We start from the raw sequence: 57,553 nt of genomic DNA, 5'->3' as shown, positions 1-57,553 counted from the left end.
CATTCCGGAGAGTCAAGCAAGCTAAAATCATCGCCGCATTACGCAAAGACCTATTAGTTCTAGTGTTCGACATAACAAGGGATTCTGGTTTTCAAGAAGAAAAGTACGAATCTTATCTCTTGGAATTACGCTGGTCACCAGAAGAACTAGCCAAAGTGATTGAACTTAGAATAAATGAAGTCTTTAAGAGCCAATACACAAAACAATTAGTCACATTTGATGACATTTTTCCGCGCGCTCGAAAAGGAGGCGGGCAAACCTCAATAGAATTCATTATAGAAAGAACACTACGTAGACCTAGAGACATATTACAGTTCGTAAATGAAAGCTTCTTGATTGCAGCGGATAGAGATAGGATTTCGTGGCGCTCATTGTTTGCTGCCGAGGCCCAGTATTCCGAGAAGCGCTTAAAATCTTTAAAAGAAGAATGGGGAGAGGTGCACCCTTCTTTCGAAGATACCGTAGAAATCCTTAGAGGACTTAAGGCAACTTTTACAAAGTCAATGATAAAAGACTCTCGACTAGAAGATGTGATGCTTTCTTTATATGAACAAAAAAATAATGACCCATGCACCACTATAGTCAAAAAGTACTACGACTCTCAAGGAGTCAAAGAATCAGAAGTTTTAGCAAACTTACTATCTTGCCTATATCGGGTCGGCGCGATTGGTGTTAAAACGGGGTCAATGGATACCTATATTTGGTGCTATGTGGACCAGGCATCAGTAACACGTGGAGAAATCAAACGTGTGGAACACATGAAAATACATAAGATGTTGTACCGAGCCCTAGACATCATTACTGAGCAGAGAGAAATCTTCGAAACAGAAGATATGGATTAATTCAATGCAAAATACTAAGCGAACGGCTAACCCCGTTGATCCTGACACGTTTCTGATAGAGAGTCACTATGACGCTAAGCGATTGGATATCAATATTTATGGCCCTAATTGCCAGTGCATCTGCGCTGGTAACTTACATAGTTTATCGATCATCGACAGACCCACTGGTCATTGTATATGCCAGTCCAGACTTCACTAGACCTTCACTCGTATGTTTGACAATAAAAAACATAGGAAAGGGCGCTGCATATGATATAAACTTCCGAACAAGCCGCCCACTTCCATCTGAGGCATTTAGCATCCCTATACCGGAAAACATGCCTGACGAAATGATAAAAGGGCCAATTATCAATGGAATTCCATTCTTAGCTCCTGATCAGCAAATCAGTTTTGCATGGGGGCAGTATGGCGGCTTATACAAATTCATTGGAGATACCGCTATTATCGTTAACTGCAACTACTATAGAACAGGCAGCCCCAATTCACTGACAAAAAAACAAAAAAGCATATCTAAGCTAGATATCAAAAGTTTTGAGCGAAGCGAGTCATCAGAATACGGTTTTGGACCAAATATTGTGAAAGAGCTCAAACAACTCAACAAAACACTAAAAAGTTACGACTTATAAATTGCAACAGGGTTCTGTGCCTCTGCTGCCTTTGTTATGTCATACCCTATCCACAACTCTTGAGCGTGCCGCACCAACGCCTCCATTGCCTTCCGACTTTCCTCATCACGCCACTGCTTAAACTCCATTAAATCCGAGAGCCAAATCCACTGATGCAGCCCCGTTTTTGTAAAAGGAGTAGCCCCCTCCTCAAACACCCTCACCAAATACGACCGCGAAACGTTGTGCAGGTCGGCGGATTCCTGTGAGATAAATTCCGCGTGCACTGGGACTACCTTGACGACAGTGCCGCTAGCCAACTCGCCCAGGATATCGACCAGCAGGTACAGCGCCGAGGTTAGGGGTACGAGGCAGTGGGGTTTGTCATCTTTGTCAAAGATGTCGATGGCTGAGTTTGAAATTTGGTCGACTGGAGCGAGGCCAGCTCGCGCAGGCCTTGAACAACCGCTTCGACTTCTTTTCCCAGCGGAATGGTTGTATGGGGGAAGTAACGGGCAATCATGATGCAGCTCCGACGAACGTAATTCGACTCAACGCAAAACGAAGCAAACGATAATCGAAGTATTCCAAACAGAGACCCTGAATCGCCCCGGATTCTCTAGACACCTTGCACCCCACTTAAGCGTCCGTCCCCTTTCCCTACATCAATCACCGATTTGTACCGACATCAGATTCTGATTTCCCCTCGTACGCTCACTCCCTCACACAAGGAAGTGAGCCGCTCATGTCAGAACGCTTTTATCCACCCACCGAAGCAGAGCTGCTCAAACAGCGGATTCTGATCCCGCAGCCGTTGCGTGTGCCGTATTCGCCGTCTGTGGATTTTTTCGAGCCATCTCCTACCCCTGCGCCCAAGCGGGCCAAACCTGCTGGCTGCGTCTTCATCAAGCCTTGCCAACTGCCGGACGGGATCACTCGCTACGCCGACCCCGCCGGCTATGTGCCGCTGGAGCTGATCAATGAGTACGGCCATTTAAGCCTGTTGGGCGGGCGTGAGGTTGACGGGCGGGGCGCGGTTGCCTTGCGCAAGATTGGCGGCAGTGCCTTGCCCGCTGGATTGGGACAGTTGGCGTTGCGTTCGGCAGTTTTGGAGGCGGCGGCCACTGCCGTCGGATCTGTCGCCAGCGGCTTGTTGACGGGTTTGGTGGCATTGGCTTGGCCGTCGGAGTTGGGGGATAGCGCGCTCTACAGCGAGGAGCAGTTGCGTTCGATGCAACGGGCGCGGTCGCAAATGCGGTTGCATATCGAGCAACGCGAGGACGGCACACTCAAGGGGTATGGGTTTTACACCGGCAACAATCCCGACTGGCAGATGATTGATGTGGTGCAGTTTCAAAGCCGTGGCGATCAGTTTGTGGCGGACTTGGGTGAGGGTGAGGGTGAGGGTGTTGAGCTGATCTGGACGCCTGCGGTTGATCCGGGGGACACACTGGGTATTCCGGCATTGGAGGCTGCGCCGCAAGCGCCGGTGATCTGGATTTATCCGCCGACGGAGAAGGCCGCGCAGATTCTGGTGAACCCGATTTATCCGCCGCAGTATCGGGATTTTATTTTGGTGTTCCCGGTGGAGTCGGGGGTGCGGCCGCTGTATGTGGTGGTTAGCGTCAAGGCAGGGGATCACAAGTACCACCCGAGCCCACGGTTTTTAACGGCCTTTCCAGAAGCCGTACGTGCCCCCTCCAAATCCGGAGTCAAAGGAGGGGGCAAGCTTAGGCCGCGCTGGAAAGACGACCACGGATACATCTACGAATGGGACTTCGAACGAGGCAAAGTCGAGAAGTACAACAAGCGAGGTAAACACTTGGGCGAATTTGACCCTATAACGGGTGATCGAACCAAAGACGCAGAAGACACGAGAAGGATAGCTCCATGAAACATCTGATCTACGTAGTCCCAACGGGGAGCGAAAACATCTCGGCGGAAATCCAGCTCAACCTGAAAGCTGCCGATTTGCTGCCAATTATGGGTTGGGAGGATGAAAACGAATGTGTCTATGACTACCTGCTGACCCCTCAGCAAATCGAAGGCATCGAAAAACTTACCTCATTGGTCTTCCCAAAAAATGCGTCGCTGTATTTGGCATGTGATGCGTGATGCAGACATTTTCAACTGAATAACCAATGGCCACAGCTTACAAGGCAGCGCAAGAAAACAATGAAACCCACACTGCAAAAGCCCCTCCTCTACCGCTCAGTCAACACCCGAACCCATGGCGTGCGCCACGGCAGTTGTCGCGCCTACAGGTATGAGCGGCACACCAAAAGCGAAAAACACAAAGTATCAAACCGCGGCTCGATGCACAGCCATCAACGACACGGGTTTGATTACACTCCGCTATTCCGGTTTCTCCTATCCAAAGTCGGTCACCCGTGGGATCAGGTTTTCAGCGAAGCCAACGCCCGTCTGGATCGCCCTGAGCCAATTTTCTGGATGGTTGCGTTACATGAAAGCGACAAGCAAGCGTTTATAGGAACGGGTGAGTCGACTTACTACAGCGGCCTATGGGTCGACGAGGCTGGCTTTCTGCAAAAGGTGAACCCGCAGCTGACGCCCGAGCAGATGAAACCCTTCTGCGACTGCTGTACCCACACCTTTAACGGTGTGGTATTCCGACAGGCTCTACCGCAGAACCGGTGCGCAATGCCCACCGCCCTCACATCGCCTTAGCCTCACCCCCTCCCCCCAATCAACACCCGATTCGCCGGGTCCGTAATATCAAACATCTGCTGCGCACACGCCGAGCGATTGGCTCTGAACTGGAACTCCACCAGGTACACCTTCGCCTTCTGCGGGATGAACGTGCTCTCCGGCGGCAGGCAGCTGTAATAATCCCCATTGCCGATGTTTCCCGCCGCACTGCGTACGGTGAGTTTCTTGCCGGGGTCCGCCTGGATCTCCAACTGCGGAAAGCGCTTGAACCCCGCGCTGGCCACGGTCTGGTTGACTTTGGCGATCCAGTTGAAGACCCGGCCTTCGCCGTTGTCCAGCACGGTGCCGAGGGTTTCCATGCGTTGGTCGGGGTCGCCTTCGCGACGGATCGAAAATTCGACGGGGTTGGTGCCGCCGTAGGCTTTCATGATGACTTTGGCGTGTTCGGCGTCCACGGCCACGGTTTTCTGACGCAGTTGAATGCCGTCCTTGAGCAGGCTGGGCGATGAGTCGCGTTGGTTGGATTGGCAGGCGCACAGGGCCAGGGCGAGGGAGAGCAACGCGATTCGCTTCACGGGGACGTCCTTATCGGGGTGAATGGGTGTGAGGACTGGACCCGAGTTTAAACGGAATGTTCCGCAGTGGAGCGACATGACAGCGATGCAGACGTCGTGGTTTGCGGGCGCACCGAGGTGATCCCTTTGCAGCCTCGCTGGGGCTCGACAGCTCCGATATTTGATCGAATCAGCGCTCGTCGAATACCAAGCGTGCGCACAAGCCGCCTTGCTCGCGGTTGCGCAATGCCAAGCGGCAGCCAATTTTGCCGACGATCATTTCCACGATCGCCAACCCAAGGCCCGCGCCATTGGCATTGCCGCGGCTGTAAAAGCGTTCGAACAGGCGCTCCATTTCCGCCTCTTCAATGCCCGGGCCCTGGTCTTGCACGCTCAGGCAATGGGTGCCAATCACCACTTTCACTTCGCTGCCCGGCGGGGAAAAGTTGAGGGCGTTGGTTACCAGGTTCTGCAGGGCAATGGCCAGCGCCACGGGTTCGGTTTCTACCCAGCAATCCTCATTGCCTTCCAGCACCAATTCCACGCCTTTTTCCATGGCCAGCGGTGTCAGCTCGGCGAGTTCTTCGCGCACCAGTTCGGTCAGTTGCACGGGGCTGCGCTTGGGGTTGTTGAGTTGCGGTTCGATCCGGGCCATGGTCAGCAGTTGGCTGCCGATGCGGGTGGCGCGGTCGACGCCATTGACTAAAAAATCCAGGGCTTCGCGTCGTTGCCCTTCGGTCTCGGCGGTTTGCGCGTTTTGGGCGTGGATGCGCAGGATCGCCAGCGGGGTGCGCAGTTCGTGGGCGGCGTCGGCGATAAAGCGGCGTTCGCGCTCGAGCAGGTCATCGACTTGCACCAACAGCCGGTTGAGCGCGGTTTGCATGGGTTCCAGGTCGGTCGGCAATGGCTTGAGGTGCAGCGGCTGCAAGGTCGTGGAGCTGCGCCCCCGGATGGACAGCGCCATGACGCGCAGCGGTTTAAGGCCCCAACCGATGACCAGCCAGATCAATACCGTGAGCAACGGCACGCCGATCAGGCTGGGCCAGAGGGTGTGGCGCATGATGCGCTGGATCACGTCCTGGCGAATGTCGTCGCGCTCGCCCACCCAGATCAGCAGGCCCTGTTGCGGGTCAGCAAGCAGGAACGCGCACCAGTCGTTGCCGTTGTCGATGATGTCGTGGGAGCCGAAGGTCGTCGGCGGCGCAGCAAGCACGGGCGCTTCAGCGGAACGCACGAGCAGCTCACCACCAGTGCGCCACACCTGAAAGGTCAGCCGGGTTTCGTAAGGATGGGCGACGCCTTCTTCGCCGACGCGGCTCATGGCGTGATCGAAGGCTTGGTAGAGACGGCTCCAGTCGGCTTCGCCGGGGTCACGTTGGCGCAGCACGCCTTGCAGCAGGCGGGCGCTTTGGGCGAGTTGGGCGTCGTAGACTTCTTCGATTTCGTGGTGGCTGTCACGCAGCACCAGCCAGCAGATCAGCGCATCACCCAGCAGGATCAGCACCAGTACCGGGATCAGGATGCGCGCGCGTACCGAGCTCATGGTTTAAGCGCCAGCACATAGCCAACACCGCGCACGGTGCGGATCAGCTCGGTAGACAACTTTTTACGCAGGTTGTGGATAAGTACTTCCAGCGTGTTGCTCTCGACCCGATCCTGCCAGCCATACAGCGCACGGGACAGCCGCTCACGGGTCACGACTTTGCCGGGGCGCACCATCAGTTGGTGCAACAGTTGGTATTCCATCGGGGTAACGATGATTTCTACGTCCTGGTAGCGCACTTGCTGGGTGGCCGGGTCGAGGCTGACGCCGGCGTGCTCCAGCATGGGTTGGGCGCGCCCCTGGCTGCGGCGCAACAGGGCGCGCACGCGGGCCTTGAGCTCTTCGACGTCGAAGGGTTTGACCAGGTAGTCGTCGGCGCCGGCGTCCAGCCCGGCGATGCGCTCGGCGGTGCCGTCGCGGGCGGTGAGGATCAGCACCGGCAGGTCGTGTTGCTCGGCGCGCAGTTGCTGCAACAGGTCCAGGCCATCCAGGCGTGGCAGGCCGAGGTCGAGCAGCAGCAAATCGAAGTTTTCGGTGCGCAGGGCATGCAGGGCTGCGACGCCATCCTGCAGCCAGTCGAGGGTGTAGCCCTCGGCCGCCAGGGCCACGCGTATCCCCTGGCCGAGGGCTCGATCATCTTCGACAAGGAGTAGGCGCATAGCAGAATCTCTGTAGGAAACGGCGGCATCATGCCGGGTTCTGACCCGGTCTATTTCGCCAAAGATGTTACGGCTCATTGCCAACTAAGGTTGCGCTAAGGTTGGTTTTGCACTGTGAAACCTCCCACATTTGCTGAGAGCTTTTCCATGCGCAAAATTCTCCTGCTGTCCCTGATTCTCGCCAGCCCGCTGGCCCTCGCCGGCCCGCAGTGCACCACCGCCGAGCGCTCGCAATGGCAGGACGAAAAAAGCCTTCCAGGACAAGCTCAAGGCCGAAGGCTACGAGATCAGCAAGTTCAAGGTCACCGACGGTAACTGCTACGAGATCTACGGTTTCGACAAGGATAAGCGCAAGGTCGAAATCTACCACGACCCGGTCACCGGCAAAGCCGTGAAGACTGAGATCAAGGGCTGATGCCAGGCGAATCCCTGCGCCTGTGGGACCCGTTGGTGAGGCTGTTTCATGTGTCTATCGCCGGGGTCTTCATCGCCAATTACTTCTTTAATGAAGCGGGCGATGACTGGCATGTCTGGCTGGGCTACTACGCCATGGCCTGGCTGCTGGTACGTGGGGTGTGGGGGTTTGTCGGACCGCGCAGTGCACGTTGGGCGGACTTCTGGCCTACACCGAAACGGCTGATTGCCCACGCCCGCTCACTGCTCAACGGCCGCCCGCAACATCGTCTGGGTCATTCGCCGATTGGCGCACTGGTGATGCTGTTGATGTTGCTGGCGCTGCTGACCCTCGGGATCAGCGGCTTCCTGATGCAGGAAGTCGACGCCCTGTGGGGCGCCGATTGGCCGCTGCAAATCCACGCAACTGCCGCCAATGGGCTGTTGGGCCTGGTCTGTGTGCATGTGCTGGCCGCCGTCGTTGAAAGTATCCAGGTGCGGGACAACCTGCCGTTATCCATGCTCACCGGTCGCAGGAAGCGCCTGCCGGACGAGCGTGCGCCGTAAGGTCTCTTATGCGCTCCGCCTTATTGATTTGCAGCCTGTTGGCGGTGTTTTTCGCCGCCTGGCAAAGCCATCCGCCCCATGTCCTGGCGCCGTTTGCCCAGGTGAGCCCGAACACCGAAAAAGTGCCGGCACCGGCGCAGTACACCAGCCGGTTTGTGTCCACCCGGCTGACTGACTTTGTGCACTCCTCGTCCGTCACCGCGCTGCCCAGCGGCGACTTGATGGCCGTATGGTTCGCCGGTTCACGCGAAGGCGCGGCCGATGTGCAGGTGCGCACCGCACGCTTTGATGCAGGCAGCGGCGAATGGGGCGCCGAGCAGGTGCTGGCCACACGCGAAAGCACCCGCGACGGCACCCAGCGCTACATTCGCAAGCTGGGCAACCCGGTGATCGCCCTGGGCCCGGACCAGCGCCTGTGGATGTTTTATGTGTCGGTATCGGTCGGCGGCTGGGCCACCAGCGCGATCAACGTGATGGTGTCGGAAGACCTCGGCGCCAACTGGTCGGCGCCGAGGCAGCTGGTGACCTCGCCCTTCTTCAATATCAGCACGCTGGTGCGCGCCGCGCCGGTGTTCCATGCCGACGGCTCAATCGGCCTGCCGGTGTACCACGAGTTCATGGGCAAGTTTGCCGAGTACCTGTACTTGAGCGCCGACGGCGCAGTGATCGATAAATTCCGCATCAGCCGTGGCAAGAATTCCCTGCAACCGACCATCGTGCCGCTGGATGGCCAGCGCGCCGTGGCGATGTTGCGCTATGCCGGCAACACCTATCACCGGGTCCTGGCCAGCCGTACCGAAGACGCCGGGCAGACCTGGAGCGAGCCGTACCCGCTGGAGCCGGCCAACCCCAACTCGTCGCTGGCGGCGGTGGGCACCCAGGACGATGGCCTGCTGGTGGCCCTCAACGATCTGCAGGACGGCCGCTTCAAGCTCAGCCTCTACGGCACCGACGCGCAGCTCACTCAATGGCGCACCGTGGTGCAACTGGATGAGTCACCGGACCCGCTCGGCCAGCCGTTCTCCCCCGAAGCCTATAAAGAGATCATCGGCGAAGGCTTTCGCGCCTCCAGCGGCGCCCGGCGCTTGCCCCTGGAACAGCGTTTTCTCAGCAGCCTGGATTACCGGGTGTGCAAACCCCAGGGTTGCGATTTCGAATACGAGTACCCGTATTTCAGCCGCAGCGCCGATGGCATGTACCACTTGGTGTACTCGTGGAATAACACCTTTATCAAACATGTCAGCTTCAACGAAGCCTGGCTGGCGGAGCGTCTGTGATGGATTCTTTATGGCAGGCCCATCTGAGTTTTGTGCTGCTGGGGTTTGTGGCGCTCTGTGCGCTGCGCTTTACCGCGCCTTGGCGGCCATGGTTGCTGCCGATGCTGGTGGCGGTGAGTTTTATCCCGGTTAATGAGCTGCCGTTGGCGGCGTATGTCCGCAGTTTTACCGATGACTTGGCCATCAGCACCTTGGTGTTACTGGCGTGGGTGGGCCTGTGTCGGTTGGGGGTGGTGCCTGTGCTCAGCCGTCGGCACCAGGTGCAGATGTTGCTGCTGTTTGGCGTGCTGAGCCTGGTGTTGTACCCGGCCACGTTGGGCCTGACCTATTTCGACCCCTACCGCTGGGGCTTCAACCCTCGGCCGATGATTGTGCTGGTGGGCGCGGCCGCGCTGCTGATGCTGTGGCTGCGCAATGCGCTTGCGGTGTGGATGTTGGCGGTAGGCACCTTGGCATTCGCGCTGCGGCTGAAGGCTTCGGAAAACTATTGGGACTATCTGGTGGACCCGCTGTTGACCGGCTATTGCCTGATAGCAGGATTCTGGCTGCTGCTAAAGGCCGCCTGGAAATACCCAAGCCAAGCCCTGTCGAGAAAGCAATGAAGAGCAAAACTGTGGGAGCGGGCTTGCCCGCGATAGCGGTGGGTCAGGTACTGGGTACGGTGGCTGACACTCCGTCATCGCGGGCAAGCCCGCTCCCACATTTGCGCTGTTTCGTTTTAGAAATCGGGAAGAACCAATAATGGATGTGTTGCAATCACGCCGCCTGCGCTACGGCGCAGGTGCGATCGGGTTGGTGTTTGCGTTGCTGGCGGCATTGCGGTTGATATTTGTACTGGGCTTTTCCGGCCTTGACTTGAGCACCCCGGCACTCCTGGAAACCCTGGGCATCGGCCTGCGTTTCGACCTGCGCCTGGCAGTGTTGCTGCTGTTACCGCTGGCCGTGCTGGCGTGGCTGCCGCGCTGGAACCTCACCACCCTGCCGGCCCTGCGCTGGCTGGCGCGGGGTTACCTGGTGGTGGCGCTGGCAGTGGTCGGCCTGGTGTATATCATCGACTTCGGCCACTACGCCTACCTCGGCATGCGCATCAATGCGACCGTGCTGCGTTACCTGCAAGACGCGCAGATTTCTCAACAGATGGTGTGGGAAACCTACCCGGTACTGTGGATAACTGCCTGCTGGCTGGCGGCGGTAGCGCTGTGGGTATGGGCGTTGGTGTGCCTGGAGCGCCTGACCCTGGATCGCGCGCCCGTCGCCATCAGCAAGTGGGCGCTGGCATCGGTCTCGGTGCTGGGCCTGGTCGCCGTGCTGCTGGCCCTGCTAGGCCGCGTCGCCAACCTCAATCTGGAAAACCCGGTGCCGCTGCGCTGGAGCGATGCGTTCTTTTCCGGTAACAGCCAGGTGGCGGCCGTGGGCCTGAACCCGGTGCTGTTTTTTTACGACACACTCAAAGTCGGCCAAGCGCAATTCGATGAGGCCCAGGTACGCGAGCATTACCCGCAAATCGCCCACTATCTTGGGGTCGATCAGCCCGCCGCCCAGCCCCTGAACTTCATCCGCGAACAAAGCGTGCAGCCTTATCGGCTGGCCGGCGAGCGCCCGCCCAATGTGATCTTCGTGATGCTCGAATCCCTCGGCACCAGCGCCGTCGGTGCCTACGGCAACCCGCTCAACCCCACACCGAACCTGGACAAACTGGCCACGCAAAGCTGGTTCTTCAAGCACTTCTACGTGCCGGTTACCGGTACCGCCAAAACCGTGTGGGCCAGCATCACCGGCGTGCCGGACGTGACCCGTCAGGAGACAGCCACGCGCAACCCGCTGATCACGCGGCAACACACGCTGATCAACGCGTTCGAGGGTTACCAGAAGTTCTACATGATCGGCGGCAATGCCGGCTGGGCGAATATCAATGCGCTGATCCGCCAGAGCATCGACGGTGTGCAGCTCTATGATGAAAGCCACTGGCGCTCACCCCGGGTGGACGTGTGGGGGATCTCCGACCTGGACCTGTTCAAGGAAGGCGACCAACTGCTGCGCACCGTGCCCAAGGACCAACCGTTCTTCGCCTATGTGCAAACCGCCGGCAACCATCGGCCATTCACCATCCCCCGGCAAAACGACGGCTTCCAGGTCAAGGACGTGACCCTGGAGCAAGTGCAGGCCGCCGGTTCACGCAGTGTTGAGCAATACAACGCCGTGCGCCTGCTGGACTACAACATCGGGCGGCTGATGGAGATCGCCAAGGCCGGCGGCTATTACAACAACAGCATTTTTGTGTTCTTCGGCGACCACAACACGCGCATCAGCCAGATCCCGCACATGGCGCCGGCCTTTGAGCAATTGGGCCTGGAGAGCAACAATGTACCGCTGCTGATCCACGCCCCCGGCCTGGCTCCCCGGGTGATCGAGGAGGCCGTGGGCCTGGCGGATTTACTGCCCACGGTGGCCGGCATGGCGGGCATCCCCTTTCGCAACGGCGCCATGGGCCGTGACATCCAGCAACCGGCGCCGGAAGGCGAGCGTGTGGTGCCGCTGGTGCTACGCGAGGGCGCCTTCCCGATTATCGGCGGCGTAACCCGGCACTTCCTGCTGCAAATGCAACACGACGGCAGCTCACCGACCCTGCATGACCTGGCGTCGCCAACCCCGCGTGACGATGTGGCCGCGCAGCACCCTGAAGAGTTTCAGCGTTTGCAGGGGCTGACGCGGGGGCTGCATGAAAGTGCGCGGTTGATGTTGTTCAGGAATGTGCGCGAGTGACTATTTGTTCTGGAACGTTTCGAGGTACGCCAGGATGTTCTCGATCTTCTGCGGGTCGCTGATACCCCAGAAGATCATGCGCGTGCCACTCACCACCTTTTTCGGCGCTTCGATATAGGCGGCGAGCTTGTCGCGGGTCCAGACCACGCCGGAGTTTTTCATCGCATCGGAATACTGATAGTCGGTGGTGGTGCCGGCCGGTCGGCCGATGATGCCGTTGAGTTCAGGGCCAAAGCCACCGCGCGCGCCTTCGCCGATGCTGTGGCAACCGCCGCAGGTCTTGCTGAAGAGTTTACCACCCGCCTCGACATCGCCGGCCGCGAGGGCCGAGCCGCTGTTGAGGATCAGGGCGAGGGTGAACAAGGCGTACTTCATGGCGGGCTCCACATCGGCTAATACCAGCGATTATGCCTGGTTGTCAGGAGCGCATGCCCATCCAGATCACGGCTTCGGTCCATGCCGTGACCAGCGGCGTGAGCGTGCGGAACCATGGGTCCTGTACATCAATCTGCGCGGCCGACTGGTCGTGGTGGTGCTGTTCTTCATCCACGATCGAGGCAATGGCGGCCACGGCCAGCGGGTCGCTATCGCGCAGGGTGTGAAGTTGATGGGCCAGGTGTTTGAGCACCACGCTCTCGACCGCCACGGTGGTGGTCATGATGGCTTTGCGGCCGCACAGGCCGGTGAGCAGGCCCAGCGCCAGGCCCCCGAGGCCGCACAGCCAATAGCTGCGGCAACGCGGATAACCCCGGCGCTGCAGCTCGGCCTTGAACACGGCGCGGTGGCGGCGTTCGTCAGCGAGAAATTCTGTCAGCTCGCTCACCAGCCCCGGGTTGAACAACCGGGCCATGAACAGTTGGCCGCTGTAGATACAGATCGCGCCGTGCTCGCCCGCGTGGTCGACTTTGATCATGCGGTTGCCCAGGTCAGGGTCCATCAAGGGAGCTGCGGGAGCGTTCACTGTTCACGGCCTTGTGCGAGGGTCCGTGGAAATCGGACCGGTGTGCATTGCTCAGCGCGTTATCGTGCCGCACCGCTAGCCGAATGCGCAACTTAGAGCCTCTAATTGACCACCCATCGACTCATACACATTCAATCGAACCTATTCCACCGCGCCCCACTCCACCTTACTGAACCCTGATGGAGGAGTAAGAATCATGGCTCAGCCATCGATTTTGGTATTGGAAGACGACGAAATCATTCGTGCGTTAATGGTGGACGTCCTGGAAGATCTCGGCGCGAACGTCACCTCTTTCCCGTCGGCCGATGAAGGAATGATTTACCTGGAACGCGGCGACGATCCTGTCGACCTGATTGTCAGCGATATCCAGATGCCAGGGTTACTCAATGGGTACGACTTGAGCAAAGTGGTGGCGCACCGTTGGCCCTCGGTGCCGGTGGTGCTGACGTCGGGCAATGCCAAGCTGGCGGCGCAACTGGGCGGGACTGTGCGTTTTTTGCCCAAGCCGTGGAGCGCTGAGCACTTGGTCGAGTGCGTGCAAACAGCACTGAGACATCAAGGTACCCCCCTGCATTGATAGCTCCGCGATATCACTTTTAGCGAACTTGGTGCAGCGTGCTGTGGTCATTATTCAAGCAAGGAGCGACTTTTCTGATCCGCTGGTCAGCATTATCGCCTTGTGCGTAAGGCTGACAGCCATGAGTTGTGTAGAATTGTCGCCTATTTTTCCAGCGTCATTCATGGTCGAAAGGCCCACAGTTCGAGCTCACTGAATGCATCCACAGGCCCCTGAATCTGGTGCGCCCTCGTTACTCGAAGCGTTGCGCGCGGGCACTGCCCTGCTGCATGTGACGCTCGAAAAGCGTCTGCCGTTTTTCTCCGAGCAGCTCGATGCCGACGGGTACCAGCGCTTGATCCAGGCGTATTACGGGTTTTATCAGCCGATGGAGGCGGCGTTGTACGACAGTGGCTTGATCCCCGATGGATTCGACCCGCAATTGCGTGTGAAAACACCGACGCTGGTGAGCGACCTTCACGCCCTCGGCCTGTCCGCCAACGCCCTGCCCCGCTGCGCCCACCTGCCGCTGCTCGACACACCTGCCGCCTGCCTCGGTGCGCTGTATGTGCTGGAAGGCGCGACGTTGGGCGGCCAGGTACTGCGGCGGGAAATGGCCCAGCGCCTGCACGTGAATGCCGACAACGGCGGGGCGTTTCTCAATGTGTATGGCGCCGAGACAGGTCGGCGCTGGAAGGATTTTCTCGATTACCTGGGCCGCATGCCGCTGGACACCCTCGCCAGACAGCAAGCGGTAGACGCGGCCCGTTCGACGTTCAGCTGCTTTGAGCAATGGCTCGACAGCCAGGAGGTACTGCTATGAAACCCGACGATTTTGAAGAGCTGCTTGCCAACTGTGCCGACGAGCCCATCCGCTTCCCAGGGGCGATTCAGCCTCACGGCGTGCTGCTGACGCTGTCGGAACCCGAGCTGAATATCATCCAGGTCAGTGCCAACGTTGGCGCCTTGTTCGGCCACGCACCCGATACGCTGCTGGGGCAACCGCTGCACCGGTTGATCGGTGCCGAGCACGCCCAGGCTGTGCAGGCCATGGCTGAGCAAAACAGTTTTTTCGACGCGCCGCCGCTGCATGTCAGCCTTAACGGCGCCGAGTTCGAAGGCTTGTTGCATCGCCATCAGAACGTGCTGGTGCTGGAGTTCGAACCGTGGCTCAAAGACTTTCGCCCACGCTCGCTGAAGGGTCGCACCAGTGACCTGGGCAAAATGCTGCAACGCTTGCAGTCGGCGAAAACCCTTCAAGCGCTGTACGAAATCAGCGTGACTGAAATCCAGGCCATGACCGGTTACGACCGGGTGCTGATCTATCGCTTTGAAGACGAAGGCCACGGTCAGGTCATCGCCGAAGCGTCGGCACCGTCCATGGAACTGTTCAACGGGTTGTTCTTCCCCGCGTCCGACATCCCGGAGCAGGCCCGCGAGCTGTATCGCACCAACTGGCTGCGCATTATCCCGAACGCCGCCTACGAGCCGGTGCCGCTACTGCCCAAATTGCGCCCGGACACCGGCGAGCCGCTGGATTTGAGCTTCGCTACCCTGCGCAGTGTGTCGCCGATTCACTGCCAGTACATGCAGAACATGGGCGTGTTGTCGTCCATGAGCATTTCGCTGATGAAGGGCGACAAGCTGTGGGGCCTGATCAGTTGCGGCAACCGCGAGCCCCTGCTGGTGCCCAACGACCTGCGTACCACCTGCCAGACCATCGGCCAGGTGTTGTCGCTGCAGATCAGCGCCATGGAAGCCCTGGACCTGAGCCGCCAGCGTGAGGAGAAAGTCGAGGCCTTGGCGCTGCTGGATCAGGCGATGAAAGCCTCCGATGAAAATGTATTTGACGGCCTGGCCCAGCAAGGCCAGTTGCTGATGGACCTGACCCTGTCCGGCGGCGTGGCGATCATCGAAGACAAACAGCTGCACCGCTACGGCAACTGCCCGGAACCGTCGCAGATCCGGGCCTTGCACAAGTGGTTGCAAGGCAAGGGCGAGCCGGTGTTTTCCAGCCATAACCTGGTGTCGGTGTACCCGCCTGCCGCCGAGTTTCAGCACGTGGCCAGCGGCGTCCTGGCCATGAGCCTGCCCAAGCCGGTGGACAATGGCGTGCTGTGGTTTCGCCCGGAAGTGAAAGAGAACATCAACTGGAGCGGCGACCCGAACAAGCCGCTTAACCTGGAAAACTCCGACGCCGGCCTGCGCCTGCGCCCACGAACTTCGTTTGAAATCTGGAAAGTCGAAATGGCCGGCATCTCAACCAAGTGGAGCCATGGCGACCTTTTTGCCGCCAACGACCTGCGCCGTTCGGCCCTGGAAAACGACCTGGCCCGCCAGGTGCTGCGCGAGCAACAGGCGGTGCGCGCCCGTGATGAACTGGTGGCAGTGGTGTCTCACGACCTGCGCAACCCGATGACAGTCATCTCGATGCTCTGCGGCATGATGCAAAAGGCCTTCAGCTCCGACGGCCCGCATACCTCGCGGCGCATTTCCTCGGCCATCGACACCATGCAACAGGCCGCCGGGCGTATGAACGTGCTGCTGGAAGATTTGCTCGACACCTCAAAAATCGAGGCCGGGCGCTATGTGGTCAAGCCGGTGGCGCTGGACGTGAGCCAGATGTTCGAGGAGGCCTACTCCCTGCTCGCACCGCTGGCGATGGAGAAAGGCATCGACCTGTCGTTCAATGCCGAGCCCGGCCTGCAGATCAATGCCGACCCGGAGCGCCTGTTCCAGGTGCTGTCGAACCTGATCGGCAACGCCATCAAATTCACCCCGCGCCAGGGCAATATCGGCATCAGCGCCATGAGCAACGGCGAGGAAATCGTGTTTTCGGTGCGCGATTCCGGTGAAGGCATTGCCCCTGAACAGTTGCCGCATGTGTTCGAGCGCTATTGGACGCAGACCGAAAACAACCCCACCGGCAGCGGCCTGGGGCTGTATATCACCCAAGGCATTGTTCAGGCCCACGGCGGGCGGATCGAGGCCCAAAGTGAATTGGGCCGCGGCAGCGAGTTCCGCTTCACCGTGCCCAAGCCGAACTGAAACGCCCTCAGCCACACCTCTTGCAAACTATGTGGTCCGCCATGGCCGGGAACGTTCGATCCGGCCATGGCCACTGATCCGGTGCGCATTCAAACGAAATCGGGATGCGAGGAACACTCCTCCAATTGAGCAAGAGGTCTACCCAATGATTGTCAGCCCTTTCCAAGCCTTCAACATCTACCAGGCCATAATGAAAACCCAGCTTCAGGTCACTCCCAAAGAAAAACCTGCCGCCATCCACGACGAGCAGCAGAAGCAAAATACACAGCATCGACAGCCAACCAGCTCGTCGCTGGACTCCATCGGGAATGGCCGGCTGGTTTGATGCGGAGGCTTTGATGTAACAGGGGACAGTGCAGCGCCCGGCGCTGCACGCCGTTAACAAAATGCTGACATCCACTGCGCTACCCTCCTCTGTTCCGACTTGCTTGAGCCGCGCCCTTCATGCCTCAACCCGACACGCTACCCGCCGTTATTGCCGGCCCGATCCTGCGACGCCTGGAGCCCCAGCGCCTGGTCATCTGGCTGGTGGGCAGTCGAGCCCTGCCATTGACCCTGAGGCTGCAAATCCCCCAAGGCGAGACGCTGCAGGTCGACCTAGACGCGCAGCACTGCCAAGTTGTGCCGGTGGGGCGTCACGCCTTTATCCACCTGATCGACGTAGCGCTGGCCGAGGCGTTGCCCCAAGACTTGGCCATCGGCTACGACCTGCTGGTCGAGGGTGTCGGTATTGGCGAATGGGCGCCGCACCTGCTGTATGCCGAGGCCGATTTACCGACCTTCGTGTTGCACAGCCGCCTCCATCAGTTGGTACATGGTTCCTGCCGTAAACCCCATCACCCGGCCGACGATGGCTTGCTGTGCGTGGACCGTCTGCTCGCAGACGCCCATCACACCCCCGCCCAACGCCCGGCCTTATTGATGATGAGCGGTGACCAGGTCTATGCGGACGATGTCGCCGGGCCGATGCTGCGCGCCATTCATGCGCTGATTGCCTGCCTGGGACTGTTCGATGAATACCTGGAAGGCGCAGTGGTGGATAACAGCGAAAGCCTCTACGGGCATCGCGCCAGCTATTACCACCGCGCCGATCTGCTCCCGGCGCTGGACAGTAACGAGACCTTGCGCGAGCGGTTTTTGGTGGGGTGAAAAAACCGATCTTCACCAGCAGCACCGCCGACAATCACTTGGTGACCTTTGCCGAAGTCATCGCAATGTACCTGCTGGTCTGGTCGCCCACGCCCTGGGCGCTGATTGCGCCGCAGCCGCCGCAACTGAGCGCTGAAGAACAGCAGCGGTATACCCGCGAGCAGGTGCAGATCGAGCACTTTTGCCAACACCTGCCGGGCGTCGCACGCGTGTTCGCCCACCTGTCCACCTTGATGATCTTTGACGATCACGACATCACCGACGACTGGAACCTCAGCGCCCAATGGGAAGAAACCGCCTACGGCCACCCTTTCTCCAAACGCATCATCGGCAACGCCCTGTTCGCCTATTTGCTGTGCCAGGGCTGGGGTAACCAGCCGGATGTATTTGGCGAACCGCTCAAGCCTATCCTGGCGCTGTGCACCCAAGCGCAAGACAACCACCTGAACGCCGCCGCGCATGATCAGTTGCTGCAACAGCTGCTGGCCTTCCAGCAATGGCACTACGTACTGCCCACCACCCCCGCCCTGGTGGTGCTCGACACCCGCACCCGCCGCTGGCGCAGCGAGTTCACCCTCAAGCAACCCTCCGGCCTGCTGGACTGGGAGGCCTTGAGCGAGCTGCAACAGGCACTGCTCGATCACCCCTGCGCGATCATCGTCTCGCCCGCGCCGATCTTTGGCGTGAAACTGATCGAGACCGTGCAAAAGGTGTTCAGCTGGTGCGGCTACCCCCTGCTGGTCGACGCCGAGAACTGGATGGCCCATCGCGGCGCCGCCCAGGTGATCCTCAATATCTTCCGCCACTCACGCACGCCGGGTAACTACGTGATCCTGTCGGGCGATGTGCACTACTCGTTCGTCTACGAAGTGCTGATCCGCCATCGCAACGCCGGGCCCAGGATCTGGCAGATCACCAGCAGCGGCATCAAGAACGAATTCCCCCGCGCCTACTGGAATGGTTCGACCGGCTCAACCGCTGGCTCTACTCGCCCCGCTCGCCCCTGAACTGGTTCACCCGCCGACGCACCATGCAGGTGGTGCCGCACATTCCCGAGCATGCCGAAGCGGGCGAGCGATTATGGAACTCGGCCGGGATCGGCCAGGTGTTTTTCAACGAACAGGGCCAGCCTGAGGGTATTTACCAGCACAACGCGGATGGGAAGGCTCGGACGCGGATGGTCGCGCCGCAGCAATAGCCCATTGCCACTAACCCTAAAGCCGCACATCCGCCCTATTCAAAGTGCACAGTCCCCGCTGTACAGTAAGCCCTGCCACGGAGTATCGGCGTCAATAACGGCGGGCCTTGCGGCTAGCCTCGGCCAAGGAATGCGCAGATGGACGATATCTCCGGCAATGCCTCACAGCACAACGATTTCGCCCACTTCAACGCGGATATGCTGCATACCGTGCTGGAACTGGTCAGCGACGGGATCTGGGACTGGAACGCCAATACCGGGTTCGTCTACCGCAACCCGGGCTGGTACGAAATGCTCGGCTACCCCCGTCACTCCCTGGAGAACAGCGTGTTCACCTGGGAAAGCCTGATCCACCCGGATGATTACCCTCAGGTGATGACGCTGTTCGATGACTACATCCACCGTCGCGCACCTTTTTACCAAGCCGAATACCGCTGCCGCAAAAAAACGGCAGCTACCTGTGGGTCGAAGACCGCGGCTATGTGATTGCACGTAACGCCGACGGCTCAGTGGCGCGGATGGTCGGGGCCCATCGCGATATTCATGCGCGCAAATCTACCGTCGAAAAATTGGAGCGGCGCAATCAATCGCTTGAAGTCCTGGTGGCCGAACGCACGCGTGAGCTGTCGCGGGTCAATCAGCAATTGCAATTACAGCTGGATGAAAACCGCTCCCTGGCCGAGCGGGACACTCTGACCCTGGTTGCCAACCGCTACCGCCTGGAAAAGGCGCTGTTGGAAGAATGCGACCGCGCCCAGCGCTTTCGCCTGCCATTGGCCCTGATCGCGATGGACATTGATGACTTCAAGCCGATCAACGACCGCTATGGTCACGGCGTGGGCGACCAGACCCTGGTGCGGGTGGCGGAATGCCTCGAGCGCTGCATTCGCCCCGATGATCTGCTGGGCCGCTGGGGCGGCGATGAGTTTATGTTGGTACTGCCCAGAAGCTCGCTGGAGGATGCCAAGGTCGTGGCCAGGAGCATCTGCCAGGCGGTGCGGGAGAACCCGTTGAGAAACGACTTCACCATAACCCTGAGTGTGGGCGTGGCCGCTCGCCTACCCGGCGAATCCCCTGCCGCCCTGATGGCGCGTGCCGATCAGGCGTTATACCGCGCCAAGGCAGCGGGGAAGGATGGGGTGGCGGAATAACCTCTGGCCCCAAACGACCTTCAGGCAACCGCTCCTTCCGATTTGGAATGACCCAAAGACTTTATTTCGTTTGCGGCAGGGCCCGGTGCACGGCTTAGATAAAAGACGCCCGCCACTGCAGAGTTCGAGATTCATGAGCCGCGAAACCATCAGCCAGTCGATTTCCATCGTTCACCCCATCAGCCTCAGCCACGGTACAAATGCCGAGGTCTGGGACACCACGGGCAAACGCTATATCGACTTTGTCGGCGGCATCGGGGTACTCAACCTGGGCCACTGCCACCCCGGCGTGGTCGAAGCGATTCGTGAACAGGCCACCCGGCTGACCCACTACGCCTTCAACGCCGCGCCCCATGCGCCCTACATTGAGCTGATGGATCGCCTGACGGCCTTTATCCCGGTGGGCTATCCGGTCAGTGGCATGCTCACCAACAGCGGCGCGGAAGCGGCGGAAAACGCCTTGAAAATCGTGCGCGGCGCCACCGGCCGCACGGCCGTGATCGCGTTTGACGGGGCCTTTCACGGCCGCACCCTGGCCACCTTGAACCTCAACGGCAAGGTCGCGCCGTACAAACAAAAGGTCGGCGTACTGCCCGGCCCGGTGTATCACCTGCCCTACCCCAGCGCCGACAACGGCGTGACCTGTGCCGAGGCGCTGAAGGCTATGGACCGCCTGTTCAGCGTGGAAATCGACATTAACGACGTGGCCTGTTTCATCATCGAACCGGTGCAAGGTGAGGGCGGCTTCCTGGCGCTGGATATCGAGTTCGCCCAGGCCCTGCGGCGCTTTTGCGATGAGCACGGCATCTTGCTGATCGCCGATGAAATCCAATCGGGCTTTGGCCGTACCGGCCAGCGCTTCGCCTTCTCGCGTTTGGGCATCGAACCGGACTTGATCCTGCTGGGTAAAAGCATCGCCGGCGGTGTGCCGCTCGGCGCGGTGGTGGGGCGCAAGGCGCTGATGGACAACCTACCCAAAGGCGGCCTGGGCGGCACCTATTCCGGTAACCCGATCGCCTGCGCGGCGGCGCTGGCGACCCTCGATGCAATGACCGATCAGCACCTGCACACCTGGGGCGCGCAACAGGAAGAAACCATCCTCAGCCGCTACGCGGCCTGGCGCGCGCAGCACCTGTCGCCCTACCTTGGCCGCTTGACCGGCGTGGGTGCCATGCGCGGCATCGAACTGGCCAACGCCGATGGCACGCCCGCGCCCAAACAGCTTGCTCAGTTATTGAGCCTGGCGCGGGACGCCGGCCTGCTGCTGATGCCCAGCGGCAAGTCGCGGCATATCATCCGGTTGCTGGCACCGCTGACGATTGAGCCGGCGGTGCTGGAGGAAGGCCTGAACATCCTCGAAACATGCCTGGGGAAGCTTGAATAATTAGGTGCTATAACGAGGGTCCCTCCCTAACCCTCAGGCCATCCTTTGCCGAACATTCCCCTGGTCAGGCTCCATAACCTTACCCACAGGGAGTCGAGCGTGCTGCGGCTGATCGGGCAGGGCCTGGACTGCCAGGCCATCGCCAGGCAGTTGTCCATCAGCCCACTCACGGCACGTAAACATCGCAGCAATATCCTGGCTAAAACCGGCTTGAAAACCGCGGTACAACTGGCGATGTTTGCCCTGGAGCTTGAGTTTCGACACCTTCGCCACTGCGCCAATCACCCCCTCGAAACTGGCACCGCTGACCCGACGTGAGCAGCAAGTCGCACGCCAGATTGCCGCCGGACACACCAGTAAGCAAATCGCCAGGAACCTCGGGATCAGTGACCTGACCGTGCGTAAACATCGCCAGAACCTTTACCGAAAACTGGGCCTGCAAAGCCTGACGCAGCTCCTGCGTTATTGCCTCGATCCTGCATCTGGGGCCTGAAATCTACGCTATCGGTGGTATTGCGCTGCGCGTATGCGCCTTTCATCGTGTGAGCTGCCGCCCGTTGCAAGGAGTATCGGGCGCGATTCCCCAGGTATCGCACGGAGACAAGGAATGTCACGTCAGAAACAGCCAAACGCAGGCCGCGATAGTGCGCGCGTCATTTATGCACTCGAGGCCGAGCGCCAACGTATTGCCCGCGACCTGCACGACCGCCCCGCCCAGACCCTGGCCTGGGTGCTGCTGCGCCTGGCGGATCTGGAGCAGCATGAGGCTTGCCAGCCCATTCGGTCGACACTCCAGGAACTGCGCCTACAGCTTCAAAGCATGAGCCAGGACCTTCGCCAGCTCGTACAAGACCTCAACCCCCAGCCCACCACAGGAGGGCTACTGGACGATGCCATGCGCGCCGCAGTGCATGACATGCATCGACGTTTTCCCGGTTCACCGTCGGTGCTCCTGAACCTGCAGGGGCCCAGGACGGCCTTGGCGCCGCAGGTATTGACCCCGGTGATACGTGCGCTGAAGGAACTGCTGGCCAACCTGCGCAGGCACAGCAGGGCCGACGAGGCACTCCTCAGTTCACACTGCCAAGACGGCACTATCGTCCTGACCCTGACCGACCAGGGCCAGGGTTTTGACCCCCTCCATCGCGGCTTCGGCTTGCAGAGCATCGCCGGTTCACTGGACGCCGTCGGGGCGCGCCTGGAGATCGACGCTCACCGTGGCGTCGGCACCTCGGCGCGTATCCGGCTACCGCGCCGCGTTATCGGGGGCAGGCCATGAGCGTGAAGATCCTGCTGGTGGACGATCATCAGCTGTTTCGCCAGGGCATGGTCGCCTTGCTCGGCAGGGAGCACGACTTGAGTATCGTGGGCCAGGCGCAAGACGGTGTGCAGGCGCTGGCGCAGATTGAACTGCAACAGCCGCACCTGATGATTCTCGACCTTGAAATGCCGCTGCTCAGCGGCCTGGACACCTTGTCACGCGCACGCCTCAAATACCCGGACTTGCGCGTGCTGTGCCTGTCAGCCCACGGCGAGCTGCGCAGGATTTCCCAGGCCCTGGAATCGGGCGCCTGCGGCTATCTGCTCAAAGAGTGTGCCTACGAAGAACTGGTCAAGGCCGTACGCACGGTCGCTGGCGGGCGGGCGTATTTGTCACCGGATGTGGCCACGGCCATGGCGATCGGCCGTCACGCCAGCCAGCGAAACGGCCTGGCCGGCGCACCGCTGAGCCCTCGTGAAAAACAGATCCTGCAACTGCTGGTAGAGGGTTGCACCACCCGCGTCATCGCCGAGCGCATGCACATCAGTGGCAAAACCGTGAGCACCCATCGCGAACACATCATGGCCAAGCTCAACCTCAAGGGCATCGCACAATTAACCCGCTATGCGCTGCGCGAAGGGCTGATCTGAGCGCTGCCATCGGCATTTATACCGATACCAAATCAGCCTTTTTGAGCCTGAAATTCAGCATTGCGCACAGTGTGCTTGCCCTCCAAGACAACGACCATGGAACCCGGCGATCAGTGCAACTGATCGCCTTCGAAGGCTGCGGCGGGTGCTGCGGTGCTCGGTTAACTCAACCGATTTGGAGCTCGATGACATGGCTAATGTTGACACGCTGGACCTGTGGACAAAATGGATGGGCGCCGTACAAGCCACGGCATTGCCGGGCGGGCTGGGAACTGGCCAGCAGTTCAGTGCTGGTTCCACCACCCTCAATATCGACCTGGGGAACACCGACCCCACCATCGTCAATTACTACATTCATGGCCTGGGCGACGTGGTGCCTGCCAATAGCCCGTCCTACTCGGCCGGCGGAGGCCTGCTCTCCAGCTACGCCGTGTTCCTGGACAAGATCAACCTGGGGGCGGTGCCCAACCCCAACCTGGCCAGCCAGTTGAATATTGCGACCACCGCCCTGAACACGGCGCAGACCGCGTTCAACAATGTGATGACCCAGGCGATCCAGCAATACACCAACTACAAGGCCATCAACTCCCCACCTTTCGTGCCGTTTTCAACGTGGGTGGTGCAGAACTATCCCAGCTACATCACCGCCAACAACCAACTGCTCGGCGCGGCCAATACCTTGGATTCGTTGATGGTGCAGGTGTACGGCGCCGGTTACTCCGTGCTGCAACAGGCGCGTTCCAAAGTCGGGATCAATGGCGCACAAAGCCTGATCTCGCAGAACGCCTTCAACATGGCGGTCACCTCCGGCTCCATCGCCCCACCCGGTTCGCAACCGGTGGTCATCGGTGGCTCCACCCCACCGCCGGCGACCGCCCTGGTTTCCTCACTGGCACCTTCCTACTCGCTGCAAGCCTTCGCCACGAAATACGCCGAGTGGCAGGCTTCCAGCGTGGCCGGGCAAACCAGTGCCGGTGCAAGCATCTCCATCACATCCAGCACGGCCACTTACAACCTGGATGAGTCCGGCTGGAGCGCGTCGGCCGATGCCAGCCTGTTTGGCGACTTCTTCAATTTCACCGCGAGCGGCTCCGCCAGCGGGCAGAAGACCAGCATCGACACCACCAGCAGCGACTTCTCCCTGACGGTCAACTTCACCGGTTTTGGCAGCTTCCTGATCTCGCCCGGCACCTGGTGGGATTCGGGTGCCTTGGTCGCCACGTACCACAACCAGCTCACCCCTGGCGCTCCGGACTTCTTTGGCGAGGACGGCTCCCTGGCCAGGTTTGCCACCCAAGTGGTGGTGGGCTTCGAACCCACGGTGATCCTGCAAATGAAGTCCAGCGACTACAGCAATGTAAAAAGCAGCTGGGAAGCCCAGTCCACCGCGTCCATCGGCATCGGGCCGTTTCGGATCGGCTCGGTCTCGGGGTCGGCCAATGGCACCAAGCAAAACATCCAGTGGGATGACGCCTCGGCCTCGGTGACCATCGGCCCGGTCAGCAGCAGCGTGCCGGTATTGCTGGGGGTGGTCAGCCAGCAACTGGGGGCTTGATGCCCTGCCGGGGGCCCTCGCGGCTCCCGGCCTTTCAGGAGATACGCACGTGTTGACGGACCAATCCTTGTGGCAGCTCTATATCCAGGCGGTGTCACGCCAGGCAGGGCTGATGCCGAACGAAGTGTTTTCAGTGGCGGGGTTCAATACCTTCAGCGGTTTGGGCAGCCCGGCCAGTGAAATCTGCAATTGGTGTATTTACCTGCTGGGCAATGGCATCCCGACCGCCAATGCCACGTATGCGGCCCAAAGCGGGGTGTTCAGCGCGTACTGGATTTACCTGAGCTACCTGTTGCAGCGTGCCACCCAGCCTCGCCTGTTGGCACGTGCGCCCGCGGCGAACGCTGTGGATTTCGAAGAGTATCGCCAACTGATCAGCGCTCACCTGGCGACGCCGCCCGCCGCCCGGGCCAACCGCTTATTCAGTACCGGTACCGACCCCCTGGCCAGCGCGCACCGGGGCCTGCTGTCGACGCTCGGCCCGCGGGCGCCGGAAATCGCGGCCGCGCTGAACCAGTGCTGGCTGGCCGCTCAACCCGAAAAGGTCGAGAGCAATATGTGGGCGCAAATCACCGACGGCGCCCAACCCTTTCTGTGCCCTGGCTACGCCCTGGATAACTGGAGCAGCACCTTTGCAAGCTGGTTGAACCGCTCCGCCGGCACACCGGTAAGGGTGTTTGAGCAGCTCGGCATGGGCTTGCCTGATCCGGCGCAGGGCAACGCAAGGCGGCTACTGAGCACAAACCCATGGCCGGCGTTTTTCCAGTCGACGCCTACGGCAACGCCACTGCTCGCCCTTGCCCAACCCCAGGCGCCAAGCATGAGCATGAGCCTGGCAATGAGCGCCTTTGAGAGTTTCCCGCTATTGGCCCAGCGCTGGCTGGACCGCAGCTTTTTTGACGCCGAACGCTACCCACTGCCGACGGGGGCGCCCCCCTTCCTTTCGGCTGATGGCCCGCTGGGTTTGCTGCCCAGCCGCGCAGTGATCGGCTTTCAACCCAGCCTCACTCTGCGCGCCAGCAGCGGGCCCACGGCCCGGCAGTTGGCCAACAACCTCAACCGCATAGGCCCGTTCGCGGTGCAAGCCAGCGCGAGCACAGCGGTACCGGTTGCGAACAACGCCAGCCAGGTGGACCTGCATTTCGACGCCAGCGATTCCAACGTGCCGGTCTTGCTCGGGGTGGTATGCACCCTCACGGCGCACAGTTTTTGACGAGTGTTCCACCCCATCCATCAAGGAGGACTGCGATGAAAAAAACACCCGACAGTTGAAGGCAATGCGCACTGAAAAACCGACGATTAAATCAAGCAAGAGGATTCACATCATGGCCAGTTATTGCCAGGAAAAATTCGAAAGCAACACCGGTGCCGAGAAACGCGTGTGCTGGCGCCAGGACAAGCACGTGCATAACGCTGCCCTGATCACCACCATCGCGATTTGGCTGGGTAATCAGTACGGCGGCACCTGGACCGTGCGGGCCGGCAGCTACGAGTCGAACAAGTCGAGTTGCGGGAAGGATGCCGTGTCGTATCCGTGATCCAAACCCCGGGAGCCATCACGGCTCCCGGTGCTCCTCAATAACGCACATCCGCGCGATTGCTGCCGTTGGGCCAGCCCTTGACGCCACTTTGTCTTCGGGGCGGGTGCATTGCGTTGCGATAAGGGCACTATGCTGCCTTGACCTGCCCCCCTCCCCCCTGAAAATGCCCGACGCTTTTTTGTCTCCGTTTACTGAAGTAGTGAAATTTCAATGTCCGATTCTTACACCGAAAAATCCGCCACCGAAGAATCCGTAGTCGCCTTGCAGTCCAAAGCTGAATACGAAAACGCCATCAATCTTTCACAGCATGTGCCTGCGGCCAAGATCATCAGCGAGATGGTGCTGGACGCGTTCCACACCTCCAAGGAAAGCGACCAGATCCGCGAACTGCGCGTGGCCATCCGCCAGGCTCACGATGCCTTCGACGACGACACAGCCTACGACCTGATGGGCCAGCTCAAGCAGCTCAAGGACGCCGAAGCCGCCGACAACATTGCCCTGGAAGACCTGAGCAGCAAGTTCTCGATCAGCCGCATCCTGTCCAGTTTCAAGGATGACCCCGAGTTTCAGGAACTGGTCTACGGCCTGGCCCTCAAGGTGCTGAACCAGTCTCACCAGGCCATCAGCAACCCAAGCGCCGGCAAGGGCAAGGCATCACGCCCCAAGAAAGAAGCCGAAGTGTTTGTGATCAGCAAGGATGGCATCAGCGTCACCCTGCCGCTGCGCACGCCGCGCTCCAAGCTGAATGTCGACCGTGAAGCGTTCGAGTTCCTGGGCTTCAGCTTTGTGGGTGAAGGCGATGAAGCGGAGCTTGAGGTTGAGAGCTTTGTGGATAACGCCGGCGCTGAGCAGCCGTTGAGCCGCAAGAGCGTGATTACTGCACTGCAACAGCAGACCGCGTTTGATGGGTACAGCATCGCGCAGCAGTAACCCGTTCCGCACACTGCGCCGGACTAAAAATGTGGGAGCGGGCTTGCTCGCGAAGACAGAGTGTCAGTTGACTTATCAGTAGCTGATCCACCGCTTTCGCGAGCAAGCCCGCTCCCACATTTGCCCTGTGTTATCCCGGCGAACGCACTAGACCTGCGCCGCAAACACCTCGCGAAACCGCGCCATCTCCCCCTTTGCTTCCCACTGTCACCCGCACCCACTGCGGCCAGTTCTTCCACACCCTGCCGATCATCACACCTTGCGCGGCGAGCTTGTCGATGACTTGCTCCGCGGGCTGCTTCACGTCGATCATGAAGCAGTTGCTCTGTGACGCCGTACAGGTAAAGCCCCGGGCCTTGAGCCAGCTGACCGTTTCATCGCGCAGCTGGGCATTGAGCGCCTTGCGTTGTGGCAGCAGCTTGATGTCTTCCAGGCTGGCAAGCCCGCCGAGCAAGGTGGAACCCGCCGGTACATTGTCGCCGCCAAACACCGCCAGCCGCTCCAGGAGCGCTGGGTGGCCGACCGCCAGGCCCAGGCGGGCGCCGGCCATGCCGTAGATTTTCGAGAACGTGCGCAATACCAGCAGGTCGTCGTGGTCCTTGACCCAACTCACTACGCTGGGCGCGTCGGAAAAATCGATGTAGGCCTCGTCCACCACCAAAACGCTGCCTTTGGGTTTGTTGGCCAGCGCCTGGCGTATCGCCTCGGTGGGCGTGAGCGTGCCGGTGGGGTTGTTGGGGTTGCACAGGTAGAGCATGCCGGCCTGTGGGTCGGCGGCAAGCATGGCCGGGACGTCATGCGCGTGATCGGCGTTAAGGTCCACTTCGCGTACCGGCGCCTTGTTCGACTCGGCCGCCTGGCGCGGCACTTCGTAGGACGGCGTAGCCATTACCAGGCCACGGGTTTCGCTGGTAAACGCCAGCGCCGCGTAGCGCAGGGCCGCCATGGAGCCGGCAAACACTGCCACCTGCTCTTCGGTAATCCCCTGCTGCTGGGCAAACAATCCGGCCAGGGCATACATGTGTTTGTAGGGATAGCGCCCCGCCGTGGCAATCCCGTGCTGCATCGCAGCGCGTGCGGCCTGTGAGGGGCCGTAGGGGCTTTCGTTGTAGTTGAGCAGCACCTTGTCGGTCTTGATCGGCGGTTGCGCGGCAACGGCCCAATCCAGGCGGCCCAGCAAGGGCAAGGCGGCCCCAGGGCGAGAAGGGATCGACGACTTACGCTGACCATGGGGCAACTCCTTGTTGGCGGGTGATGGATTCGCACGGCATGTACAGAGGGGTATGACGAGAAATGCGCCGGCGAATTTAAACCCGCACCCAAGAAAAAGCCCCGCGCTTCTCTCGAAGGCGGGGCTCTTTCACTGCGGTGACACTCAGTGAGCGTAGGTCAGCAACAGCTCTTTCGGCACTTGGAAATCCAGGGACATCATCACGCTGAGCGCGGTGATGGTGAAGATCGAGAACACGAACAGCTTGCGCGCCCAGACGGTGTCATCCACCGCCTTGTAGCCGGTCCAGGCCATGTACAACCAGTACATGCCCATGGCGGCGGCGACGGCGAGGTAGCTCATGCCGGCGTAGCCACTGAAGGTCAACATCAAGGTCGCCACGAGGAAGGCCAGGATGTACAGCAGGATGTGTTTCTTGGCCACCTGGATGCCACGTTTAACCGGCAGAACCGGAATCGACGCAGCCAGGTAGTCATTGAAGCGGAAAATCGCGATGGCGTAGGAATGCGGCATCTGCCACAGGCTGAACATCACCAGTAGCGTCAGCGCGGCCATGTCGAAGCTATTGGTCACAGCCACATAACCAATCACCGGCGGCATCGCCCCCGACAGACTGCCCACCAGCGTGCCGTGCACCGACTTGCGCTTGAGGTACAGGCTGTAAAGGCCGACGTAGATGACAAAACCGATCACGGCAAACAGCGCCGCCAGCGGGTTGGCCACCTTGTACAACAGTGCTACACCGGCAATACCCAGGACGGTCGCGTAGATCAGTGCCAGTTTCAGGGAGATAAGGCCCTGCACCAGTACACGATTCTTGGTGCGCTCCATCTTGATATCGATGTCACGGTCGATGCAGTTGTTGAAGACACAACCGGAAGCTACCACCAGGGACGTGCCGATCATTGCAGCCAGGAAAATGGCCAGATCGACATGCCCCTTGGAGGCCAGGAAGAAACCGCCCGCCACAGAAAGCACGTTACCGAAAATGATCCCCGGTTTGGTGATTTGGATAAAGTGCTTAAGCGACATCGGGTCTTACCTCACTTCGCCATCATGAACGTATGGATGCTGAACATGATCCATATCGACAGGCCAACCAGCAGCAGGATTACCAAGCCTGCGAACACGAACGCAATCACGTTATCGCGCTGCTCTTTGGAACGGTCCAGGTGCAGGAAGTACACCAGGTGAACCAGTACCTGAATCACCGCGAACGCCAATACGATCATCAACGTGATCGACTTCGGCAGAGTCGGGTACATCACCAGACCGAACGGGATGAGCGTCAGGATTACCGACAGGATGAAGCCGATAGCGTAAGACTTAACGCTGCCGTGGCTCGCATCATGGCTGTCATGGTCATGGGAGTGTGCATTAGCCATTACAGAGTCCCCATCAGGTAAACAACGGTGAAGACGCAGATCCAGACCACGTCCAGGAAGTGCCAGAACAGGCTCAGGCAGCTCAGGCGAGTCTTGTTGGTGTTGGTCAGGCCGTGTTTATTGACCTGATACATCATCACCGCCATCCACAGCAGGCCGGCAGTTACGTGCAGACCGTGGGTGCCGACCAGCGTGAAGAACGCCGACAGGAAACCGGAACGGTGCGGGCCGTAGCCTTCGGAGATCAGCAGGTGGAACTCGTTGATCTCCATGCCGATAAAGCCCAGGCCGAACAGGAAGGTCAGTGCCAACCAGCTCAGTACGCCTTTCTTGTTGCCCTTGTAGAAGGCCAACATGGCGAAGCCGTAGGTGATCGAACTGAACAACAGCAAGGCGGTTTCGCCGAGCACGTAAGGCAGTTCGAAGATGTCGTGGCCCGACGGGCCACCCGCTACGTTGTTTACCAGTACCGCGTACACCGCAAAGATCGACGCAAACAAGATGCAGTCGGTCATCAGGTAGAGCCAGAAACCGAAAACGGTCATCGGCCCCGAGTCGTGGTGATGGTCATCGTGCCCATGGTCATCGACATGGGCGTGTCCAGCATTGGTCACTAAGTTCGACATGGTTTAAGCCTGTTCCAACGAGGTTTCTACACGGTTGGCCGGGATTTTCTTCTCGGCGACCAGGCGAGCGTGCTGCTCGGCTTCGATGCGTTCGATCGTTTCGACCGGCACCATGTAGCCTTGATCATCACGTGCAGCGTGGACGATGAAGTAACCGATGGTGCCCACCAGGCCCACGATTGCCAGCCACCAGATGTGCCAGATCATCGCGAAACCGAACACGGTCAACAGCGCGCCCATCACCACGCCAGTGGCGGTGTTGTTTGGCATGTGGATCGGTTCGTAGTGCTTAGGTCGCTGGTACGCAGTACCGTCTTCCTTGGCTTCGGTGAACGCATCAATGGTGTTCGCAGTAGGGATTACGGCGAAGTTGTAGAACGGTGGTGGCGACGAGGTCGACCATTCCAGGGTGTGGCCATTCCATGGGTCGCCGGAGTCGCAAGCGTTCTGCTTACGGTCACGGATACTCACGTACAGCTGGATCAGCTGGCAGGCGATACCGGCAGCGATCATCAACGCACCGAACATGGCGACGTACAGGTACGGCACCCACTCAGGGTTGGTAGTAGCGTTCAGACGACGGGTCATGCCCATGAAGCCCAGTGCATAGAGCGGCATGAACGCGACGAAGAAGCCCGAGATCCAGAACCAGAATGCAGCCTTGCCCCAGCCTTCGTGCAGCTTGAAGCCGAACGCTTTCGGGAAGTAGAAGCTGAAACCAGCGATGTAACCGAATACAGCACCACCGATGATCACGTTGTGGAAGTGAGCGATCACGAACAGGCTGTTGTGCAGTACGAAGTCAGCACCCGGGATGGCCAGCAGTACGCCGGTCATGCCGCCGATGGCGAAGGTCACCATGAAGCCCAGGGTCCACAGAACCTGGCTGGTCATGCGCAGACGGCCGTGGTAGATGGTGAACAGCCAGTTGAATAGCTTCACCCCCGTCGGGATCGAAATCAGCATCGTCGCCAGGCCGAAGAAGGCGTTGACGCTGGCCCCCGAACCCATGGTGAAGAAGTGGTGCAGCCACACCATGAAGCCCAGTACGGAGATTGCGCCCGATGCATAGACCATCGAGTGGTGACCGAACAGGCGCTTGCCGGTAAAGGTCGAGATCACTTCGGAGAAGATACCGAACGCCGGCAGGATCAGGATGTACACCTCAGGGTGACCCCATGCCCAGAACAGGTTCACGTACATCATTGGATTGCCACCAAGTTCATTGGTGAAAATGTGGAAATCCAGGTAACGGTCAAGCGACAGCAGCGCCATGGTAGCGGCCAGGATCGGGAACGAAGCCACGATCAGGACGTTGGCCCAGGTGCAGGTCCAGGTGAAGATCGGCATGTCCATCAGTTTCATGCCAGGGGCGCGCATTTTCAGGACGGTGGCCAGGAAGTTGACCCCCGTCAGTGTCGTCCCGAGTCCTGATAACTGTAGCGCCCAGATGTAGTAGTCCACACCCACGCCAGGGCTGTATTGCAGGCCCGACAATGGCGGATACGCGACCCAGCCGGTCTTGGCGAATTCGCCGACGCCCAGGGACAGGTTGATCAGAACAACGCCGGAAACCAGCAGCCAGAAGCTCAGGGAGTTCAGGAACGGGTAGGCAACGTCACGGGCACCGATCTGCAGCGGCAAGGCAAGGTTCATCAAGCCGGTGAAGAATGGCATCGCCATGAAGATGATCATGATCACACCGTGGGCGGTGAAGATCTGGTCATAGTGTTCAGGCGGCAGGTAGCCAGGCGAACCCTCGGTGGCCATGGCCAACTGGGTACGCATCATGATGGCGTCGGCAAAACCACGCAGCAGCATGACCATGGCAACGATGACGTACATGACGCCGATTTTCTTGTGGTCGACCGACGTCAGCCACTCGGTCCACAGGTAGGTCCACTTCTTGAAATAAGTGATTGCTGCAAACAGTGCCAGACCACCCAGCGCGATCATGGCGATGGTCACCATTACGATCGGCTCGTGGAACGGGACCGCATCCCAACTTAATTTACCAAACATCGTTTACTCCTCTGCCCCAGCAGTTGAATGCGAGCCCGTGTCAGAACCTTCAACCGCGGCCACTTCTTTCTTCTCGTGCTTGACCGGCTTGCCTGGCTTCATACCTTCGTACTTGTCGACGATTTTCTGAAACAGGTTCGGCTCATACGTGGAGTACAGGGCGACTGGGTTGTTCTGGCTTGGTTTGGTCAGGGCGTCGTATTCAGCTTGATCAAGCTGTTTAGGTGCGGCCTTGACTTCGGCTACCCAGGCGTTGAAATCTTCCTGGCTCGTCGAGATGGCTTTGAATTTCATGCCGGTGAAGCCAGCGCCGCTGTAGTTAGCGGAGATGCCTTCCATTTCAGCTTTTTCGTTGGCGATCAGGTGCAGGCGGGTCTGCATGCCTGCCATCGCGTAGATCTGGCCGCCCAGTGCGGGGATGAAGAACGAGTTCATCACGGCGTCGGAGGTGATCCGGAAATTAAGCGGAGTGTTCTCCGGGAACCGAATCTGGTTAACCGTGGCGATACCCAGGTCCGGGTAGATGAACAGCCACTTCCAGTCCAGCGCGACCACTTCGATGTTGATCGGCTTGACGTTGGACTCCAGCGGACGGTACGGGTCCAGCTCGTGGGTCGACTTATAGGTGATGTAACCCAGGGCGATGATGATGAGGATCGGGACCAGCCACACCGCGATTTCGATCTTGGTGGAGTGCGACCACTTCGGCGCGTAGGTGGCGCTGGTGTTCGACGCGCGGTATTTCCAGGCGAAGGCGAAGGTCATGATGATCACAGGCACCACGACCAACAGCATCAGCAGGGTCGCGGTGATGATCAGGTTTCGTTGATCCAGACCGATCTGTCCTTTTGGGTCCATCAAGGTCCACTTGCAGCCTCCCAGCATTAACATCATGCCAAGCAGCGGCAAAAAGCCTAGTAATCGGGGGTACCTGTTTTTACTCATCTCACGACCTCTAAAGCAGCTTGCGCAATGCAGTTGGGTTTTGATCGCCAACACTTCACCCTGCCAAGGGTTGGCATTTCTCTTCGATTGAATAAGAGCCTGCCCGTCGCGTCATAACTGTACGTTTCACGGACCTGCGGTGAGTTCTTATTCGATTTCGTGGTTAAAGGCCTTGTTACAGACCAATTCCATTTGGTGCGGATAGTTGAAAGGCTGCCGGAACCAGGGGTCGCACAGAGCCATCCATCTGCCCCTCGACCGCTCCAATGCTCAAATATTGAACAGCACCGGACATTCAGTGCGGGCGATTGTAGTTAGCTAGCGATGTATAAACCATGTCTTATAAAGAAATAATTTTTATCGATTACAGCAATAATCCTTCACCATTATTGCAAGGGTTCGCGATCTTATCGCGTTCGATTCTCAACAAAAACCACAAAAATTGCCCTGTTATTCGCCAACGCGTCGCATCCCCTACAGCACGTAAGGGCATGGCAAACCCATGCAACCCCCCATAAAACAAGGCATTGGGACATCACCGCGAAGCGCGAACCACACGACCTTGCGAGCGCTGTTCAAACGACGAACTGACAGCACAAATTGACCGGGTGGTGCAAATTTAAGCGACCCATCGGCGAGTCAGAAACGTCCTGCGACAGCGTCCGTGTGACAACATGTCGCACGCTGCGCGCACTTAAAGTTGCCCCTCGTCACAGCCCTTTCACAAAATCCCACAAACGAAAACGCCCCGGCCTTCCTTCAAGAAGGACCGGGGCGTTTGTGCAAAGGTTCAGCCTTTGTGTTGGCGATTCCGATAGATGCCCAGCGGCACCAGGATCACGGTCAGCACGAAGGCCACCAGTGCCCATTGTGCAAGGGACAACCCAAGAATCGGCGGGTACGGGGTGCTGCAGAAACCGTCTACCTGAAAGCCCAGCGGGAACACCTTGGCCAGCGGCAGGTCGTCGACGATCGGTTGCAGTACATCGATGCCGCAGCTGACCTGAGGGAAGAACTGGGTGTACACATGATGGCCGGCCGCGGCCACCCCACCGAGGGCGCTGAGCACCACCAGGCCTTCAAACAGTGTGATCGCGCCTTTGGTGCGCATGGCCGCGCCGATGAACGCGAAGACCGCAATCAACAGCAAGGCATAGCGTTGCAGGATGCACAGCGGGCACGGCGCCTCGCCCAGTACCACCTGCATATAGAGTGCACCGCCAATCAGCGCCAGGCAGATGATGCCCAGCAACACCAGAAAGCGTCGCTCCCTGCCTAAACGCAATTCGTCACTCATCCCCGTTTCCCTTTGTTTGGTTGTGCCCGATGGGCGCAAGTTTACACACAGAGAGAGGTTTAAACAGAGGGGGTTAACGGGGGATTAATCGGGATAAATAGAGAACCTAATGTGGGAGCGGGCTTGCTCGCGAAGGCGGTGTGCCAGCCGACTTACAAGTGACTGATCCACCGCCTTCGCGAGCAAGCCCGCTCCCACATTTTTTAAGCGTGTTATTCCAGGGCCGCAGCCGGGCCGAAGAACTCGTAGCGGCTTTGCTTCTCCGGTACGCCCAGCGCCTTGAGGTGGCGCTTGATCGCCGCCATGAAGCTTTTAGGCCCTAGGAAGTAGGCATCGATGTCGCGCTGCTCGGGCAACCAGGCCGCCAGTTGTTCCTGGCTCAGCAACCCAACCTTGTCCGCCGCCGGGCTCACGCCGTCATCCTCGGCATAGCAATAGAAGCGCTTGAGCTGCGGATGCCGGGCGGCCAGGCCGTCCACCCAATCGCGAAACGCATGCACCCCGCCATTACGCGCGCAGTGGATAAAATGCACCGGGCGTTGGGTGGCCAGCGCCGCTTCAAGCATCGGCAAGGTCGGCGTGATGCCGACGCCGCCGCTGATCAGCACCAGCGGCTTGTCGCTGGCCGCCAGCGTGAACTCGCCCGACGGTGGAAACAGGTCGATCGTCGCGCCGACGTGCAAGTGGTCATGCAGGTAGTTGGACACCCGGCCACCGGCTTCGCGCTTGACGCTGATGCGGTACTGGCCCGCATCGGTCAGTGCCGACAATGAGTAATTGCGGCGCACTTCTTCGCCCTCCAGCACCAGCTTCATACCGATGTACTGACCCGGCGCAGCAGCGAGGATCTGGTCGTTGTCCACAGGGGCGAAGTAGAAGGAAACGATCTCGGCACTCTCCTCCACCCGCTTGACCACCTTGAACGACCGCGCACCGCGCCAGCCACCGGGCGCCTGGGCTTTCTCGTCGTAGATCACTGCCTCGGCGCCGATCAGGATATCCGCCAGTTGGCCATAGGCCGCGCCCCAGGCACTCATCACCTCGGGGGTGGCAATCTCGCTGCCCAGCACTTCGGAGATAGCCCGCAGCAAGCACGCGCCGACGATCGGGTAATGCTCCGGCAGGATCTGCAACGCCACATGCTTGTTGATGATCTTGGCCACCAGGTCGCCCAACTGGTCCAACTGGTCGATATGCCGCGCATACATCAACACGCCATTGGCCAGGGCGCGGGGCTGGTCGCCGCTGGCCTGGTGGGCCTGGTTGAACAGCGGGCGCACTTCGGGGTATTCGGACAGCATCATGCGGTAAAAATGGGTGATCAGCGCTTCGCCGCCACTTTCCAGCAGGGGCACGGTGGATTTGACGATGGCACGGTCTTGGGCACTAAGCATGGGAGCCTCCTGGGCTTCTTGACTGATTACCCTTGTGTACTCAGTATTCATGCCAACTAATAAATCGTTATATTTCAATAGCTTAAATTATGTGTAGTCATTTTGACCGAGCACGCTTTATAGTCACAACGACTACAAGGAGTCATTATGACTGCGCAATCGCTGCTCACCACCCTGCTGCCCTGGTCGCCGACCTGTCCCGCGAACTGCCCGAAGGCGAGCGCTACCGCCGCTTGCTGCAAGCCATGCGCGCCCTGCTGCCGTGCGACGCGGCCGCGCTGTTGCGCCTGGATGGCGACTGGCTGGTGCCGCTGGCCGTGGACGGCTTGAGCCCCGACACCCTGGGCCGACGCTTCAAGGTCAGCGAGCACCCGCGCTTCGCCGTGCTGCTGAGCAGCCCCGGCCCGACGCGCTTTGACAGTGACAGCGAATTGCCCGACCCCTACGACGGCCTGGTCGACGGGCTGCATGGGCATCTGGAAGTGCACGACTGCATGGGCTGCCCGCTGTTTGTCGACGACCAGCCCTGGGGCCTGCTGACTCTGGATGCCCTCGACACCGAACGCTTCGAACGCGTGGAGCTGGACGCCCTGCAAGCCTTCGCCAGCCTTGCCGCCGCCACCGTCAATGTGGCCGAACGCATCGAACGCCTGGCCTTGCGCGCCGAAGACGCACACCAGCGCGCCGAGATCTACCGCCAGGCCAGCGGCCAGCAGCACAAGGAAATGATCGGCCAGAGCAAAACCCACAAGCGCCTGGTCGAGGAGATCAAACTGGTGGGCGGCAGCGACCTGACCGTGCTGATCACCGGTGAAACCGGGGTCGGCAAAGAGCTGGTGGCCCAGGCAATCCACGCGGCATCGTCCCGCGCAGACAAGCCGCTGATCAGCCTCAACTGCGCCGCCCTCCCGGAAACCCTGGTGGAAAGCGAGCTGTTCGGGCATGTACGCGGCGCCTTTACCGGCGCGCTGAATGAGCGCCGCGGCAAGTTCGAATTGGCCAATGGCGGCACGCTGTTTCTGGATGAAGTGGGCGAGCTGTCACTGACGGTGCAAGCCAAGCTGCTGCGGGTGCTGCAAAGCGGCCAACTGCAGCGCCTGGGCTCGGACAAGGAGCACCAGGTGGACGTGCGCCTGATTGCCGCGACCAACCGCGACCTGGCCGACGAGGTGCGCAACGGCCGCTACCGCGCCGACTTCTACCACCGCCTCAGCGTATACCCGCTGCAAGTACCGGCGCTGCGCGAACGCGGGCGCGATGTGCTGCTGCTGGCCGGCTTCTTCCTCGAGCAAAACCGCTCGCGCATGGGCCTGGGCAGCCTGCGCCTGACCAGCGACGCCCAGGCGGCGCTGCTGGCCTATAACTGGCCAGGCAATGTGCGGGAGCTGGAGCATTTAATCGGACGCAGCGCGCTGAAAGCCCTGGGAAACTGTCGCGAGCGTCCGAGGATTCTCAGCCTGAACGCCCTCGACCTGGACCTGCCAGACGTCAGCGCGCCGCTTATCGAAGCACCGGTGCAGGCGCCGCTCGTGGTCACTGGCGACCTGCGCCAGGCCACCGAGCACTATCAGCGCCAAGTGATCAACGCCTGCCTGGAGCGCCACCAGCACAACTGGGCCAGCGCCGCCCGCGAACTGGGCCTGGACCGCGCCAACCTCGGCCGCATGGCCAAGCGCCTGGGACTGAAATAACCCAAACACCTCGGCCAAATGTGGGAGCTGGCTTGCCTGCGATAGCAATCCGTCAGTCAACCCCTGCATCAACTGACCCACCGCCATCGCAGGCAAGCCAGCTCCCACACTAGATCTGTTTTGCCTTGAAGACGGCGTTCACTGCCTTTGACGGTGCAAGCCAAGCTGCTGCGGGTGCTGCAAAGCGGCCAACTGCAGCGCCTGGGCTCGGACAAGGAGCACCAGGTGGACGTGCGCCTGATCGCCGCGACCAACCGCGACCTGGCCGACGAGGTGCGCAACGGCCGCTACCGCGCCGACTTCTACCACCGCCTCAGCGTATACCCGCTGCAAGTACCGGCGCTGCGCGAACGCGGGCGCGATGTGCTGCTGCTGGCCGGCTTCTTCCTCGAGCAGAACCGCTCGCGCATGGGCCTGGGCAGCCTGCGCCTGACCAGCGACGCCCAGGCGGCGCTGCTGGCCTATAACTGGCCAGGCAATGTGCGGGAGTTGGAGCATTTGATCGGACGCAGCGCGCTGAAAGCCCTGGGTAACTGTCGCGAGCGTCCGAGGATTCTCAGCCTGAACGCCCTCGACCTGGACCTGCCCGATGTCAGCGCGCCGCTTATCGAAGCACCGGTGCAGGCGCCGCTCGTGGTCACTGGCGACCTGCGCCAGGCCACCGAGCACTATCAGCGCCAAGTGATCAACGCCTGCCTGGAGCGCCACCAGCACAACTGGGCCAGCGCCGCCCGCGAACTGGGCCTGGACCGCGCCAACCTCGGCCGCATGGCCAAGCGCCTGGGACTGAAATAACCCAAACACCTCGGCCAAATGTGGGAGCTGGCTTGCCTGCGATAGCAATCCGTCAGTCAACCCTGTATCAACTGACCCACCACCATCGCAGGCAAGCCAGCTCCCACACTAGATCTGTTTTGCCTTGAAGACAGGATTCACAGGTTTTGGTTTGCGAAACACCAACACATTCCCCGCCATCACCAGCACCAACCCCATCAATGCCGGCGCCGTCCATTGATACCCCTCGGCAAACGCCGACACATTCAACGCCACCACCGGAAACAGCACCGTGCAATACGCCGCACGCTCCGGCCCCATCCGCCCCACCAGCGTCAGATACGCGGTAAACCCGATCACCGAACCCGGAATCACCAGGTACCACAGCGCGCCGATATACCGCGCACTCCAGTCCATCTCGAACGGAATGCCGCGCACCGCGCAGTAAGTCGCCAGCATCGCCGAACCATACGCCATGCCCCAGGCATTGGTGGTCAACGGCCGCAGCCCAGCCTTTTGCTGCAGGCTCGACAGCAGGTTACCCGCCGAGAAACACATCGTGCCGAGCAACGCCAGGCCCAAGCCGAGCAAGGTCTGCGGGCTGGCGGCATGCCCCGCCAGTTCCGGCCAGAACAGCAAGCCCAACCCCAGCAAGCCCAGGCCGCCGCCCATCAACACATTGCGCGCCACGCGCTGGCCGAAAAACACCCGGGCGTTCAGCGCATTCCACAAGGTCGCGGTGGAAAACACCACCGCCACCAGCCCGCTGGGGATCCACTGGCTGGCCGTGAGAAAGCACATGAAATTCACGCAGAACAGGCACAGGCCCTGGGCCAGGCAGATCAAGTGGCCACGGCGGTTCATCACCTGCAACTTGCGACTGAGCAGCAACAACGCAAACAACACCAGCGCGGCCAGGCCGAAGCGATACACGATGGACACCGGAATCGCGACCACGCCCAGTTGCCATTTGAGGGCGATCCAGGTGGTGCCCCAGATCAGCACGGTGAGTAAATACAGGGATAAGTTCATAGCGGGCTCCATCGATTGAGCCACAGTGTCGCTTCCAGCCCGCGCAATGCGCTTGCAGATTCTTGCGCTTTTGTCGGGCGACGGGCTCACAGCGCCGGCGGCCAGGAGTAGGATGCAAGGCGTCCAAGAGTACGAACCATGCCTGACCTGGAATCGCTGCAAGTCTTTCAAGCCCTTAACCGCTCGCCCAACGCACGCCTCGAAGCCTGCGCCGAGCTCGGTGACGGTTTGTCTGCGGCCTTGTGGAGCAACCATCACGATTCACAGCATTACCAGGCGCCGAGCCACCACACCCTGTCGTGCTACATCGGCGGCGGCACCGGCACTTTTCGGCGCGATCAACCCGGCACCATGGGCGGGCCCGACAAGCTGTGCATCCTGCCCGCCGAACATCAGTCGGCGTGGGTCATCAACGGCGAGATTCGCCTGGCCCATGTGTATTTCAGCCCGCAACAATTTGCCCTCGGCTGCGTGACCCTGCTCGACCGCGAGCCGCGCACCTTGCAACTGCGCGAAAGCACCTTCCTGGAAGACGCCAGCCAGGCCCGGCGCTTTCACCAACTGATCGCCCTCAACTGGCAGGAACCCGCCGAGCGCTTGCTGACCAGCAGCCTGGCCCATGAAATGCTCAGCCACACCCTGCTCAGCCAGGTGGGAGCCCGCGAGGGCCTGCGCTTGAAAGGCGGGCTGGCGGCCTACCAGCGGCGGTTATTGGTGGAGTACATCGACCAGCACCTGGAAGACCCGATCAGCCTGGGCCAACTGGCCGGCCTGTGTGCGCTGTCGGAATACCATTTTGCCCGGATGTTCCGCCAAAGCTTCGGCCTGCCGCCGCATCAATACCTGCTGGCGCGTCGGCTGAGCCGTGCGCAAAGCCTGCTGCGCAGCGGGGCCCTGCCCCTGGGCGAGATTGCCCTGATATGCGGGTTCTCCAGCGCCAGCCACTTTACCCATCGCTTCCGCCAGGCCGTGGGCGCCACGCCCGGCGACTACCGGCTGGCGTTTATCTAAACCATCAACCCCAGGGTCTTGGCCTTGGCCACCGCTTGCGTACGCCGCTCCACGCCGAGCTTGCTGTGGATGCGCCGCGCATGGGTCTTGACGGTGTGCAGGGAGATAAACAGCCGGTCGGCGATTTCCAGGTTGGAGCTGCCCAGGGCGATCAGTTGCAACACTTCCAGCTCGCGCTGGCTGAGCGGGTTTTCCACGGTGCCCGGCGTGGCCGCCTGCGGTTCCATCCCCAGCTCGCTCAGCAGCCCCGGCGAACGCAAACGCAGCTCGCGAATCGCCTGTTGCACCTGGCAGCGCCCGGCCAGGTCGAGCCCGGCCTGCAGCGAACGACGTGCCAGGGCGGGCTCACCCACTTGCCAGGCGACCTCCCCCAGCACCAGGTGCAACTCGGTTTCCAGGCACAGCATGCCGCGCTGGTGAGTGGCTTCCAGCAGTGCATTAAGACGGGCCACGGGCTGATCGGCGCAACCCAGCTTGACCTCCGCCAACACCAGCAGGTATTCCAGGCGCGGGATCAGTTCCAGGGTGGCCGGTGGCGCTTGTTTGGCCTGAGGCCCACGAAAATGGCGGAGTACCCGGCGCATGGCTTGCGCGGTCAATTCGGCGCGCCCCTGCTGCAACCAGAAATGCCCGCTGACCAACAACAGTACGGCGCGGTAAACCGTGTCCGGTACCTGGCGTTGCTGCATCAGCCGCTCGGCCTCGCGCAACTGGAAGAACGCCTGGGCGTAATCGCCCCGGTTGGCGGCGAGCAACGCCAGGCCGAGAAACCCGTAGAGCACGCGTTTGTCCTGGCTGTGCAGGCACAGCCTCAGGCCGCTTTCGAAGCACTCGGCGGCCAGGCTGTCCTGGCCTTGACGCAACGCCAGATGCCCACGGCGCAGGGCAATACGCCCCACCAGCGGCCCGACCTTGAGCCGCTGCTTCAACAGCATCGCCTGTACATTTTCCAGCAGGCTCTGGGCCCGGTAGGGCGCGCCGCGCTGTTCCAGCAGCTGCGCATGATCCAGCTCGAGCAAGGCCTCAAGCAGCAACGAGCCATGGGCACGGGCCAGGCACAACGCTTCGCGATTCAGAGTCTGGGCCACGTCCAGTTCACCGCGCAGCAAGGCTTGCTGCGTGAGCCCCGACAAACACATCAGCCGCGACGTCCAGGCACTGTCGGGCAAGGCTTGCAGGGCCTCCAGAAAGTGCACGCGGGAACGCTCGGCATCCCCACCCAAATGCAGCAACCAGCCCCACTGCGCCTGCCAGCGCGCCAGCAAGTACCGCTGCAGCGCCGCCGTCGGTTGCGGGGCGAAGCGGGCAAGCTGGTCGATGCACTGCGCGGCCTGATCGAAGCGCCCGGCAAACAGCAGCGCCGCCGTCACCAGCCCCACCAGTTGCGCCGAGCCGAGCATCAGCTCATCGCCATGCTGTTCATGCAGGCGCAACAACAGCACGGCGTTTTGCTGACGAAACAAGTCCTCGAAGCTGAAGTGCTGCAACAAGCTCACCGCCACTTCATATTCTTCGGCCAGCAATGCCTGTTCGAAGGCGGCCTGCCAGTCCTGCTCAGTGGTGAACCACTGACAAGCGCGCCGATGCCAGGAGCGTTTCGCCGCCCACGGTTCATCGCGCAGCAGCTGCGTCAGAGGCGCAAAAACCTGCAGCCAGTCCGTGTCTTCCCAGGGTTGGATAAACGCGCCGAGCGCCTGTAGATCGCGCAGGTACTGCTCGCCGTCACCATGGCCGAACAGGTGCTCGCACAGCCCCAGGTTAAACCGCGGCAGATGGGCCAGCACGCGCCAGGCTTCGGCCAGTTCGGGCGGCAGCGTGCTGAACAGTTCATGTTGCAGGTAGTCGAGCAAGGTTTTGTCGGGGTGACCATCGCCCAGCAAGGCGATACGCACACCGGCGCACCAGCCGGCGCTGAACTGCAGCACACTGTCGACCGAGTGCCCGGGCGCATGGCTGAGCAGTTGCTGGATCTCGGCGGGGCTGAAGGCCAGTTCGGCGCCGCATTCAAGCAGGTCATCGTCGAGCAGCAGGCGCGGCCAGTTGCACGCCGGCCGCCGCCGCGCCCCCAGCCACCAGGTCAGGGCCGGGCTGGCGGCGCTGAGCAGGCGGTCGAGCAAGGCGTCGGTGTCGGGCGCGGGCAGACGGCAGAAGTCATCGAGGAACAACCAGGCGGGGCTCTGCCAGCGACCAAGATCGAGCAGCAGCGAGGCTTCATCGGTGAATGGCAAGCCCAGGCTTTGCGCCAGGCGCCGGCACAGGTCAACCGGGCTCAGAGCGGCCCCATTGAGCGGCAACCAGTACACCTGGCACCCCTGGGGTGCCTGCAACGCACATTCGCCGAGCAATGCGCTCTTGCCGCTGCCACCGGGCGCGCAAAGTAACCTCACCCTGGTTGGCGCCGCCAGCAAAGGCTCGGCCAGGCGTGGGCGCAGCAGATGGTGGGCGGACAGCCGAGGCATGAATCCAGGACGGTCCAGGCAGCGTGTCATGGCGGTCATTGCTGCATCCTGCGTTCTTATTGTTATGCAACCTGGCGCTTACCCTAGTCCTGTGAGCGGCGGTTGTTGAAGAAGTATTCAGCGGGGTGATTGGCAGGCATAAAATTCAAGACATCCACAACCCAATGTGGGAGCGGGCTTGCTCGCGAAGGCGGTGGATCAGTCTAAGAATTCGGTGACTGACACTGCGCATTCGCGAGCAAGCCCGCTCCCACAGTTCAATTGCATTTCACATCGGGATCAGCGCACGCCCTCAGCTCTCAGCGCCGCCGGCGTGTAGTCCGCCGCCTTGGCGTTGAAGCCGAACACAAAGCTGCTCTTCTCCTCGTTCTTCATGCCCAGCGCGATATAGCGCCCGGCAATGATGTCGTACAGGGTTTCCACGGTGTAGGCCGGGGTCTGGTGGTTGTAGTAGAACTGCGCATGGCCTTCGGCGACACGCCACAGTTGGCCACGGCCGTCGTAGTGATCCACCAGCGCGACTTGCCAGCTGTCCTCGTCGATGTACATGTGGCGCTTGGCGTAGATGTGCCGCTCGCTCGGCTTGACCGTGCCGACCACTTCCCACACGCGGTGCAGCTCATAGCGGGTCAGGTCCTGGTTGATGTGGCCGGCCTTGATGATGTCGTCGTACTTGAGTGTCGGCTGGTCGAGCTTGTAGCTGTTGTAGGGAATGTACATCTCCTTCTTGCCCACCAGTTTCCAGTCGTAGCGGTCCGGGGCGCCGGAGAACATGTCGAAGTTGTCGGAAGTACGCAGGCCATCGGACGCGGTGCCCGGCCCGTCATACGCTACCTGCGGCGCACGGCGCACGCGGCGCTGCCCGGCGTTGTAGATCCACGCCAGGCGCGGTTCCTTCACTTGGTCGAGGGTTTCATGCACCAGCAGCACGTTGCCGGCCAGGCGCGCTGGCGCCGTCACTGACTGCTTGAAGAAAGTCAGCACGTTGGCCGCCTTGGCCGGGTCCATGTCCGGGATCAGTTGCGGCACCGCCACTTCTTCCTCGAAGCGGATCGGCGTGTAGCTGCCGTTGGTCTGCGGGGTGGCCTGGGTGATGATGCGGCGCAGGTTGCCGCCGTGGTAACGGGTGATGTGGTTCCACAGCACTTCCACGCCGTTCTTGGGAATCGGGAACGCGTAGTAGCGGTTGCCGGTGAACCCTTCCAGGCCGTTGCCATCGTTGATCGGCTTGACGTTCAGCGCGCTGCGCTTGATCGACTCGTAGATCTCCGGCGGCAGGTTGACCGTGCGGTGGGTGGTGTACACCGGGATCTTGTAGGTCTCGGGGTAGCGTTTGAACATCGCCACCTGGCCGTCGGAGAGTTTGTCCTTGTACTTGTCGACGGTCGCGGCGGTGATCACGAACAGCGGTTTTTCATTGGCAAACGGGTCGGCGAGGAAGCCCTTGGCGTCCACCGCACCGGCGTTTTTCGGGATGCCGCCGGTCCACGCCGGGATCGAGCCATCGGCATTCCCGGCTTTTTCGGCGCCGATGGGCGTCAGGGTAGTGCCCAGCTTGGCCGCTTCTTCCGGCGAGACCGCCGCCAGCACGTGGGTGGCCAACAGGCTGAGGGCCAACACTGCAATTGTCTTACGCATGGATTCTTGTCCTTCTTTAAGCCAAATCAGAAGTTCACGCCGAAGCTGAGGGCGAGGAAGTCGCGGTCGGTCAGGGTGTTGTAGTCGCCGCCAAAAAAGTCGGTGTAGCTGAGGCTGGCGGTGTAGGTGTTGCGGTAGTCCGCGTCCACACCGACGCTGATGGCCTTGGCGCCTTTGTTGAACAGACCGTTGGGGCCGTAACCGGCGACATCGTGGGACCAGGACAGGTTGGGCTTGAGGTTGATCCCGGCGATCACGTTGTTGTAGTCGAGGATCGCCCGCGCACGGTAGCCCCAGGAGGTCGAGGTGACGAAACCGTCGGTGTCACCCTGGAACCCGTAGGCGCCATACACCGAGTCGCGGCCGTAACGCAGCTTGGATTTATCTTCCAGGCCCGCGACGTGCACGATGGCCGCTTCGCCCACCACCGTCAGGCGCTCAGCACCCAGCACCTGGTCGAAGAACTGGGTCATGGAGCTTTGGATCTGGGTGATCTCTTTACGGCGATAGCCTTTGTTGTCGTCGCCGAAGTTGCTGCGGATGGGTGAGGCCAGTTGGCCGGCGACGGGGTTGATCAGGGCCAGGGTCAAATCGGTGGTATTGAGTTGCACCGGGGCATTGGGCCGGTAGCTGATCTCACCGGTCCACGCCGTGCCGGTGGGCAAGGTGGTGGAGAAGCTGGCGCCGAACAGGCGGATATCTTCCGGGTAGTCGAGGTAGTACTGGCCGCGACCGAGCATCAGGCTTTGCACCAGGCCCGAGCCGGAACCAGGCGCCAGGCCGTTGGCGGTGCCGGCAATCCTGCCGAGCGTGGCCAGGCTGGTGTTGTTGGTGATGGTGCCCACGGTTGGCGTGCGGCTGTGGTAGTTCATGAAGTACAGGCCGTACTCGGTGTCATCCCCCAGCCAGCGCAACGCGGCGCCGAACTGGCCGGAATCACGCGCATCACGGTCGCCGGCACGGCGTACGATCACCCCTTCATTGGTCACGCCAAACCCTTGGCCGAATGCCGCCGCCACCGGTTGCAAGGGCGCAATCGCCGGGTTGCCCACCGTGTAGTTATTGGTGCAGCCGTCCGCCGCCACATCGCCGCCGAAGAAGGTGCCGCAGTTATCCAGCACCGTCTGGTCCCATTCCAACTGGTAGAAGCCTTCCACCGTCAGTTGATTGGTGAGGCTCTGGGACGCGAACAGCATGTTGACCGGAATCAGCCCTTCCTTGATCTCGGCGCCCGGGCGGCGGAATGCGGAAACGTCGATCGGGTTGATGCTGTTGATGGAGTTGCCGATGAAAGTACTTTCCCCCCAACTGACCACCTGCTTACCCGCGCGCACGGTGCCCGGCAGGTCGCCCAGTGAGTAGTTGTGATAGACAAACGCATCGAGGATCTGCGCCCCGCTGGATTTGGCGCCTTCCTTGCGGTTGTGGTTGCTGATGGGCTTGAACTCGCGATCTTCGTCCTGCAGCTCGAAGTCATACCAATACTTGCCGCGCACAAACACGCCGGTGTCACCGTACTTCAACTCGAGGTCGTGCAGGCCCTTGAAGATCTTGGAGAAGGTCTCGCCCTTCTTGAAATTCAGCCGCCCGTCATCCCCGGTCGACGCCTGCCCGGTGCCACCATTCACGGTGCCCACCAGTTTTTTATCGGCATCGCGCATGCCCCAGCTCGCGCCTACCGACAGCGAGGAATCGAATTGCCCTTCGATCTCGCCAATGTTGAATGAAACAGCCTGTGCCTGAGCACAGCACCCCAGTGCAACCGCAGCGGCCAGCGCCTGTGGCCTGAAGATGGCGCGCATTGTTGTTCTTGTCATGCGTCTTCCCCGGTGAGTGACAGAAGGCCCCACCCTACTGCCGCCTGTGAGGAGCGATAAGCGCACCAAGGAGGGATTCGTGTTGTCGCTCGAAAGGATTACCAGCCGCTCTGGCCGGGGTGCGCGCGGGCCCATGGATTGGCTGGATGGCGGGTTATCAGGAGGATGGATGGCTGGCGGGGCGACTGTTGCGCCATTGGTAACAGTCCTTGTCCTGAACTGCTATTACTCATTTTGTTACAACCGACTATTCTTAGCGGGCTTTCAGGGCAAACCGCCCGCTTCCGCCACCGGAAGAACAGCCAGACTCAGATGGATTGATGCCTTTTTTCAATCTGTTACCCGTGTTCACTGACGTTGATTTGTCGCTCCTTGATCCAACGTCTTACTTCAGCCGCTGCCTTTGCAGCGGCTTTTTTTACCTTAAATAAAACGGGGCGCCATCAGCGCCCCGTTGGATTAAAGCTTTTTAAGGCAACGATCAAAGGCTGTATTTCTGCAAATTGGCCATCATCTCCTTCAATGCCTCGATCGTGTCCTTGGGGTGGGCGGCGCCCTCAAAATCGCAGATCTGCGCCCAATGCGCCGCCACATCGTCCGGCGAAAACCCGGCCTCAGGATCAAACCCCACCCCCAGGCTGCGCTCCCAGCGGGTCTTGCCGACCCAGCCGCCACCCACCTCAAACAGCCCGGAGGTTTCCTGGCACGCCTCGCTTCCCAGGTACACCACCAACGGGCTGATCAGCTCGGGCTTGAGGCGTTCGAACACTTGCGGCGGGATCAAGCCTTCGGTCATCCGCGTACCACCGGTAGGGGCGATGGCGTTGACCAGAATGTTGTTCTTGCGCCCTTCAAGCGCCAGGGTGCGGGTCAGGCCGTACAGCCCGAGCTTGGCCATGCCGTAGTTGGACTGGCCGAAGTTGCCATAAATGCCCGAGGTCGATGCGGTGAAGATCACCCGACCATAACCCTGCTCGCGCAGATGCGGCCAGGCGGCACGGGTGACTTTGTAGGCACCTTCGACATGCACGCGGTAAACCAGGTCCCAGTCACCGTCGTCCATTTTGTGGAAAGTCTTGTCGCGCAGGATGCCGGCATTGTTGACCACCACGTCGATACGGCCAAAGGCGTCGAGCGCGTTCTGCACGATCTTGTCACCTTCGGTGACAGAGTCATGGTTGGCTTCGGCGATACCGCCGGCGGCGCGAATCTCCGCCACTACCCGGTCGGCAGCCGAGGCACTGGCGCCCTCGCCCTGGGTGGACCCCCCAGGTCGTTGACCAGCACCCGAGCCCCATGTTTGGCGAACAACAGTGCATGGGCCCGGCCCAACCCGCCGCCGGCACCGGTGACGATCACGACCTTATCCTGGAACTGCACTGACTCACTCATACCGAACTCCAATGGCGACAATGGGAATGGCTTGAGTGTCGGGCAAGGCGCCTCTGGTCACAATAAATACGGCCAGGGCTGAATGGTGCTCAATAAGGCTGGGGGATGATTGTGTGGGCGTTGGCTTGCCTGCGATGGCGAGGGATCAGTCAATGATGCACTGCCTGAATGATTGCTATCGCAGGCAAGCCAGCTCCCACTCCCGCTGCCCGATTCGCTCACGAAACGCCAGGTAATGCTTGAGCACCTGTACCGGCGCCTCGATCTGCGGGTAATGACCGATATTGGCCAGCAGCACCGTGTCGGCGTGGGGCACCAATTGGTGGTAACGCTCCACCATGTGCGCGCCGGAGATCGGGTCTACCTCGCCGTCGATCACCCGCAGCGGTACTTCGCCACGCTGCATCGCCTCCACCCAGCGTTCGCGCAGGCGCCGGCGCTGGGGAATGTAGGCGATCAGTTTATGCAGGATGCGCGTGCCCTCGTGGCAGTTGATCAGGCTCCAGAAATCATCCAGGGCGCTTTCACTGGGGCGCGTGGCGGGGCCGAAGATCTGGCTGAAGCTGTCGGACAGGGCAGTGCGCCCAAAGGCGCGGCCGACCATCCAGCCCAAGGGACTGAGCAGTAGCTTTTGCACCAGCGCCGTGCGGTGGGTTTCGGGGAACAACCCGCCATTCAGAAACACACAGCTGGCCATGTGAAACCGGCCTTCATAGTGCCGCGCCAACAGCTCTTGGGCCACGCTGTCTCCGTAGTCGTGGGCCAGCACGTGAACCGGCTGATCGACCCGCAGGTGTTCCAGTAAAGCCTGCTGCAAATCCGCCTGCTCCAGCAGGCAGTAGTCGTGGTCCAGCGGCTTGGCCGAGTCGCCGAACCCCAGCATGTCGCAGGCGATCACCAGGTTACGCTGGGCCAGGGGCTGCCACAGGTAATGCCAGTCCCAGCTGGCGGTGGGGAAACCATGGATCAGCAGCAACGGTTCGCCCTGCCCCGCCACCCAATAACGGATCGCACGGCCACGAAAGACGAATTCCTGACCGCGCTTGCGCCAGGCTCTAAGCGGGATCTCGGCGAGAGGCATCAGCTTTTATACCCAGGGTCTTGGCTGTCCAACTTACGCAGCAACGCCGGCCAGGCCAGCGCGCCCCCCATACCTTGTGCACTCTTTGTGACAGCCGCCACCATCGCTTTGGCACCGGCGAGAATCTGCGGGCCGATGGCTATCAATTCAGCGCCGCCATTTTGCGCCAGCACCTGGATATCGCAGGCGCGCTGGAACGTGAACATCATCAGGAAGGTGTCGGCGATGCTGCCGGCGCAGGTCAGCAACCCGTGGTTGTGCAGCATCAGGAAATTGTTGTCACCCAGATCAGCCTGCAAGCGAGCCTTCTCTTCGTGGTTCAACGCCACGCCCTCGTAGGCGTGATAGGCCAGGCTCGAGAGCACGAATATCGATTGCTGGCTGATCGGCAGCACGCCTTGCTTCTGCGCCGCCACCGCAACACCAGCGGCAGTATGGGTGTGCAGCACGCACGTCACGTCGTGGCGCACTTCATGGATGGCACTGTGGATGGTGTAGCCCGCCGGGTTGATCTCGTAGGGGCTGTCCATCAACTTGTTGCCGGCCTGGTCGACCTTGACCAGGCTCGACGCGGTGATTTCGTGGAACATCAGCCCGTACGGGTTGATCAGGAAATCATCGGTGCCCGGCACCTTGGCCGAAATATGGGTGAAGATCAGGTCGTCCCAGCCATGCAACGCGACCAGGCGATAGCAGGCGGCCAGGTCGACGCGGGTTTGCCATTCGGCGGCGCTGACCTGATCTTTGACATTCTGTGGCGATAGAACGGGGGCTAGGCTCACGGCAACGACCTCCTTGGCGCACTTTCTTATTGTTTTTTTGGGTGAAGGGCCAGTCTAGTCAGACCTCAAGGCTGCCGTAGTTGCCTTCGCAGCCAGCTTGATGACCGAGCGAGTCAGCTAGGAGAATAGTTTAAATTTGCACAGCCGGCGTCAGAGAAGCGCCGCCAATAAAGGCACGGCGAACAGGTTGAGCAGGCCCGTCAACACCATCACCAGGCCGGCGACCGAGCCCTCCTCGCCACCCACCTCATGGGCCCGGCTGACCCCTGCACCGTGAGCCCCCACACCGAACAACGCACCCCGCGCCAGAGGTGTGCGCAGCGGCAGCCATTTGAGCAGCACGCCGCCGAGCATCGCACCAAACACGCCAGTGAACATCACGAACACGGCCGTGAGTTCCGGCACGCCGCCCAGGTCCGAAGACACCGGCATGGCAAACGGCGTGGTGATCGAGCGCGGCACCAGGGACATGGTGACCGAGCTGTCCAGCGCCAACGCCTTCGCCAGACCGAACGAGGTGGCGATGGACGCCGCGCTCCCGGCCACCATCCCCAGCAACAACGCCGACCAGTGCCGCGCCAACAAGCGGCGCTGCTGCCAGATCGGTACGGCAAACGCTACGGTGACCGGGCCCAGCACCAGCATCAGCCAATGGGTGTCGGCGGCGTATTCGGCATAAGCGGTGTTCATCGGCACGGCCACCGCCAGCAGCAGCGCCGGCACCAGAATCAAGGGTGACAGCAAATAGCGCCCGGTACGGCGGTAGAGCCAGCGGCTGAAGATATAGGCGCCGAGGGTCAAGGCGAGCCAGAACACCGGCATCAGCTCAAGCTTCACGACGCAGCCTCCAGCGGCACACCATTTCAACCGTGAACGCCGTCACCAGCATCACCGAGAGCGTGCTGATCCCGATCACCAGCAGGATGCGCCAGCCGTCATTGCGCAGCAGGCCACCGTAATCCAACAGGCTCATCAAGGCCGGAATAAAGAACAGCAGCATCTCGGCCATCAGCACCCCGGCGCCCAATTGCAGGGCCGCCGGCTTGACCAGGCCACTGGCAAAGGTTGCCAGCAGCAGGCCCAGGCCCACTACGCCACCCGGAATCGGCCAGTCCAGCCATATCGCCAACTGGCAGCCCAAACAGTAGATAGCCAGCAGCACGACCAGCTCGCCGAGCAGGCGGCCAAGGTGTTTGAAGGTGAGACGTTTCATGGGCTTTGGGTCCTCGCAGGCGCTTATTTTAAAGAGCCGCCTGCCATCCCCACAGCGAATTGTTAGACTGCCAGCCATTCCACTTTGGAATATGGAGCCGGGAATCACGCCGATGGAATTCAAACAACTGCGCAGTTTTGTCGAAGTGGTCCAGCGGGGCGGGTTTACCCAAGCCGGCAAAACCTTGCACATCAGCCAGTCTGCCGTGAGCAAACAGGTGGCGCAGCTGGAACAAAGCCTCGGTACGCCGCTGCTCGACCGCATCGGTTCGCAGATCCGCCTTACCGCCACCGGCGAAGTGGTGTTGCTGCGTGCGCAAGCCATGCTGCGCCTGCAAGCCGAGCTGATCAGCGAGCTGGACGATATGCACCAACTCACTCGCGGCGAGCTACGCCTGGGCCTGCCGCTGCTGGCGGGCGATACGCTGTTTGCCGGGCTGTTTGCCGAGTACCGCAGGCGCTATCCCAACGTGACCATCCAGTTGCTCGAAGGCGGCAGCCGCAATATCGAACAGGCGATTCTCAGCGGTGAGCTGGAAGTGGGCGGCAGCTTGAAGCCCAGCGACCCGGCGTTTGCCTGGCAAGCGTTCTGCGATGAGCCACTGGATGCGCTGCTGCCGATTGATCACCCTTTGGCGGAGAACGCCCAGGTGCGGCTCGAGGAATTGGCCGATACGCCGTTCCTGATGTACCAACGCAGCTTTGTGCTCAACGACCGGCTGATGCAGGCGTGTCAGCAATTGGGCTTTACCCCGAAGGAAATCGGGCGCAGCGGCCAGGCGGATTTCCTCGCCGCTCTGGTCGCCGCCGGCCAGGGCGTGGTGCTGTTGCCCAGCGTGGTCGCCCGTGGGCTGGTGCGACCGGGTGTGGTGCGCCTCACACTGAAGGCGCCCGATTACCTGCGCTGGGACATTGCCTTTATCTGGCGTGAGGGCGCCTACCTGTCCAGAGCCGCGCAAGCCTGGCTGGCGTTGCTGCGTGAATACCCGGTCAAGCGCGCAGTGCAGTGACCAGCTCGGCCAGCCACGGTTCGGCGTCGGCTTCGGGGGTAACGCTTTCACTGGCGTCCAGGCGCAGCATCGGCAGGACTTCACGCACGCCCAGTTCACCGAACAGCTCGCGCAGTTGCTCGCCGCCGCCACAGAAGGTGTCACCATAGCTGGCGTCGCCCAGGCCGATCACCGCGCCGGGCAAGCCACGCCAGGCAGCCGGCAATTGATCGCGTATCGACGAATACAGGGGCTGCAGGTTGTCGGGCAACTCACCCATGCCGGTGGTGGACGTCACCGCCAGAAAGGCCTCGGGAGCAAAAGCCTGCACATCCGCCAAGGTGGCGCGTGGGTTGTGCCAGGCCTCAAAACCGGCGGCGTTGAGGATGCCGGCGGCATGGCGGGCGACTTCTTCAGCCGTGCCGTACACCGAGCCGGAAAGGATGGCGACTTTCATCAATCTGATCCTGTAGTTGAGCGGAAGCGTGGGATATTAGCAGCTGTCACAAATATTTCGGTGCCCGCCGTGCAACATTCAGGGCATGTCATAAACTGCCAGTTCGAATAACAAGCCATGGACCGCTCGATGATTAATGCGCAACTGATGCAAATGGTGATCAACGCTTCCAACGAAGGTATCGTTGTGGCCGAACGCGAAGGCAAGGATAAGCCGCTGATCTACGTCAACCCGGCCTTCGAGCAACTGACCGGCTACACACTGGATGAGATCCTCTACCAGGATTGCCGCTTCTTGCAGTCTGGCGACCGCGACCAGCCGGGCCTGATGGCGATTCGAGAAGCCTTGGAAAGTGGCGGTTCCTGCCGGGAAACCCTGCGCAATTATCGCAAGGACGGCAGCCACTTCTGGAACGAGCTGTCACTGTCGACGGTGTACAACGAGGCCGACAAGCAGACCTATTTCGTCGGCGTGCAGAAGGACGTGACCCGGCAGGTCCGGGCCCAGCAGCGCGTCGCCCAGCTGGAAGCGGAACTGGCCCAGGTCAAGGCCGAGCTGGCAATGCTCAAAGCGACAAGCGGATCGAACAAAGCTTAGAAAATGCGGCCATTAAGCGGATAATGGCGTTTTAATATTTCTCCCTTGAGCACGCCTCATGCAACGCGACACGCTTCTGACGCAGGATGAGCTGGATTTTATTCAGATGATGCAGCACAACCCGCAGCTCAACCTGCGGGACGCGTCGTCGAGCCTGACCGTCAATGGTGGTGCGCAGATTCGTGATTTGCTCACCCGGCTGGCCGCCCATGATCAACTCACCATTCAGGCGCAGTTCGAAAACCAGCAGCTCACCTTCCCCCTGCACCTGGTTGAAGACGAGTTTCATGCCATGCATCTGCGTCTTGGCGTGCCGACGATTTTCGAAGACGGGCCGATGGTCCGCCCCTGGCGCCTGGCGCTTGAAGCGCCGGTAGCGCTGGAGAATATCAGGGGCAACCTGAGTGCCCTGTGGGTGTATGAAGTGTCATTCAAGGGTGTGCTGGTAGAGATACGGGGCCGAATCAAGCCGCCGAAAACCTTTTGCCTTTGGTTCAGCCCGTCCGGCTACGAACGCATTGCCCTGCGTGGCACGCTGCAGCGCGAAACCGCCCGAGGCTTGTTCGCCTATGGCCTCGACCAGAGCGACATGGACGAGACCGAACGCCTGCGCCAGTTCATCCTGCACCAGCATCGCTTGATCCACCCCGAGGCTCACGCCTGAGATCAGGTGTCCAGGCTGCCGCGCAGAAACTGCTGCAGGCGGTGCTGCATCGAGCGCCCTTCGTTACCCAGACAACCGATGGATGAACCCGACAGGCTTTCTTGCGCCAGGTCTGACGCATCGCCGGCCAATAGCAGCGGACAATCCAGAGTCAATGCCAGACGTTTGAGACGCAACGGCAACTCGGTGCCGGGTGAACGATTGGAAAACAGTACCAAGGCTCGCGGCCGGGTCTTCTCGCACACCAGCGTCAGCTCATCGAATGGCTGGCCGATGGTAAACACCTTCACCGCCAGCTCATCCGTGCCGAGCATCAGACCCGCCACCAGCAACTCCAGCTCCCGACACTCGCCGGCAATGGCCGCCAGCAGCACACGCGGTGTTGATGAAGCACTGGCCAGGTGCAAGCGCTGCGCCACGCGGGCGCGCATGAACGCATCGAAGAACAACCACTCACTGGCTTGGCCGAAACGCCCCTGATGGCGCAACAGCTGCTGCCACAGAGGCATCAGAATGTTCTGGAATACCACCGCAATCGGGTAGGCGGCGAAGATCTGACCGTACAGACGGTCGAGTTGGCGGTCGTCAAAAGCGCTGACCGCCAGGCGCAATTGCTCCTGCCAGCCGCTCCATTCGCGTTCGGTGTCGATGCGCGAGGTCGCGGTGGGTTCGCTGAACAGGGTGTCACGCGCCAGGATCCTGCTCACTTTGCTCACGGCGACACCGCGCTCGATCCAGTCGAGAATGCGGTGCACGGTGTCGATATCGGTGCTGGAGTACAACCGGTGCCCGCTTTCGGTGCGGGTTGGCTGAATCAGGCCGTAGCGACGTTCCCAGGCACGCAAGGTAACCGGGTTGACGCCGGTCAGCCTGGAGACTTCACGAATCGGGAAAAGGTCATCGGATTCAGTGACGCTGTCGCACGTCGAATCGCGGTAAGAAGCAGTAATTTCGGGCATCAGAGGTCAAAAACATCCGTGTCGATGTGTACCGCATTTAACGCTTATTCAAGCCCTTGATTCAAGCGCCATGGCGAGCCGACCAAAGTATCTGGCGTATTTCGTTAAAACAGGAATAATCCTTGCCTGCTTTTTCTACGTCGCTGCAACACCCCGCAGCGTCGTTTGTGCACCGCCTACCCGGCCCAGCGCACTTGATTACTTGGAGATACACAATGTCTACCTCACCCGTCACCTTGATGGTTGCACGCCGCGTGGCCAAAGGTCGCTATGAAGAACTGATGGCCTGGCTGCGCGAAGGCGAGCAATTGGCCACGGACTTCCCCGGTTACCTGGGTTCAGGCGTGCTCGCACCGCCGCCCCATGACGATGAATTCCAGATTATTTTCCGCTTCGCCGACGAAAAAACCCTGCATGCCTGGGAGTTTTCCGCCTCGCGCAGTGCTTGGCTGAGCCGTGGCAGCGAGCTGTTTGCCGACCCGTCCGAACACCGCGTCAGCGGCATCGATGGCTGGTTCGGCGCGGTGGGTGCACGGCCACCGCGCTGGAAACAGGCGGTCGCGATCTGGCTGGCGTTTTTCCCGGTGTCGCTGCTGTTCAATTTCGTCCTGGGGCCGTTGCTCGGCGGCTTGGACCTGGCGCCACGCGTGCTGGTCAGCACCCTGGCGCTCACCCCCTGATGGTTTACTGGTTTATCCCGCTGTCGACGCACCTGTTGGCCAACTGGCTACACCCCACGCCGCCGGCACGCAAGGCAACTGAAGCTGCCGCGTGAGTACACGGGCGACCGGTCGCTGGTATAGTTTCACTCTGCCAGCGACGCGAGCCCCTCATGACTTCAACCCCCGCCCCGATCCTGATCACCGGCGCCGGCCAGCGTGTCGGCCTGCATTGCGCCGAGCGCCTGCTGGACGAGGGCCAGCCGGTGATTTTCAGCTACCGCAGCGAACGCCCCGGTGTGCAGGTTCTGCGTGAGCGTGGTGCCGTGGGCCTATTTGCCGACTTCTCCACGCAAGCCGGGATTCTCGCGTTTATCGCTGAGCTGAACACCCATACCCAAAGCCTGCGGGCGATCGTCCACAACGCCTCGGCCTGGGTCGCGGAAACACCGGGCGACGAAAGCCGCGCCTTTACCGACATGTTCAGCGTGCACATGCTTGCGCCGTATCTGATCAACCTGCATTGTTCACCTCTGCTGCAGCGCTCCACACCTGCCGATATCGTGCATATCAGCGATGACGTGGTGCGCAAGGGCAGCCGCCAGCACATCGCCTATTGCGCCACCAAAGCCGGGCTCGACAGCCTCACGCTGTCGTTTGCCGCGCAGTTTGCACCGCTGATCAAGGTCAACGGCATCGCACCGGCAATGGTGATGTTCAATGAAGGCGACGACGCGGCCTACCGCAGCAAGGTGCTGGCCAAGTCAGCACTGGGCATCGAACCCGGGCCCGAGGTGATCTACCAGAGCCTGCGTTACCTGCTGGACAACCCCTATGTGACCGGAACCACCCTGACCGTCAACGGCGGGCGGCATATCAAGTAAGCCGTTTGTGAGGATGTTGTATGACCTTATCCCTGCCACACCACTACCACGAGATCCTCAAGGGCCTGGGCGAAGACCCGGAGCGTGAAGGCTTGCTCGACACCCCCAAGCGCGCTGCCAAGGCCATGCAGTACCTGTGTCATGGCTACGAGCAGAACCTGGAAACCATCGTCAACGGCGCGCTGTTTGCTTCCGACAATGACGAGATGGTGATCCTCAAGGACATCGAGCTGTACTCGCTGTGCGAGCACCATCTGCTGCCCTTTATCGGCAAGGCCCACGTGGCCTATATTCCGACCGGCAAGGTACTCGGCCTGTCGAAGCTGGCGCGCATCGTCGACATGTACGCGCGGCGCCTGCAGATCCAGGAAAACCTCACACGCCAGATCGCCGACGCGATCCAGCACGTCACCCAGGCCGCCGGCGTGGCGGTGGTGATCGAAGCCAAACATATGTGCATGATGATGCGCGGCGTGGAAAAACAGAATTCAACCATGAACACCTCGGTGATGCTCGGCGCCTTCCGTGAGTCGAACACCACGCGCATGGAGTTCCTGCAACTGATCGGACGGAGCAAGTAGCAATGCCACAACTTCAACCAGGCATGGCGCGCATCCGGGTCAAGGACCTGTGCCTGCGCACCTTTATCGGCATCAACGAGGACGAGATCCTCAACAAGCAGGATGTGCTGATCAACCTGACCATCCTGTATGCCGCTCAGGAAGCCGTGCGCGACAACGATATCGACCACGCGCTGAACTACCGCACCATCACCAAGGCCATCATCGCCCACGTCGAAGGCAACCGCTTCGCCCTGCTGGAGCGCCTGACCCAGGAACTGCTGGACCTGGTGATGAGCAACGAATCGGTGCTGTACGCCGAAGTCGAAGTGGACAAGCCCCACGCGTTGCGCTTTGCCGAGTCGGTGTCGATAACGCTAGCTGCAAGCCGTTAGCTGCAAGCGATAAGCTAACGGCCGACCACACTCCAACTTGCAGCTTGAAGCTTGCCCGCTTGAAGCTGTCTCAAAGAGACCACCATGAACGATCAACAACGCCTCGAACTCGAAGCCGCCGCCTTCCGCCGACTGGTAGCGCACCTGGACAGCCGCAAGGATGTGCAGAACATCGACCTGATGAACCTCTCGGGCTTCTGTCGCAACTGCTTGTCCAAGTGGTACAAGGCCGAGGCCGACGAGCGCCACATCGAACTGAGCCTCGATGACGCCCGTGAAGTGGTGTACGGCATGCCGTACGCCGAGTGGAAAGCCCAATACCAGAAAGAAGCCAGCGCCGACC

The 57,553-nt window shown here is 60.6% G+C and carries 52 protein-coding genes and 8 pseudogenes (2 of these 60 cut by a window edge); 35 read left to right on the top strand and 25 right to left on the bottom strand.

Annotation, left to right across the window (positions count from 1 at the left end; all coding sequences use genetic code 11):
- Together LRS56_00590 and LRS56_00585 are read left to right on the top strand one after the other, a co-directional pair.
- A protein-coding gene (locus LRS56_00590) for a DNA repair protein (GenBank protein ID WDU63126.1) crosses the window boundary here: on the top strand, positions 1-842 show its 3' portion. The gene continues 817 nt to the left of window position 1, outside the view; only the last 842 of its 1,659 coding nucleotides appear in the window; its start codon lies off the left edge, out of view; its stop codon occupies positions 840-842.
- 68 nt (positions 843-910) lie between these two features.
- Positions 911-1,468, top strand: a complete 558-nt coding sequence (locus LRS56_00585; GenBank protein WDU63125.1) for a hypothetical protein — start codon at positions 911-913, stop codon at positions 1,466-1,468.
- A 337-nt stretch (positions 1,469-1,805) separates the two neighbouring features.
- Here LRS56_00585 and LRS56_00580 read toward each other — a convergent pair whose 3' ends face one another.
- Positions 1,806-1,970, bottom strand: a complete 165-nt coding sequence (locus LRS56_00580) for a hypothetical protein (GenBank protein WDU63124.1) — start codon at positions 1,968-1,970, stop codon at positions 1,806-1,808.
- Positions 1,971-2,192: 222 nt separating this feature from the next.
- On the opposite strand from LRS56_00580, the gene LRS56_00575 reads away from it, so the two are divergent.
- Genes LRS56_00575 through LRS56_00565 form a run of 3 tightly spaced genes read left to right on the top strand, consistent with a single transcriptional unit; the run spans position 2,193 to position 4,135 of the window.
- The gene (locus LRS56_00575; protein WDU63123.1) at positions 2,193-3,341 is read left to right on the top strand and encodes a colicin E3/pyocin S6 family cytotoxin; all 1,149 of its coding nucleotides are present in this window, start codon (positions 2,193-2,195) and stop codon (positions 3,339-3,341) included.
- Entirely contained in the window at positions 3,338-3,562 is a 225-nt protein-coding gene (locus tag LRS56_00570; GenBank protein ID WDU63122.1) for a hypothetical protein, read from the top strand. The genes LRS56_00575 and LRS56_00570 overlap by 4 nt, the downstream gene beginning before the upstream one ends.
- 60 nt (positions 3,563-3,622) lie before the next feature.
- Complete coding sequence (locus tag LRS56_00565; GenBank protein WDU63121.1) at positions 3,623-4,135, top strand: hypothetical protein; 513 nt, start codon at positions 3,623-3,625, stop codon at positions 4,133-4,135.
- Between the two features lie 2 nt (positions 4,136-4,137).
- Here LRS56_00565 and LRS56_00560 read toward each other — a convergent pair whose 3' ends face one another.
- The 3 genes from LRS56_00560 to LRS56_00550 form a co-directional block, all read right to left on the bottom strand.
- Entirely contained in the window at positions 4,138-4,692 is a 555-nt protein-coding gene (locus LRS56_00560; protein ID WDU63120.1) for a hypothetical protein, read from the bottom strand.
- Positions 4,693-4,861: 169 nt separating this feature from the next.
- On the bottom strand, positions 4,862-6,214 hold the full coding sequence (locus LRS56_00555; GenBank protein ID WDU63119.1) for an ATP-binding protein: 1,353 nt from the start codon (positions 6,212-6,214) through the stop codon (positions 4,862-4,864).
- Positions 6,211-6,873: a response regulator gene (locus LRS56_00550; GenBank protein ID WDU63118.1), complete on the bottom strand. Its 663-nt coding sequence runs from the start codon at positions 6,871-6,873 to the stop codon at positions 6,211-6,213. Before LRS56_00550 ends, LRS56_00555 begins: the two co-directional genes overlap by 4 nt.
- A 147-nt stretch (positions 6,874-7,020) precedes the next feature.
- Between LRS56_00550 and LRS56_00545 the strand changes: the two are divergent.
- From LRS56_00545 to LRS56_00525, 5 genes and pseudogenes are all read left to right on the top strand, one after another.
- Positions 7,021-7,288: pseudogene (locus tag LRS56_00545) on the top strand (PepSY domain-containing protein).
- Positions 7,288-7,833 carry a cytochrome b/b6 domain-containing protein gene (locus LRS56_00540; protein ID WDU63117.1) on the top strand — a complete coding sequence of 182 codons (546 nt, stop codon included), beginning with the start codon at positions 7,288-7,290 and terminating at the stop codon, positions 7,831-7,833. Before LRS56_00545 ends, LRS56_00540 begins: the two are co-directional and overlap by 1 nt.
- A gap of 8 nt (positions 7,834-7,841) precedes the next feature.
- The gene (locus LRS56_00535; protein WDU63116.1) at positions 7,842-9,110 is read left to right on the top strand and encodes an exo-alpha-sialidase; all 1,269 of its coding nucleotides are present in this window, start codon (positions 7,842-7,844) and stop codon (positions 9,108-9,110) included.
- Positions 9,110-9,712: a hypothetical protein gene (locus tag LRS56_00530; protein WDU63115.1), complete on the top strand. Its 603-nt coding sequence runs from the start codon at positions 9,110-9,112 to the stop codon at positions 9,710-9,712. The genes LRS56_00535 and LRS56_00530 overlap by 1 nt, the downstream gene beginning before the upstream one ends.
- Before the next feature lie 139 nt (positions 9,713-9,851).
- Positions 9,852-11,873 carry an LTA synthase family protein gene (locus LRS56_00525; protein WDU63114.1) on the top strand — a complete coding sequence of 674 codons (2,022 nt, stop codon included), beginning with the start codon at positions 9,852-9,854 and terminating at the stop codon, positions 11,871-11,873.
- On the opposite strand, the gene LRS56_00520 is transcribed toward LRS56_00525, so the two are convergent.
- Positions 11,874-12,248 carry a cytochrome c family protein gene (locus LRS56_00520; GenBank protein ID WDU63113.1) on the bottom strand — a complete coding sequence of 125 codons (375 nt, stop codon included), beginning with the start codon at positions 12,246-12,248 and terminating at the stop codon, positions 11,874-11,876.
- Between the two features lie 43 nt (positions 12,249-12,291).
- A complete protein-coding gene (locus tag LRS56_00515; GenBank protein ID WDU63112.1) occupies positions 12,292-12,810 on the bottom strand; it encodes a demethoxyubiquinone hydroxylase family protein in 519 nt (172 codons plus the stop codon).
- A 220-nt stretch (positions 12,811-13,030) separates the two neighbouring features.
- On the opposite strand from LRS56_00515, the gene LRS56_00510 reads away from it, so the two are divergent.
- The 14 genes and pseudogenes from LRS56_00510 to LRS56_00445 all read left to right on the top strand — a co-directional run bounded on the left by LRS56_00510 (position 13,031) and on the right by LRS56_00445 (position 27,257).
- Positions 13,031-13,411: a response regulator gene (locus tag LRS56_00510; GenBank protein ID WDU63111.1), complete on the top strand. Its 381-nt coding sequence runs from the start codon at positions 13,031-13,033 to the stop codon at positions 13,409-13,411.
- A gap of 196 nt (positions 13,412-13,607) precedes the next feature.
- Positions 13,608-14,213: a biliverdin-producing heme oxygenase gene (locus LRS56_00505; GenBank protein WDU63110.1), complete on the top strand. Its 606-nt coding sequence runs from the start codon at positions 13,608-13,610 to the stop codon at positions 14,211-14,213.
- Positions 14,210-16,438, top strand: coding sequence for an ATP-binding protein (locus tag LRS56_00500; GenBank protein WDU63109.1), 2,229 nt, complete (start codon positions 14,210-14,212; stop codon positions 16,436-16,438). Before LRS56_00505 ends, LRS56_00500 begins: the two co-directional genes overlap by 4 nt.
- Before the next feature lie 145 nt (positions 16,439-16,583).
- Positions 16,584-16,763 (top strand): hypothetical protein, encoded by a 180-nt coding sequence (locus LRS56_00495; protein ID WDU63108.1) that lies wholly within the window; start codon positions 16,584-16,586, stop codon positions 16,761-16,763.
- 119 nt (positions 16,764-16,882) lie between these two features.
- Positions 16,883-18,785, top strand: a pseudogene (locus tag LRS56_00490) (alkaline phosphatase family protein).
- 138 nt (positions 18,786-18,923) lie between these two features.
- Positions 18,924-19,936: pseudogene (locus LRS56_00485) on the top strand (diguanylate cyclase).
- Between the two features lie 133 nt (positions 19,937-20,069).
- Complete coding sequence (locus LRS56_00480) at positions 20,070-21,320, top strand: aspartate aminotransferase family protein (protein ID WDU63107.1); 1,251 nt, start codon at positions 20,070-20,072, stop codon at positions 21,318-21,320.
- Between the two features lie 45 nt (positions 21,321-21,365).
- Entirely contained in the window at positions 21,366-21,638 is a 273-nt protein-coding gene (locus LRS56_00475; protein ID WDU63106.1) for a LuxR C-terminal-related transcriptional regulator, read from the top strand.
- Positions 21,639-21,927: 289 nt separating this feature from the next.
- Complete coding sequence (locus LRS56_00470) at positions 21,928-22,599, top strand: histidine kinase (GenBank protein WDU63105.1); 672 nt, start codon at positions 21,928-21,930, stop codon at positions 22,597-22,599.
- Positions 22,596-23,231, top strand: coding sequence for a response regulator transcription factor (locus LRS56_00465; protein ID WDU63104.1), 636 nt, complete (start codon positions 22,596-22,598; stop codon positions 23,229-23,231). The genes LRS56_00470 and LRS56_00465 overlap by 4 nt, the downstream gene beginning before the upstream one ends.
- 190 nt (positions 23,232-23,421) lie before the next feature.
- A complete protein-coding gene (locus LRS56_00460; protein ID WDU63103.1) occupies positions 23,422-24,786 on the top strand; it encodes a hypothetical protein in 1,365 nt (454 codons plus the stop codon).
- Positions 24,787-24,835: 49 nt separating this feature from the next.
- Entirely contained in the window at positions 24,836-25,999 is a 1,164-nt protein-coding gene (locus LRS56_00455) for a hypothetical protein (GenBank protein ID WDU63102.1), read from the top strand.
- 112 nt (positions 26,000-26,111) lie between these two features.
- Positions 26,112-26,324 (top strand): hypothetical protein, encoded by a 213-nt coding sequence (locus LRS56_00450; GenBank protein WDU63101.1) that lies wholly within the window; start codon positions 26,112-26,114, stop codon positions 26,322-26,324.
- Between the two features lie 213 nt (positions 26,325-26,537).
- A complete protein-coding gene (locus tag LRS56_00445; GenBank protein WDU63100.1) occupies positions 26,538-27,257 on the top strand; it encodes a hypothetical protein in 720 nt (239 codons plus the stop codon).
- A gap of 147 nt (positions 27,258-27,404) precedes the next feature.
- Here LRS56_00445 and LRS56_00440 read toward each other — a convergent pair.
- From LRS56_00440 to hmpA, 8 genes and pseudogenes are all read right to left on the bottom strand, one after another.
- Positions 27,405-28,487: pseudogene (locus LRS56_00440) on the bottom strand (pyridoxal phosphate-dependent aminotransferase).
- Positions 28,488-28,632: 145 nt separating this feature from the next.
- Positions 28,633-29,520 carry a heme o synthase gene (gene cyoE, locus LRS56_00435; protein WDU63099.1) on the bottom strand — a complete coding sequence of 296 codons (888 nt, stop codon included), beginning with the start codon at positions 29,518-29,520 and terminating at the stop codon, positions 28,633-28,635.
- A gap of 11 nt (positions 29,521-29,531) precedes the next feature.
- A complete protein-coding gene (gene cyoD, locus LRS56_00430; protein WDU63098.1) occupies positions 29,532-29,873 on the bottom strand; it encodes a cytochrome o ubiquinol oxidase subunit IV in 342 nt (113 codons plus the stop codon).
- A complete protein-coding gene (locus LRS56_00425) occupies positions 29,873-30,499 on the bottom strand; it encodes a cytochrome o ubiquinol oxidase subunit III (GenBank protein WDU63097.1) in 627 nt (208 codons plus the stop codon). Before LRS56_00425 ends, cyoD begins: the two co-directional genes overlap by 1 nt.
- A 3-nt stretch (positions 30,500-30,502) precedes the next feature.
- On the bottom strand, positions 30,503-32,521 hold the full coding sequence (cyoB, locus tag LRS56_00420; GenBank protein WDU63096.1) for a cytochrome o ubiquinol oxidase subunit I: 2,019 nt from the start codon (positions 32,519-32,521) through the stop codon (positions 30,503-30,505).
- A gap of 3 nt (positions 32,522-32,524) precedes the next feature.
- Complete coding sequence (gene cyoA, locus LRS56_00415; GenBank protein WDU65665.1) at positions 32,525-33,466, bottom strand: ubiquinol oxidase subunit II; 942 nt, start codon at positions 33,464-33,466, stop codon at positions 32,525-32,527.
- 790 nt (positions 33,467-34,256) lie between these two features.
- The gene (locus tag LRS56_00410) at positions 34,257-34,763 is read right to left on the bottom strand and encodes a disulfide bond formation protein B (protein WDU63095.1); all 507 of its coding nucleotides are present in this window, start codon (positions 34,761-34,763) and stop codon (positions 34,257-34,259) included.
- A 212-nt stretch (positions 34,764-34,975) separates the two neighbouring features.
- Positions 34,976-36,157, bottom strand: a complete 1,182-nt coding sequence (hmpA, locus tag LRS56_00405) for an NO-inducible flavohemoprotein (GenBank protein ID WDU63094.1) — start codon at positions 36,155-36,157, stop codon at positions 34,976-34,978.
- Positions 36,158-36,304: 147 nt separating this feature from the next.
- On the opposite strand from hmpA, the pseudogene norR reads away from it, so the two are divergent.
- Positions 36,305-37,848: pseudogene (gene norR, locus LRS56_00400) on the top strand (nitric oxide reductase transcriptional regulator NorR).
- A gap of 147 nt (positions 37,849-37,995) precedes the next feature.
- Positions 37,996-38,643 (top strand): annotated as a pseudogene (locus LRS56_00395) (sigma 54-interacting transcriptional regulator).
- Positions 38,644-38,751: 108 nt separating this feature from the next.
- Here the strand turns inward: LRS56_00395 and LRS56_00390 are convergent.
- A complete protein-coding gene (locus tag LRS56_00390) occupies positions 38,752-39,654 on the bottom strand; it encodes a DMT family transporter (protein ID WDU63093.1) in 903 nt (300 codons plus the stop codon).
- Positions 39,655-39,792: 138 nt separating this feature from the next.
- On the opposite strand from LRS56_00390, the gene LRS56_00385 reads away from it, so the two are divergent.
- Positions 39,793-40,665, top strand: coding sequence for an AraC family transcriptional regulator (locus tag LRS56_00385; GenBank protein ID WDU63092.1), 873 nt, complete (start codon positions 39,793-39,795; stop codon positions 40,663-40,665).
- Here LRS56_00385 and LRS56_00380 read toward each other — a convergent pair.
- From LRS56_00380 to LRS56_00345, 8 genes and pseudogenes are all read right to left on the bottom strand, one after another.
- Complete coding sequence (locus LRS56_00380; GenBank protein WDU63091.1) at positions 40,662-43,163, bottom strand: LuxR C-terminal-related transcriptional regulator; 2,502 nt, start codon at positions 43,161-43,163, stop codon at positions 40,662-40,664. The genes LRS56_00385 and LRS56_00380 overlap by 4 nt on opposite strands.
- Positions 43,164-43,403: 240 nt before the next feature.
- On the bottom strand, positions 43,404-44,762 hold the full coding sequence (locus tag LRS56_00375) for a DUF1329 domain-containing protein (GenBank protein WDU63090.1): 1,359 nt from the start codon (positions 44,760-44,762) through the stop codon (positions 43,404-43,406).
- A 26-nt stretch (positions 44,763-44,788) separates the two neighbouring features.
- Complete coding sequence (locus tag LRS56_00370) at positions 44,789-46,579, bottom strand: DUF1302 domain-containing protein (GenBank protein WDU63089.1); 1,791 nt, start codon at positions 46,577-46,579, stop codon at positions 44,789-44,791.
- A 481-nt stretch (positions 46,580-47,060) separates the two neighbouring features.
- Positions 47,061-47,971 (bottom strand): annotated as a pseudogene (locus tag LRS56_00365) (SDR family oxidoreductase).
- A gap of 175 nt (positions 47,972-48,146) precedes the next feature.
- Positions 48,147-49,052, bottom strand: a complete 906-nt coding sequence (locus tag LRS56_00360; protein WDU63088.1) for an alpha/beta fold hydrolase — start codon at positions 49,050-49,052, stop codon at positions 48,147-48,149.
- Positions 49,052-49,834, bottom strand: coding sequence for a class II aldolase/adducin family protein (locus LRS56_00355; GenBank protein ID WDU63087.1), 783 nt, complete (start codon positions 49,832-49,834; stop codon positions 49,052-49,054). Before LRS56_00355 ends, LRS56_00360 begins: the two co-directional genes overlap by 1 nt.
- A gap of 150 nt (positions 49,835-49,984) precedes the next feature.
- Complete coding sequence (locus LRS56_00350) at positions 49,985-50,671, bottom strand: LrgB family protein (protein ID WDU63086.1); 687 nt, start codon at positions 50,669-50,671, stop codon at positions 49,985-49,987.
- On the bottom strand, positions 50,661-51,047 hold the full coding sequence (locus LRS56_00345) for a CidA/LrgA family protein (GenBank protein ID WDU63085.1): 387 nt from the start codon (positions 51,045-51,047) through the stop codon (positions 50,661-50,663). Before LRS56_00345 ends, LRS56_00350 begins: the two co-directional genes overlap by 11 nt.
- Positions 51,048-51,159: 112 nt before the next feature.
- On the opposite strand from LRS56_00345, the gene LRS56_00340 reads away from it, so the two are divergent.
- The gene (locus LRS56_00340; protein ID WDU63084.1) at positions 51,160-52,056 is read left to right on the top strand and encodes a LysR family transcriptional regulator; all 897 of its coding nucleotides are present in this window, start codon (positions 51,160-51,162) and stop codon (positions 52,054-52,056) included.
- On the opposite strand, the gene LRS56_00335 is transcribed toward LRS56_00340, so the two are convergent.
- Positions 52,037-52,492 (bottom strand): flavodoxin, encoded by a 456-nt coding sequence (locus LRS56_00335; GenBank protein WDU63083.1) that lies wholly within the window; start codon positions 52,490-52,492, stop codon positions 52,037-52,039. The genes LRS56_00340 and LRS56_00335 overlap by 20 nt on opposite strands.
- A 129-nt stretch (positions 52,493-52,621) precedes the next feature.
- On the opposite strand from LRS56_00335, the gene LRS56_00330 reads away from it, so the two are divergent.
- The gene (locus LRS56_00330; protein ID WDU63082.1) at positions 52,622-53,089 is read left to right on the top strand and encodes a PAS domain S-box protein; all 468 of its coding nucleotides are present in this window, start codon (positions 52,622-52,624) and stop codon (positions 53,087-53,089) included.
- 58 nt (positions 53,090-53,147) lie between these two features.
- A complete protein-coding gene (locus tag LRS56_00325; protein WDU63081.1) occupies positions 53,148-53,753 on the top strand; it encodes a hypothetical protein in 606 nt (201 codons plus the stop codon).
- Positions 53,754-53,755: 2 nt separating this feature from the next.
- On the opposite strand, the gene LRS56_00320 is transcribed toward LRS56_00325, so the two are convergent.
- Entirely contained in the window at positions 53,756-54,712 is a 957-nt protein-coding gene (locus LRS56_00320) for a MerR family transcriptional regulator (GenBank protein ID WDU63080.1), read from the bottom strand.
- A gap of 215 nt (positions 54,713-54,927) precedes the next feature.
- Between LRS56_00320 and LRS56_00315 the strand changes: the two are divergent.
- From LRS56_00315 to LRS56_00295, 5 genes and pseudogenes are all read left to right on the top strand, one after another.
- Positions 54,928-55,487 (top strand): annotated as a pseudogene (locus tag LRS56_00315) (antibiotic biosynthesis monooxygenase).
- Positions 55,488-55,544: 57 nt separating this feature from the next.
- Complete coding sequence (gene folM, locus LRS56_00310) at positions 55,545-56,255, top strand: dihydromonapterin reductase (protein WDU63079.1); 711 nt, start codon at positions 55,545-55,547, stop codon at positions 56,253-56,255.
- Between the two features lie 20 nt (positions 56,256-56,275).
- On the top strand, positions 56,276-56,836 hold the full coding sequence (folE, locus tag LRS56_00305) for a GTP cyclohydrolase I FolE (GenBank protein ID WDU63078.1): 561 nt from the start codon (positions 56,276-56,278) through the stop codon (positions 56,834-56,836).
- 2 nt (positions 56,837-56,838) lie between these two features.
- Positions 56,839-57,210, top strand: coding sequence for a dihydroneopterin triphosphate 2'-epimerase (folX, locus tag LRS56_00300; GenBank protein WDU63077.1), 372 nt, complete (start codon positions 56,839-56,841; stop codon positions 57,208-57,210).
- Positions 57,211-57,294: 84 nt separating this feature from the next.
- Positions 57,295-57,553, top strand: partial view of a DUF1244 domain-containing protein gene (locus LRS56_00295; protein ID WDU63076.1) — the 5' portion only. 38 nt of this gene lie beyond the right edge of the window; the window shows 259 of its 297 coding nt (coding positions 1-259); its start codon is at positions 57,295-57,297; the stop codon falls past the right edge of the window.

The organism is Pseudomonas poae, assembly GCA_028869255.1.
Taxonomy (GTDB): Bacteria; Pseudomonadota; Gammaproteobacteria; order Pseudomonadales; family Pseudomonadaceae; genus Aquipseudomonas; species Aquipseudomonas poae_C.
This window is presented reverse-complemented; position numbering and strand designations above follow the sequence as displayed.

Coding starts and splice junctions, on each gene's coding strand:
- LRS56_00585 (WDU63125.1), top strand. CDS start 911: ATGACGCTAAGCGATTGGATATCAATATTTATGGCCCTAATTGCCAGT.
- LRS56_00580 (WDU63124.1), bottom strand. CDS start 1,970: ATGATTGCCCGTTACTTCCCCCATACAACCATTCCGCTGGGAAAAGAA.
- LRS56_00575 (WDU63123.1), top strand. CDS start 2,193: ATGTCAGAACGCTTTTATCCACCCACCGAAGCAGAGCTGCTCAAACAG.
- LRS56_00570 (WDU63122.1), top strand. CDS start 3,338: ATGAAACATCTGATCTACGTAGTCCCAACGGGGAGCGAAAACATCTCG.
- LRS56_00565 (WDU63121.1), top strand. CDS start 3,623: ATGAAACCCACACTGCAAAAGCCCCTCCTCTACCGCTCAGTCAACACC.
- LRS56_00555 (WDU63119.1), bottom strand. CDS start 6,214: ATGAGCTCGGTACGCGCGCGCATCCTGATCCCGGTACTGGTGCTGATC.
- LRS56_00550 (WDU63118.1), bottom strand. CDS start 6,873: ATGCGCCTACTCCTTGTCGAAGATGATCGAGCCCTCGGCCAGGGGATA.
- LRS56_00540 (WDU63117.1), top strand. CDS start 7,288: ATGCCAGGCGAATCCCTGCGCCTGTGGGACCCGTTGGTGAGGCTGTTT.
- LRS56_00535 (WDU63116.1), top strand. CDS start 7,842: ATGCGCTCCGCCTTATTGATTTGCAGCCTGTTGGCGGTGTTTTTCGCC.
- LRS56_00530 (WDU63115.1), top strand. CDS start 9,110: ATGGATTCTTTATGGCAGGCCCATCTGAGTTTTGTGCTGCTGGGGTTT.
- LRS56_00525 (WDU63114.1), top strand. CDS start 9,852: ATGGATGTGTTGCAATCACGCCGCCTGCGCTACGGCGCAGGTGCGATC.
- LRS56_00520 (WDU63113.1), bottom strand. CDS start 12,248: ATGAAGTACGCCTTGTTCACCCTCGCCCTGATCCTCAACAGCGGCTCG.
- LRS56_00515 (WDU63112.1), bottom strand. CDS start 12,810: ATGGACCCTGACCTGGGCAACCGCATGATCAAAGTCGACCACGCGGGC.
- LRS56_00510 (WDU63111.1), top strand. CDS start 13,031: ATGGCTCAGCCATCGATTTTGGTATTGGAAGACGACGAAATCATTCGT.
- LRS56_00505 (WDU63110.1), top strand. CDS start 13,608: ATGCATCCACAGGCCCCTGAATCTGGTGCGCCCTCGTTACTCGAAGCG.
- LRS56_00500 (WDU63109.1), top strand. CDS start 14,210: ATGAAACCCGACGATTTTGAAGAGCTGCTTGCCAACTGTGCCGACGAG.
- LRS56_00495 (WDU63108.1), top strand. CDS start 16,584: ATGATTGTCAGCCCTTTCCAAGCCTTCAACATCTACCAGGCCATAATG.
- LRS56_00480 (WDU63107.1), top strand. CDS start 20,070: ATGAGCCGCGAAACCATCAGCCAGTCGATTTCCATCGTTCACCCCATC.
- LRS56_00470 (WDU63105.1), top strand. CDS start 21,928: ATGTCACGTCAGAAACAGCCAAACGCAGGCCGCGATAGTGCGCGCGTC.
- LRS56_00465 (WDU63104.1), top strand. CDS start 22,596: ATGAGCGTGAAGATCCTGCTGGTGGACGATCATCAGCTGTTTCGCCAG.
- LRS56_00460 (WDU63103.1), top strand. CDS start 23,422: ATGGCTAATGTTGACACGCTGGACCTGTGGACAAAATGGATGGGCGCC.
- LRS56_00450 (WDU63101.1), top strand. CDS start 26,112: ATGGCCAGTTATTGCCAGGAAAAATTCGAAAGCAACACCGGTGCCGAG.
- LRS56_00445 (WDU63100.1), top strand. CDS start 26,538: ATGTCCGATTCTTACACCGAAAAATCCGCCACCGAAGAATCCGTAGTC.
- cyoE (WDU63099.1), bottom strand. CDS start 29,520: ATGTCGCTTAAGCACTTTATCCAAATCACCAAACCGGGGATCATTTTC.
- cyoD (WDU63098.1), bottom strand. CDS start 29,873: ATGGCTAATGCACACTCCCATGACCATGACAGCCATGATGCGAGCCAC.
- LRS56_00425 (WDU63097.1), bottom strand. CDS start 30,499: ATGTCGAACTTAGTGACCAATGCTGGACACGCCCATGTCGATGACCAT.
- cyoB (WDU63096.1), bottom strand. CDS start 32,521: ATGTTTGGTAAATTAAGTTGGGATGCGGTCCCGTTCCACGAGCCGATC.
- cyoA (WDU65665.1), bottom strand. CDS start 33,466: ATGAGTAAAAACAGGTACCCCCGATTACTAGGCTTTTTGCCGCTGCTT.
- LRS56_00410 (WDU63095.1), bottom strand. CDS start 34,763: ATGAGTGACGAATTGCGTTTAGGCAGGGAGCGACGCTTTCTGGTGTTG.
- hmpA (WDU63094.1), bottom strand. CDS start 36,157: ATGCTTAGTGCCCAAGACCGTGCCATCGTCAAATCCACCGTGCCCCTG.
- LRS56_00390 (WDU63093.1), bottom strand. CDS start 39,654: ATGAACTTATCCCTGTATTTACTCACCGTGCTGATCTGGGGCACCACC.
- LRS56_00385 (WDU63092.1), top strand. CDS start 39,793: ATGCCTGACCTGGAATCGCTGCAAGTCTTTCAAGCCCTTAACCGCTCG.
- LRS56_00380 (WDU63091.1), bottom strand. CDS start 43,163: ATGACCGCCATGACACGCTGCCTGGACCGTCCTGGATTCATGCCTCGG.
- LRS56_00375 (WDU63090.1), bottom strand. CDS start 44,762: ATGCGTAAGACAATTGCAGTGTTGGCCCTCAGCCTGTTGGCCACCCAC.
- LRS56_00370 (WDU63089.1), bottom strand. CDS start 46,579: ATGACAAGAACAACAATGCGCGCCATCTTCAGGCCACAGGCGCTGGCC.
- LRS56_00360 (WDU63088.1), bottom strand. CDS start 49,052: ATGCCTCTCGCCGAGATCCCGCTTAGAGCCTGGCGCAAGCGCGGTCAG.
- LRS56_00345 (WDU63085.1), bottom strand. CDS start 51,047: ATGAAACGTCTCACCTTCAAACACCTTGGCCGCCTGCTCGGCGAGCTG.
- LRS56_00340 (WDU63084.1), top strand. CDS start 51,160: ATGGAATTCAAACAACTGCGCAGTTTTGTCGAAGTGGTCCAGCGGGGC.
- LRS56_00335 (WDU63083.1), bottom strand. CDS start 52,492: ATGAAAGTCGCCATCCTTTCCGGCTCGGTGTACGGCACGGCTGAAGAA.
- LRS56_00330 (WDU63082.1), top strand. CDS start 52,622: ATGATTAATGCGCAACTGATGCAAATGGTGATCAACGCTTCCAACGAA.
- LRS56_00325 (WDU63081.1), top strand. CDS start 53,148: ATGCAACGCGACACGCTTCTGACGCAGGATGAGCTGGATTTTATTCAG.
- LRS56_00320 (WDU63080.1), bottom strand. CDS start 54,712: ATGCCCGAAATTACTGCTTCTTACCGCGATTCGACGTGCGACAGCGTC.
- folM (WDU63079.1), top strand. CDS start 55,545: ATGACTTCAACCCCCGCCCCGATCCTGATCACCGGCGCCGGCCAGCGT.
- folE (WDU63078.1), top strand. CDS start 56,276: ATGACCTTATCCCTGCCACACCACTACCACGAGATCCTCAAGGGCCTG.
- folX (WDU63077.1), top strand. CDS start 56,839: ATGCCACAACTTCAACCAGGCATGGCGCGCATCCGGGTCAAGGACCTG.